This window comes from Mesobacillus foraminis (genome assembly GCF_004340465.1).
Lineage (GTDB): Bacteria > Bacillota > Bacilli > Bacillales > Cytobacillaceae > Mesobacillus_B > Mesobacillus_B foraminis.
The window spans coordinates 115344-173014 of record NZ_SLVV01000007.1 but is presented as its reverse complement, the minus strand read 5'-3'; the positions used below and the strand labels follow the sequence as shown (position 1 = coordinate 173014).

Below are 57671 nucleotides of genomic sequence, written 5' to 3'. Positions count from 1 at the left end.
CTCTACCAATAATGCCAGTATTTTGCGGCCAAATAAATCTTCACTAGCCAGGCCGTGCTTTTCCTCAATATGGCGATCAAGATTTTTTTGCATGGTAAACAGCTTTTCTGTGTTCATCATCTTCCTCCTGTTCTATATAAAATTATAATTCAATTTACAATAAGTTGAAACTATTCAGGGAAGTAACACGTAGATTAGGAAAATGAGTAATGGAGGAACCTTTATGCTATGGATTTTGCGCCTCATTCTATTTGCCTCTATTATTTTCCTGCTATACCGCACTGTGAGGTATTTGCTTCATCCAAAAAGAAAGCTGGAACTTGCCCACGAACAAAAGCGCTTTTTTTTATTGGACGACCAGGAAAATGTCCGGAAGAATTTCCTGGTGACTTATAAAGGGGTCATGTTTGAGGGGGAAAAGTATTTAGGGACCACAGAATATGCGTTTGAAGTCGTCTCCATTTTTATGTGGCCTAAAAATTCTGCTGCTTTAAAAGGGTTGTCTTACGAAGACTTTTTGGTCATTGAAAATGAAATTCATGAACTTTATCCTGGCGCTGCCATCAGCTGGAAAAGTCCAGTAAAGGAATTCATGGAGAAACAGCCTGAATTATAGGGCAGTAAAAAACACCGCCTGAAAATGGAGATTATCAGGCGGTGTTTTTTAGTATAGAAGATTCATAATGTAGACAAAGACAGCAAAGTTGATGACTGCCAGGGCCGGAAATCCCAGTCTGAACTGCAGATGCCTGGTTTTGTGGCGAAAGAACTGCATTCCGATCGTCATCCCGGCAGCAGCACCAAACAGGGCAGTCAGCCACAGAGTTTTCTCGCTTATTCTATAGCGGCCTTTCACTGCCCGATTTTTATCGCTCCCCATTAGATAAAAACCGTAGCCATTCAGTAAGAGCATTCCGAGGATCCATACATATAACCCTTCCACTTGTCTCTTCCCTCCTATAAGAAAAAGCCATTCCCGCTAGAGAATGGCCTTTATCTATTATTACTTGTTGTATTGTGCTTTAGCAGCATTTGCTAGTTCAGTGAATGCTTGTGCATCGCTGATAGCAAGCTCAGCAAGCATTTTGCGGTTCACTTCGATGCCAGCAAGCTTTAAGCCATGCATTAAACGGCTGTAAGAAAGACCGTTCATGCGTGCTGCCGCGTTGATACGAGTGATCCAAAGCTTACGGAAGTCGCGCTTTTTCTGGCGACGGTCACGGAATGCATATTGCAGAGATTTCATGACCTGCTGGTTAGCTACTTTATATAATGTATGTTTTGAACCATAATAACCTTTTGCTAATTTAATTACCTTTTTACGACGCTTACGCGTAACTGTACCGCCTTTAACACGTGGCATGTAATTTCCCTCCTATATAAATCGAGATACCTCGAGATTACTTAATGTTGTCTAATAGATGACGGATACGCTTGAAATCGCCTGAAGAAACGACTGCTCCTTTGCGAAGCTTACGCTTTTGTTTCTGGGATTTGTTAGCGAACATATGGCTTGTATAAGCATGGGAACGCTTAAGCTTGCCTGATCCAGTTTTCTTGAAACGCTTTGCAGCGCCGCGGTGAGTTTTCATTTTTGGCATTAGGGACTTCCTCCTCGTTACTTGTCGTTTTTAGGGGCTAAAACCAGGAACATGCTACGTCCGTCCATTTTAGGATGGGATTCAACAGTAGCAACTTCCTTGCACGCTGCTGAAAAACGGTCCAATACACGCTGGCCGATTTCCTTATGCGTGATCGCACGACCTTTGAAACGGATCGATGCTTTTACTTTATCGCCTTTTTCGAGAAACTTGATGGCATTGCGAAGCTTCGTATTGAAGTCATGCTCATCAATTGTCGGGCTGAGGCGCACCTCTTTAATGTTGATGATTTTTTGATTTTTACGTGCTTCTTTGTCTTTCTTTTGCTGCTCGAATTTAAATTTTCCATAGTCCATGATCCGGGCTACAGGTGGTTTCGCATTCGGTGCCACAAGGACAACATCAAGATTCACACGAGAAGCGATCTCAAGCGCTTCAATTTTTGATTTAATTCCTAGCTGATCGCCATTTTGGTCAATGAGACGAACTTCACGGGCACGGATGCCCTCGTTCAACAGCATGTCTTTGCTAATAGTCAGCCACCTCCAGGTTATATAAGAATACTATGTTTGGGTAAAGAATATCGCATGCTATAGTACCAGCCCCTCACGCTGATCCACTACAGCTGAACACATTTTTCGCAATAAAAAAGTGTGGGCTTATACACCCACACTTTACGAAACCATACCAAATTAATAGTCGTTTACGTAATACCTGCCAACTGCTTTTTGCGTCGACCAGGTGAGAAGCGGGTGCTTCTTCTTTCCACAAACCGTATTCAATTCTACCTTTGTAACTATATCACAACGTGAATACTATGTCAAACGATTCACTAGGTTTTCCTGCAACGTTTAGTATTGTAACCTATCCTGAACAAAGACGCAATACCTTTTAGTTATTTTTTAGCATCTTTCCGGAAAGCATCGAGAAATTCTACAAAGCTGACTGTTTCCGACTTTTGTTCTCCATACTTACGGACATTGACAGCATTGTCTTCAATCTCCTTGTCACCGACAACCAGCATATAAGGGATTTTCTTCATCTGTGCCTCACGGATTTTATAACCGATCTTTTCATCCCGGCTGTCCATTTCAACGCGGAATCCGGCTGCCTTTAATTTATCCTGGACCTCCTTGGCATAATCAAAATGCACATCAGGTGACACAGGGATAACCTGAGCCTGGACCGGAGCAAGCCATGTTGGGAATGCACCTTTATATTCTTCGATAAGGAAGGCAACAAACCGTTCCATTGTCGAAACGACACCTCGGTGAATGACGACTGGCCGATGCTGTTTCCCATCTTCCCCTACATAAGTCAGGTCGAAACGCTCCGGCAGCAAGAAGTCGAGCTGTACAGTCGATAAAGTCTCGTCTTTTCCAAGTGCAGTCTTAACCTGGACATCAAGCTTTGGACCATAGAAAGCTGCTTCCCCTTCAGCTTCAAAGTAATCATGGCCCATCTCATCCATGGCTTCCTTGAGCATGCTTTGAGCTTTCTCCCACATTTCATCATCATCATAATACTTTTCCTTGTCCTCGGGGTCCCGATAGGACAAACGGAAAGAGTAATCGTTTAAATCGAAGTCTTTATAAACTTCAAGCACCAGTTCAACCACCCGTTTGAATTCTTCCTTGATTTGATCAGGACGGACGAAGATATGGGCGTCATTTAATGTCATCCCGCGAACCCGCTGCAACCCGGAAAGAGCTCCGGACATTTCATAGCGGTGCATGGTACCAAGCTCTGCAATCCGGATTGGCAATTCCCTGTAGCTATGGATTCCGTTCTTATAAATCATCATATGGTGCGGGCAGTTCATCGGACGCAGCACCAATTGTTCGTTGTCCATATCCATTACCGGGAACATATCTTCCTGATAGTGGTCCCAGTGGCCGGAGGTTTTATAGAGATCCACACTTCCCATGATTGGGGTATAAACGTGATCATAGCCAAGGCTGACTTCCTTATCCACAATATAGCGTTCGATGATCCTGCGGATGGTAGCACCTTTTGGAAGCCACATCGGCAATCCCTGTCCTACCTTCTGGGCATTGGTAAATAAATTCAGCTCTTTCCCAATCTTTCGATGGTCACGCTCTTTTGCTTCTTCAAGCAGGCGAAGGTGTTCTTTCAATTCATCCTTTTTAAAGAATGCTGTCCCGTAAATACGCTGAAGCATTTTATTGTCGCTGTTTCCGCGCCAATAAGCACCTGCGATATTCAATAGCTTGAATTCTTTAATCTTCCCGGTTGACGGTACATGAACGCCCCGGCAAAGATCAAAGAAATCGCCTTGCTCGTAAATAGTGACGGCTTCATCTGACGGAATGGCCTCAATTAATTCAAGCTTGTATTCGTCCCCAACTTCTTTATAAAGCTGGATGGCCTCTTCACGGCTGACTTCCTTCCGGATGATGTCAAGATTTTCATTTACAATCTTTGCCATCTCTTTTTCGATTAAGGGCAAATCTTCGGGTGTGAGGGACTGTTCCAAATCAATATCATAATAAAAGCCGCCTTCAATGACAGGGCCCACTCCAAGCTTGACGTTTTTATATAAACGTTTGATTGCTTGAGCCATGAGATGGGCCGTGCTGTGGCGAAGGACTTCGAGAGCCTCCTCCCGATCCGAAGTAATGATTTCAATGGCTCCATCTGTTTCAATCGGCCGCCTTAAATCATACATTTCTCCATTGACCTTGCCGGCAATCGACTTCTTCTTTAACCCTGGGCTGATGGATGCTGCGATGTCTTCAATGGTTGTACCGGCAGGGAACTCTTTTACTGCTCCGTCGGGGAATGATATTTTGATGATATCTGCCATAATGTCTGCCTCCTGATAGTTCGAGAATCTCCGGACAGTGATTTAGCCTGTCCTGGCGAACTTCTTTCCAATTTTTTGTTAAAAAAATGCAAAAAAACCCGTCCTTAAGAAAGGGACGAGTTTGATTCCACGTGGTTCCACCCAATTTCCCGTTTAAAATAAAACATGTTAAAAACGGCTTGGTTGAGATAACGGCGGCTGCCGTCAGCAGTTATAAACCCTAAGGTGTTCACAGCTGAAGTTCAGAGGTGGTAAGCTCAATCTCTGGTGCTGGGAAGGTTTCAGCCTTGCCTTCCCTCTCTGGAAACCCATCAAGATAGCCCATGTCCTCATCATTACATTTGCTTGATTCACTTATTATGTAGGTTATTATAGTTTGTAATCTTTTGAAAATCAAGTGGGCTATTGGACTTTTTCATTTGAATGTCCATTATTCCTTTGAAATGCCTTAAGAGGGCACAATTTCACACGTTCCTCGAATATATTTCCAATCGTCCTGACAAGCGGCTGCTCTGGCTCGTCGGTATATAAATAGATGGTTGAAGGTGCCATCGAGAGGAGGGGAGCAATTGTCACCGAATCCACGTAGACAGGGTGGTTCCCCAAAAGTTTGCGGTCAATCCCCTTAACAAGTTCGCTTCGTTTGATCTCCATAAAATCAGAATCAAAAAAGACCGTCTCATTGTCCAGTTTTAAATGTACATGCTCGTGCAGCGGGGTTCTGCCGCATAGAAACTCTCTTAAGGTTTGAATGAACATTTGATAGTCCTGCTCCAGTTTGTATTCATCAATGGCTATTTCCACAAAACTCCGGAGCACATCCAGAAACGGCTTTAGCCGGAACATCACAAACGAGTCAAATGAAAAGCTGATGCTTCCCTTAAAGATCTCATTGATTGCTTCCAGTACATATCCTTTTTCATCCGGACCGGTCACAAATGAGGCTAGATCTTCCCGATGCCCTTCAATAACCGAATATATAATGTCGAGGATCTGGTCCTGCTCGCCTGTATCCTGATAGAAAAAACGCTCCGATAAAATTCCCCTGAACCAGTCATCACGTTTTTTTATGACTATGAACTCATAAACGCCTTCCTTGATTGTATAAAAAGCCTCTTTCGGCAAATCATCTGTATGGATTCTGAGTTTCTTTCGCTCTTCGTCAAAAAGGATTTTTCCGGTTTGAGCCGGGAAAGCCGACAACCGTTCCATTATATGCCTGTACATACAACGGCCATCCCAGTCTTTTTGGAAGATGATTTCAATCAACCATATCCCCCCTCATGTTAAAATCTCCTGATTTAATATATGGGGGACCCGCTCAATTTAGAAGCACCTGGACGTACACAGTCTCATTTTCCTTAAAATAATTATTTTCCAGAGAAAAAGCCGCATCCCTAAGGCCTGCGGCTTTTGCTTATACTCTTCGATTCTTCCCTTCTACTTTGACCGGTGTTGCCAGATATTTAATTCTTTCAAGAATCCGGGCGGCTTTCAGCTGCTCTTCCTCGCCTCGCTGGCTATGGGTTAAATGGTGGGCGAGGCCCTCCATGTCAAAATTTGAAGTAAAGAAGGTCGGAAGGTTTTCCATCATCCTGAATTGAAGCACAGGGCCCAGTATCTCATCCCTTGCCCAGCTGCTCATTGTTTCAGCCCCTATATCATCAAGCATTAGCACAGGCGCCTTTTTGATAACCTCCAGCTTTTCGTTCACTGAATTATTTCCAATTGCGTTTTTCATTTCCCTGAACAGCTCAGGCACATATACAAGGAGAGAACTAACCTGTCTTTTGGCCAATTCGTTAGCAACAGCGCCCAGCAAATAGGATTTGCCCGTCCCGAAAGGCCCGTGGAGGAACAGCCCTTTCTGTCTTTCGCCTGGCTGGTAGTTCTTTACAAAGTCCCTTGCCATTTTGATTGCAGTGAACCTTCCCTTGTCATCGAGCTCGATATCTCCCAGGGAAGCCTTCAGAATTTCTTTGGGCACAAATAAACTTCCAATCAATCGTTCGTTTTTCTGTTTTTCATCATGCATTATTTTCTTGGCACAGCGGTCATATTTCACATCTATGAAGCTGCCGTTAAAAACCAGAATGGGTTCATATCCCTGAATCATATTTTTACAGGTGTCCAGACTGCTGCACTGGCCGCAGCCCCTGCTTTGATTGGTGAACTCATATAGCTTCATGAGGCTTTTATCAAGAATCTCGCTGGTAATCTGCCCTTCGTGCTCCCGCAAAAAATCGTTCACATAAGGGTCTTCAAGCACTTTTTCTTTAATGGCCTCGTAACGTTTCTTGAAGCTCTGATTATTGGCAAGTTTTCTTAGCGTATCATTTATGTTTTGCACAGCTGTCACCTCCCTTGTTTAAATTCCTTCAGTTCTTCTTCAAGCTTCTTCTTTTCCTGTTCAAAATCAAAATCATCTTCATTATTATTGTCAATGGGTGCAGGACCTGCTTTCTGTTCAAACCAATCCGGCAGGACTTCCTTTCGAATCGTTTTTCCCTTTGATGCAGCAGGACGTGTTTTTTTCTCCTCAGCCCATTGCAAGTATTGGCGATGTTCTTTTTTTGCCAGTTCCATTGCATCCTTGGCGGTCTTTATTTGCTTCCTGGCCCAATGGCCGGCAATTTTATCGATATAGCCTTTATTTAGCTTCATATCCGTTTTGAGCATAACATACTCAATCAAAACATTCACGACTCCAGGCTGAAGCTTCTGTTTAAACATCACATCCTCAATGATCTGGAGATCGGTTTTGGAAGGAGAGGCTCCTTCTGACAAATCGAGCAGGTACTGCCGCGGAGAAGTTGTTTCCAGGTAATAAATGAGCTCGTCTTCCTTTGTTTTAGGTGGATCGGCCGCGCCCCTCAGCTGGACAGGCTGCATGCGGTCAATCAGCTGCGGAAGCTGGTCCTGATGCTCAAACTGGTACCAGTCACGAGCGGCTTTCCTAAGCTCTTCAATATCAATATCATTTTCCGCAGTCAGTGCACTCAAAACAATATTCTTCATTTGTATTGCATCAATCCCATAAAGGAAGGAAAGATTGCTGATAGCCTCTCTTACCTTAACCGTCATCGCTTTATTCGGAACCAGTGATTCCTTTAAACCAGCGGAAAGAAGTTCAAAATTAAAGTTGGCCGGCTCAATTTGAATTTCAGAGGGTTCCTTGCGGCCGATGAAAACCTGGCCGTTATCTGGTTCAAGATCTGGACCTGTATCACTATGGTATTGGTATGCATCCGGTGACATGGAAGAAAAAACATCGGGAAACGCCCGGGTCACTTCCTCGTATCCTTTTTGATGCCCGGCAGCCTTGTCGCTGAAAAAACGCTTTAGACGCGCAAACTGATTTTTCCCGACTTTACGGTATAAATATATATTTAAAATTCCATCAAGGAAAAATTGTTCCGGAGTCAACGGCGGCTGGAGTGAATAGATAAAGGACCTCTGCTCATCCCCATTTTTCACATATGTTTTAAGGAGCCCCATTGCTTCAAGCTTCAGCCTCGCATGGTAAATATCCTTTAAATTCATATCCAGAATGCTCATTAATCCGTGATGGGACATTGGAGCGGACCAAAGACGGTTTTCCTCCAGTTCTGTCCAGAGAGTCATGTACAGACTTAAGCAGACTGGACCAATCAGCGGCTGATATAAAAATGTCAGCACCTTCCGGTCATATTCATGCAAAATGCCGCTCGAGGATACCACATATTGATCAACAGGCAGCAACTCCTGCCAATGATTTGCCATTTCCTTCATACCTTTCTTCAAGCAAAATTAGGAGGGACCTGCCATATAAAGCCTGATGCAAACTGCATCCCAAAGCTTTTCGGCAAGTTAAAAAAGAGCCAAGGTTTACCCTTCAGCTCCATCAGGATTGCTCTTTCTTGATCAGTTCCTTTAATTCATCTATAAAGACATTAATATCTTTGAATTGGCGGTAAACAGACGCAAATCTTACATATGCTACTTCATCCACCTTTGCCAGCCTGTCCATCACCATCTCGCCAATGTCTTCACTTCTGACTTCCGAAATCCCATGGTGACGAAGTTCTTTTTCCACTTCCGAAACGATATCCTCAAGCTCCTTCAGGGCTACAGGACGCTTTTCACACGCTTTAATCAGGCCCCTCAACAGCTTTTCCCTGTTAAACTCCTCTCTCGTTCCCTCTTTTTTCACAACGATCAAAGGGATATCTTCAACTTTCTCAAAAGTAGTGAATCGATACGAACATGCTTCGCATTCCCTTCTACGGCGTATCGATCTGCCTTCATCAACCGGACGTGAATCAAGGACGCGGGTCGAATTGTTATTGCAAGTTGGACATTTCATATCACTTTCTCAGCTCCGGACTTCTCGAATATGTGAACTTTTCACCTTTAATTCTTCAATTTTAATTCTTGCCTCTGTTTATATCTTATTAAAAAGCAAAGCCCTGTACAAGCAGCAGGACTATGCCTTTCCTGTCTTTCCTGCACCAATGTAGGTATGAGCCTGCCCAAGTTTTTCATACAAGCGCAAAACTTCCTTTTTTAATACCGGTCCTGCTCCGGTAATGGAAAATCTTTCAGTTGACAGGTGAAAATCGACTGCAGTTTGGTAAGGCTTCACAGTAATAATGGTTGCAATCAGGAAGATTGGGAATCCAGAATTGATTTCAGCTGAAATTTCACCGTGATCCTTGGAAACACTCGTGATTTTATAAGATTGCCCCTCTTGAAGAATTTGCTCAACCGACTGAAACATTTGATTAAAATTGGCTTTATAATACCTGGTTCTCAGCTCTTCATCCCAATGGGTTTCGTTAGTCTCGCATTGTTTCCTGTATCTTGTTGCGATTGATCGAAAAAAAGACATGCTTTTGTTCCCCCGTTAAATATATTTACTTTAAATATATACGAAAAAGAGGTGTATTTCTACACCTCTCGTTAAATGGTTATATTTTTTATAACGCTTTCGCTTGTCCCTGTTTTATTTGGACCGGTCCCATACCCCGGGGCAATTCAATGTTTTCCCTAGTCTGGGCACACAAAGCTTCAGCAATGTAATCAGCTGCAACATTGGGATCTAGATGGCCGCATGTATAAACATCAATGCTGGCATATCCATGTTCCGGGAAGCTGTGTATAGTTAGATGGGATTCTGAAATAATGACAACTCCACTTACTCCTTGTGGCGCAAATTTATGAAATGCGACTTCCCGCACTTCAGCACCTGACTTTAATGCCGCCCCAACAAAAGTTTTCTCAATAAAATCCATATCATTTAACTTATCAAAATCGCATCCCCATAACTCGGAAATAACGTGACGTCCCATAGTTTCCATATTCATTTCCCCCTTGTACTTATTTAGCTACAAAAATGAAATTCTCATTTCCAATGGTATATAACTACCACGGGGGAAAGTTAGTCCTGAGAGGTCCTAACCCTTTAAGCAGCTAATGTTTACCTTAATGAAGAAGTTCACGATGACTAGTATACTTGCTTTATATTTGTTTTGCAACATAGCGTTTTATCATTTTGGAAACCCGATTTCCCCCTTAATCTGTAAAAAAAACTAGTTCTCGAGGTCATAAACGGGCGATTAAAGGTAACCTGTGTCAAGCTCACTGTAAACGTAAAAAATCCTGCCAAAACAGGCAGGACGGGAATTCATTGTTGTCTGCTAGGTTAACCGACTTTCACCTTTTCTACAAGAAACATATCGTGGGCAACGCGTTTCGCCAGATCAGCCACTCTGCAGGAATAACCCCATTCATTGTCATACCAAGCCAGGATCTTTACCTTATTGGTACCAATTACCATGGTTGAAAGCCCATCAATAATCGCGGAATGCTGGTTTGTATTAAAGTCGGTTGAAACGAGCGGCTCTGCACAAATATCAAGTATACCCTTTAGCGTACCGCGGGATGCCGCCAGGAAAGCTTCGTTAATCTCCTCCGCGGTCACCTCACGCTTCAGGTCTGCCACCAAGTCAACAAGCGATACATTAGGGGTTGGTACCCTTAAAGCCATGCCATGCAGCTTGCCCTTCAAATGAGGAAGCACCTTTGAGAGCGCCTTCGCAGCACCTGTCGAAGTCGGAATAATAGATTGACCGCATGAACGTGCCCTTCTCAAATCCTTATGCGGATTGTCGATATTGTTCTGGTCATTGGTAAATGAATGGATTGTTGTCATTAACCCATTTAGGATTCCAAACTGTTCGTCAAGCACTTTGACAACCGGAGCCAGACAATTGGTGGTACATGAGGCGTTTGAGATAATATCGTGTTCCTGCAAATTTAAAGCTTCCTCATTTACTCCCATCACAATCGTTACATCCTCATCTTTCCCAGGGGCTGTCAGAATCACTTTTTTTGCACCAGCATTCAAATGGAGTCCGGCCTTTTCACGTGAGTTAAATTTCCCTGTAGCCTCAATGACCAGATCAATCCTTAAACTCTTCCATGGTAGCTCCTGGGGATTTCGATTACTTAACAGTAATACCTTCTTTCCATTTATGATCAAGGCGTTGTCGTCAACAGTTATATCTCCTTCAAACTTCCCATGGGTAGAATCATATTTTAAGAGATGTGCTAACGTTTCTGCCGGGTAGCTTGCGTTGATCGCGACAATCTCAAGGTCATTTTCAAGAATAGCCTTCCTGAATACCATTCTCCCAATTCTTCCGAACCCGTTAATCGCAACTCTTGCCTTCATAATTATGGCCCCTTTCATATTAACGTTATTCAAAACCACCTTTTAATACGATTAGTATAACACTTTTGTTTATTTTGGCGATAATAAAACATACTTATTTTAAAATATATTGCTATACAGTCCATTATTCCTAAAAAAAGAGAACCTTATTCGGCTCTCTCTACGTCCCACTTATCTAAAATTTGTTTTAATTGCCTCCCAGTTTCTTCAACGCTCCCGTTATTATCGATCACATAGTCCGCAAGCTTTATCTTGTCCTTAAGAGGCATTTGGGAGCTTATCCGTGCACGTGCTTCTTCCTCACTAAGACCATTACGTTTCATTAATCTCTGCAGCTGGGTTGATTCATCGACATATACCAGGATTACTTTGTCAGCCATGTATTGGAGGTTGCTTTCAAACAGCAGAGGAATATCAAGGACAATGACGGCTTCCCCCTCCTTCTCAGCCTGTTCTTTTTTTGCAAGCATCCTGTTCCTGACGGAAGGGTGCACAAAGGAATTTAGTGCCTGCCTCTTCTCATCGTTATTGAAAACAATGGCTCCGAGCTTTGCCCGGTTAATCGAACCATCCTGGTGAAGAATCTCGTCTCCAAAATATTGGACTATGTCATTGTATGCTTTTTCTCCTTTTTCAACTGCAAGCCTGGCCTCAATGTCGGCATCAATCACTGTAATTCCCATCTGTGCAAACATCTTAGATACAGTGCTCTTTCCGCTTGCAATACCGCCGGTCAATCCTATTGTTAACGACATATTTCAATCCTTTCCGCTTAGAGTTTAAAAATCCCAACAATTATTAACAGCAATCCTGGCAGGAAGCTTAGCTTTTGTACCCAGCTGTAGCCCGAGAACAGGATTCCGATCTTCATCCCGCCATATACAAAAATCGAGCTCATGAGCGATGCAGCAATGGCAAGCGAGATCGCTGAAAAGCCGAGCATAGCAGCTCCAATTCCAGCCCCAAACGCATCAAGGGACAAAGCCATCCCAAGCATAATCGCTTCGATTCCTGTAATCGTTCCTGAGCGGTCAAAATCGGCTGACATGGGCTTCTTCAGGATGTTAATGACAATACCCAGCGATTGTATTTCAAAATTGATCAAGATCCGCTCATCATCCTCGGTTTGTCCGGTTCTTTCGGGACGGAAAAACTGATATAAGACCCAGGCTCCAATAAGGATTAATAAGAGACCGCCGATTTTCTCGGTCCAATGCCCCGGCAGCACTCTCTCCAGAAAATGCCCGATCGTCATTGCAATCATCAGAACCCCTGCTGAACAAATGGCCACCGTGAGTATGGATTTTAACGGTATTTTTACATTCCTGAGCCCATACGTGAACCCTACGCTAAAACTGTCAAGACTGACAGCGAAAGCAAGTAAAAGCAGTGATGCAAACTGAACCATGAATAAGCTCCCTCCTGTCAATCGCTACATTAGTATATGGAAGAAGCCTATCCAAGGTTAAGCGGGAATCGAAACTGCCTGAACAGAAATATCTACCCATAGTTTACCATAATGGGAGGAAAATCAATAAGCAACAAAACAAACCGCCTTTAGGAATAAAGGCGGCCGATGTCAAAACAAAATCCATTTACTTACTTGTCTTCCAGAAGTTCAATCACTAACTCCGCATTTGCTGAAAGGCTTTCCTTAGCATTAGCAGAGATTTTACTCTGCTGCGATTTCTGATTGAGCTGATCAACATATTTGTTCATGAATTTAACAGCACTTTTAACAGATCCTTTATTCAAGTGGTGCTCGGCCTGTTTATGAGAGTTTGTTAACTGGGATAACAAAGCACCCTTCAGTTCACCTCTTGCTGCAAATACATCCATTTGGTCTTCAAGATCACCCATTACATCCTCAACTGTTTTTGGCGGTTCAGGCTGCTGTTCTTTCCCAGCAACAATACGGCCTTCTACCGCGGTTGAAACAGGGCTGTGCTTTTCAATATATTCTGCTGTAATCTCATAATCTACAATCAGCAGTTCATTGATGCGTCCTTCATCCTTGGCAGTTTTAAACATGGTATAGCCGTCGCCGCCATCCGCTGTAAACGCATTTGTTGCCACAGTATAAGTTTTCACAAGGTCAATCGGCTCGAAACCGTTATCTGTCTGAACTTCCACAGACCATACTCGGTCATAGGCAGGTTTTGCCGGATCATATTTAAACTTTACCCCAGAAACTTGCAGGAAGGCACCTGCCGCATTTTCCACATTGCTTACGCTGTGTTCCAAAGCTTCATAGATTTCTTTGCCGGTGAGGTCGAGAGTTACCAGGAGGTTCCCAAATGGCTGTACAGTTAATATTTCTCCAAGAGTTACATCGCCCTGGTCAATCGATGCCCGGATTCCGCCGCCATTTTGGAGGGCGATCACCGTTTCAGGAACCATTGTTTTGGCCTTTTCCAGCATGGCATCAGTGATCAGGTTTCCGAGATTGGTTTCTTTTGTCCTTACATTGGCACGCTCACCATCAAGAGGAACATCCGACCTGCCTACAACGGTTTGTTTCAATTCTTCCAATGGCTGAGACAGTTCCGTCACTCTAGCTTTCACACTTGCATTTTCTTCAAAGTTTGCCAGATCGAGAAGTTCGCCTTCATTTGCTGTTACAACACCATTTTCATCAAATGTGACATCCACAACCCCTAAATATTTTAGGTATTCATTTGCCTGAACGAGGACGGTTGGCTCCTCTTTTTCAATAACTTCGGGCGCAGCAAGGGTCGTGTGGCTATGGCCGCCGACAATCACGTCAATTCCTTCCACTTCAGTGGCTAGCTCTTTGTCCGGTCCATAGCCAAGATGAGAAAGAGCGACAATTTTATTCACACCTTTGGCTTCAAGAGCAGCGACCGTCTGTGCAGCTTTATCCGCTGCATCCTCGAACACTACATGCTCAGAAGGACTGGCAAGGAAGGCTGTATCCGGAGTGGTTAACCCAAAAATCCCTACTTGCTCTCCATCCACTTCTTTAATAATCGCAGGATAGATGGCGCCTCCTTCAGCTTCAGCACTGATTTCGTTCCTGTACAGCGGACCGAGTTCTGGATCATTGGCGACATTGACATTTGCACTTAGCATCGGAAATTCCATTTCATTAATAAAATCAGCTAAAATAGCTGAACCTTTATCGAATTCATGGTTTCCAAATGTCATAGCATCGTAGCCCAGTAGATTCATAAATTCTAAATCAGCTTTTCCAAGATATTGATTAAAATACAGCGTTCCTGAAAATACGTCTCCAGCATCCAAAAGGAGTGCATCCGGATGTTGGGCACGCACTTCATCTACAGCTGTGAACAATCTAGGGTACTGGTCAACATGAGCATGTGAATCATTAACATGCATGATGGATAGCTCGTACGGCTCCTTCTCAGCATTAAAATCAAATTGTGAAACGACAGCATCATGGTCACTGACTCGTCCATGGTGATCCATGAATTGTGAATTCAAATGAACGATGTCAGTTTCGGCTCCAGCAGCCATGTTGTTTGTTGCGAGGATATGGTCGAGCACTTGTGCATTTCCCTGATAATTATAAGTGTAGCGTTCTGCCAAAGGGACTGTTTCTACTAAGTTTTGCAGAACATCACCTTTTAAGGCGGTGATTGGCTTGGAGAATTCAAAGTCATTTAAATCCCCTAAAACAACTACATTTGCATCGTCATTGTCGGCCAAAATGTCGGTCACGAATCCGTTCACGATTTTGGCAATTTCAATCCTCTGTACTTCACTGCCCAGGACTGGCGGCTGATGTTTGCCAAAGATCGCCTGGTCTCCACCCTTGGAATTGAAGTGGTTGGCAATGACAATCACTTCTTCACCATTGAAAGTAAATTCTGCAGCCAATGGCTTCCGGCTGGATTCAAATACTGAATTTGTTGGATCAATTCGACCAGGATTAAGTGTTAATGAACCATTTTGATACGCAACAGCTTCAGTTGCCGAGCCTTTTGGAGCTTCATTCAAGCTAACCCGTTCAGGATTAAAGAGGAATCCTACGCGGATGTTACCGCCTGGCTGGCCTCCGTCCTGCTTATTTTCAGGTGCAATATCTGTCCATGAATAGGCTGGCCCGCCGTTCGCTTTAATCGCTTTGATTAGCCCTTCGTAGTTTGCGGAGGCATCCACTGTTCCACTGTCTTTTGAACCGTCGTTATCCTGTACCTCCACCAGTCCAATGATATCCGGGGTTTTAAGATTAGCCACAATCGATGCCGCAATCTTGTTCATTTTCGCTTCATCTAATGCAGTAAAGTTTTCAACATTGTAGCTCGCAACCGTCAGCTTGTCCTCTGCTTTTTCAAGCTCAAGCACCTCGCGTTCATTGCTTCCTTCAAGCAGCTTGGGAAGCTCGGAGGATTGCGTCAAAATTTTAAAGTTGCTGAAGCTGTAGGAAACAACCCCTGTAACCGTGCCATTAAATTGATCACCTGTTTTGGCAACGAAATTACGGTCTTCCGTCAGAATGTGCATTCTTTCGGGATTTGAGGTCTCGGCAGTAAGAATGGTCCCCCCCGCATCCGTATAAGGCTTCCCTTCAACCTGTCCCAGGATCACAGGGATCTCCCCATACTTTTGTGGTCCAACAACGGTTGGCTTTTCCAGCGCAACTCGCATTCCTTCAAGGCTTTCATAAAAATCAATTCCATCTTCGCCTGGATCAAAGCTTCCAAATTGGTCATTGTCCACCACTTGTGCTGGGATGGAATCTTTATCTAAAATCACTGGTTCAGGCAGTTCCTGTTCGCAGGCTTGCCTTGAAACGGCCCCGGTCTGCGCATTGATTTCTGTCATGGCAAGATCCGTTTCTAGCTTTTCGTCATACCCATCAAGAACCCATTCTTTTACAAGTCCATTTACCAGCACCTGGTCTCCGACTCTTACATTGTGTACAGGTTTATAGACAAGAATCCCTTCGGACGTATTCGGATTATCATCTGGGCTAAGGCTCTGCATATAAAAATTACTTGCATTCACGACATGTGTGACAATGCCCTCAACACCTTTTACTTTCTGATCTTTGTATGGAGAGTTATGACCTTCCCCCTGGATATCATGGATGCCAAGTCCTGCCGTTCCATCATATTCTGGCAGTTCCACTGGTTCACAATTATCGTTTGCATCTCCAGCAAAGTTTATGGCAGTAGGACTCTTTAAACCAGGAACGGTAAAATAAGCAGCTAAAGTTCCAGTTACAAGGATTTCTTTTCCTAAGTTCCCTGGATTAGATTGAAGATTAAAGGCATCGCGGAGTCCCCCAGATGGCAGCTGAACCGGCAGGATCTTTGCCGGATCTCTTTCATCCGGACTGTCAGCAATCGCTATATTAGTAGCTCCATCAAAAGGTCCGGCAAACTGATAGCTCCTAGTGCCTTTGGTATATCCAACAATATATCCCTTTACGGTAGCACTCCCCGAGTTATTCTCAATAGCTTCAGCAACTGTGAGTGGCTCAGCGGCGCTGGCCTTCGGTATAAAAGGAATGATATAGCTCGCGGCGAGTATTAATACTGCGGTTACAATACACCATTGTCTTTTTAAAATTTTCAATGCCCATTTCCTCCTGCATATTCATTTTAGTTTGGTGTCATCCTTGCTAGAGCTTGTACAAAGTCTGAAATGGCAAACCTGGTCTGGACATTAATATAACCCGTATTCTGCCCAGGTTAAGCTATCCTTTACTGTACAGCCTCCCTTCACCCTGTTTTTTGTCGCCCCCGACGTTATTTCTTCACAAAACGATCACTTGCTTTCTACATTTTAGGATAAAAATAAACACAGTTCTATCCATTTTCCGATTGTTTACATAATTATTACTATTTTCACAACTTTTTTCCTAATCGTAAATTCCTGCTAAGGAAAAAGAATCATGTAAATAGTCACAAAAAAAAAGACCCTTGCATGCAAGAGTCTTCTTTTTCAGTTTAGCTTTGGCAATTGGGGCAAAAGTGGGTTCCACGGCCGCCAACAACAATTTTTTCGAGTTCCGTCCCACATACTTTACATGGCTCGTTTTTTCTTCCATATACATTTAACTCCAATTGGAACATGCCAATCTGCCCTTGGGAATTAATATAAGAACGAATTGTGCTGCCGCCTTTTTCAACTGCCTCGGCCAAGGTCTTGACTATTTCTGAATGCAGCAAGGCAATCTCCTCATCAGATAATGAAGATGCCACCCGCTCAGGATGGATTCTGGCCCTAAACAAAGCTTCGTCCACATAAATGTTGCCTAGCCCGACTAGTACCTTTTGATCAAGCAGAGCCGGCTTGACCTTTCTGTTCGTTTTTCGTAATTTTTCTGTCAGTCCCCGCAGCGTAAAAGTGTCCGAGAATGGTTCAGGGCCGAGCCCGGCCAAAGGAGGCTCGTCAAATTCAGTCCCCTTTTCATAAAGATGAAAGGTCCCAAATTTGCGGACATCTTTATAGCGCAGTTCCGTGCCATCTGTAAAATGGAAAATGGCATGAGTATGTTTTTCTAAAGGAAGTTCTCCAGAATAGACACCATACTTGCCTTCCATCCTTAGATGGGAAACAAGAGCATACTTTTCTGTGTAAAAAATAAGAAATTTTCCCCTCCTGCCCATTTCCAAGATCGTCTGGCCGCGGAGAGCATCGGAAAATTGTTCCGTTATTTCGGGCTTCTTGACCATTTTGGGCCAAAAAATGGAGACATCCTTGATTTCTTTACCAATAACAAGGGTTTCAAGCGTTTTTCTGACTGTTTCTACTTCAGGAAGTTCTGGCAAGCTGTTCCCCTCCGTGTTTTACTTTGCATCAAACCAGGTTGGACCATAAGCATAATCCACTTTTAATGGAACCTTTAATTCCACGGCATGCTCCATTACATCTGGCACGATTTCCTTCAACTTTTCAATTTCATCCTCCGGTGCTTCAAAGATCAGTTCATCATGGACCTGCAAGAGCAGCCTGGTTTGAAGACCTTCTGCTTTAAGCCGGTCTGCCATTTCAATCATTGCTTTCTTTATGATATCTGCTGCACTTCCCTGGATAGGGGTATTCATTGCAGTCCGTTCAGCAAAGCTTCTGACATTGAAGTTTCGAGCGGTAATTTCAGGTATATAGCGCCTTCGTTGGAGCAGCGTAGAGACATACCCTTTTAGTTTGGCATCCTGAACGATTTCATCCATATAATCTTTTACACCAGGGTAGCTCTTTAAATAGCGGTCAATAAATTCACCCGCTTCTTTCCTTGTAATTCCGAGACTTTGAGAGAGCCCATAATCACTGATTCCGTATACAATTCCAAAATTGACCGCCTTGGCATGTCTGCGCATATTCGATGTTACTTCATCAGCCTTAACATGAAATACCTCCATCGCTGTCTTGGTATGAATGTCCAGGTCTTCTTGAAATGCCTCAATCAATTTCTCATCTCCGGCGATATGGGCAAGCACTCTTAATTCAATTTGAGAATAATCGGCTGCAAATATGACCCAGCCTTCTTCTGATGGAACAAAAGCCTGGCGGATTCGCCTTCCTTCTTCAAGCCTGATAGGAATGTTTTGCAGATTTGGATCTGTTGAGCTTAAACGGCCTGTCTGGGTAAGCGCCTGGTTAAAGCGTGTGTGCACCTTGTCCGTCTTGGGATTGACAACCTTCTGCAGGCCCTCGATATAGGTTGATTGCAGCTTCCCAAGCTGGCGATAATGCAGGATTTCCTGAATGATTTCATGTTTTGGTGCCAGTTGCTCCAAAACATCCGCACTGGTGGAATAACCCGTTTTTGTTTTTTTCAGCGGCGGCAGTCCGAGCTTCTCAAAGAGAATGACACCCAGTTGTTTAGGAGAATTAATATTAAAGCTTTCGCCTGCGTGGCGGTAAATTTCTTTTTCGATTTGCTCCAGCTGCCCGCTTATCTCACTGCCCATTTTGCGGAGCCTGTCCATATCAAGCTTTACCCCAAGGAATTCCATGTCGGCAAGTACGAGAGATAGAGGCATTTCCAGTTCACCGAACAGCGCATACTGCTCATTTTTGTGCAATTCCTCTGACAATTTGTCTTTAAGTTCGAAAATGGCGAGGGCTTTTCGCGCGAGATGCTCCGCAAGTTTTTCGTCTTCAGGAATATGGCGTTTGGCCCCTTTCCCATAAAAGGCTTCATCTGACTGAAGCTGCGGGTATCCATGCAGCCTGGCTACCGCTGCCAGATCATCTGCAGACTCGGAGGGATTAATAATATAGGAAGCGAGGAACACATCAAAATCCGCTCCTTTTAAATGGATGCCTTTGTGGCGAAGAGATACCTCCGACCGCTTGGCATCAAAAACGGTCTTTTTCCTGGTCTCATCCTCTGCCCACTGTTTAAAAGCCTCCGATTTTATAGCTCTGTCTGCTGGCAAATAAAAACTTCCTTTTGAATTGGCAACCGAGAAGCCGATAATCTCGGCATAATGATAGTTATCTTCGAGAATCTCAACATAAAAAGCACTATCCTCTGTAAACAGGTCCTCAGTAATTTCCTCAGGAATCATAAAATCAATCTCGTCAAGCTCTGTATCTTCAGACAATTCCTCGGATCCAATTTTATCCAAAAGCGAATTAAAGCCGAGTTCTTTAAAGATTTTCACGAGCTCTTCCGTTTGATATCCCTCATATTCAAGCTCCGAGAGCTCCAGCTTGACTGGGGCTTCGCGGGTTATCGTGGCCAGCTTCTTGCTCATCACTGCCTGGTCTTTATACTCCCGCAGCTTTTCCTGAAGTTTTTTCCCGCTTACCTGTTCCAGCGATTCAAGCAGGTTTTCAAGTGTGCCAAATTCCTTCAACAGCTTAATTGCCGTTTTTTCTCCAACACCGGGAACCCCCGGAATGTTATCGGAGGCATCACCCATAAGCCCCTTCATATCAACAATCTGATCGGCCACCAATCCATATTTTTCTTTTATATGTTCTGGTGTATAATTTTCAATTTCCGTTATTCCTTTTTTCGTTATGCTTACTGTCGTGCTTTCTGAACTTAGCTGAGTTAAATCCTTGTCTCCCGAAATGACCTTTACCTCAAAACCGTCATTCTCCGCCAAGGTTGATAAGGTTCCTATAATGTCATCCGCTTCAAAGTTTTCCAGTTCATATCGCGGGACACCATACGCTTTCAGCAGCTCACGGATAAACGGAAATTGTTCAGAAAGCTCCGGTGGTGTCTTTTGTCTTCCGCCCTTATATTCAGTGAAGGTGGCATGCCTGAAGGTTGTTTTTCCGGCATCGAAGGCAACAAGCATATGGGTGGGCTTTTCATCCTCAAGTATCCGCATCAGCATCATTGTAAAACCATAAACGGCATTCGTATGTACACCCTTCTCATTATTCAATAATGGAAGCGCAAAAAAAGCACGGTAAGCAATACTGTTTCCATCTATAAGAACAAGTTTTTTAGCCATAGTCTCCTCCTTATTGTTCTGCCAAAATAAGACCGTTATTTTCTCCCTATATTCTAACATGAGAAATAATAGAAAGAAAAATAACGGTCTTTTTTTAAGCTCAGGAGAATCTCCCTATTAGCTTTTTATTCTGTGTATCCCATCAGTAGCCTCGCATAAGGGGAATCCGAAGGCAGAACGATTACAGTATCACCATTGATCGTTTGTTTATAGGACTCCAGGGTGCGGAACAGTGAATAAAATTCCTCATCTTTTGAAAAGGCCTCATTATAAATTTTGGCCGCCTGCCCTTCTCCTTCCCCCCGGATTTTCTCGGCATCCGCTTTTGCCTTTGCGAGGATTTCACTCACCTCTCTATCCGTTTTAGCCTCAATACGATTTTTATCAGCATCTCCTTTTGATAAGTATTCCTGAGCGGTAGAATGACGTTCGGAAATCATCCTCGTAAAAACGGATTTTTCATTTTCCTCAGGAAGATCTGTACGTTTCATCCGGACATCTGTAACCGAAATCCCGTAGTTGTCATTTTGAAGCAAATCATTTACCTGGTCGGTTACCCTGTCATTCAATGAACCTCTGGACGATTTTTCGTCATTTATGATTTCATCATAGTTTAATTGGCCGAGTTCTGTCCGGATGACGGAATAGATAAACTCTTCCATCCGTGATTCCGCCGCTTCAACCGTACGGGCATTGGAAATCATCTTTTTAGGGTCCTCGATTTTCCATATTGCATAGTTATCAATCAAAATACGTTTTTTATCTCTTGTGTTGATTTCGGCCTGGGAGACATTATAGGTCATTTGGTACTTTGGCAATGTCGTTACACTTTGGATAAAAGGAATTTTATAGGATAACCCGGGTTCACTTTCAATTCTTACTACTTCCCCAAACTGACGGACTACTTTAAATTCCCCTTCTCTGACAATGAATAGATTAGTAGCTATGAAGACGAACAGAGCAATCAGGACAATAAAGAAAATGCCCATTTTTGTGTACTTGCGCCAGCTGAAATGATTTTTTCCTCTTTCATTCATATTGATAATATTTTCATCAGCCATTCTTTTCTTTGCCCCCTTCTGTGTTCTCGCTGCTCCCTTCTGTATTTTCGCTGTTCCCTTCTCCCCCTGTTTGCGGCTGAGCCTTTTCAAGCGGGCGGATCGGGAAGTATTTGAGAGTGTTGCCTTCATCATTCATAATGTATATTTCAGACCCCGGAAGTACTTGTTCCAGAGTTTCAATAATAAGCCGCTGTCTCGTGATTTCAGGGCTATTTTTGTATTGACTGTACAATTCATTAAATACTGCGACGTCTCCGCGAGCCCTTTCAACCCTGGCAGCCTTATCACCTTGTGCCCTGGAGATAAGCGCATCTTTCTCCCCTTGGGCTTCATTGATTTTTTGGTTTCTGTATTTATTGGCTTCGTTGATTTTCGTATTCATTGTCTCCCTGGCATCTGTTACGTCTGTAAATGCCTTTCTCACATCACTGTTAGGAAGTTCAACATCCTGTAGCTTGACTGCCAGAATCGATATGCCAATATCATACTTTTCAATTAAATGTGCTAGAAGCTCCCTCACTTCAGCCTCAATCTCTGCCTTACCTGATGTTAGAGCATCATCAATTTTTGAATTTCCGATAATGCTTCTGACTGAAGCGGAGGTTGCATCATATAAAATTTCTTTCGGATCACTTGAATTAAATAAATATTTCTCCGGGTCAGTTATTTTCCATTGAACAACCATGTCGGCAAGGACAATGTTTTCATCCCCTGTAATCATTTTCGTTTCATCAGGAAACTCTTTTATCTCCCCATCCTCCTGCTGATAACCAAACTGGAGGCTGAAAGTTTCCTTTGATAGCTTTTCTACACTTTGGATTGGCCAAGGCAGCTTAAAATGAAGCCCAGGTTCATTAATCCCATCCTCAACTTTTCCGAATGTCAGAATGACTGCCTGTTCGGATTCATCCACTGTATACCAGGTAGTGAAGGCGACCAGTCCCAGGAAAACAGTCAGGATCACTGCTCCCGTGATGATATACACTTTCCTTAAACTCATCATTTACACCCCTTCTTTCTGTTTTCTCTATAGCGTTAATACGGTAAATGCGGCTGAAAGGTTTCAATAAAATGGAAACAAAGAAAAAAAGACACGAGCGGGGTCTGCTCGCGTCCTTTTTTCGTAATCTTGGATGAAGGGGTTTTCACTTACAGCATAACAAGGGAGTGTTAAGAATTCATAAATTCCTTGTAAAAAAAGTGTAAATTTATGGATAAATCCCTTTCCCAGTCCGTCAGCCTGGGAATTGTTTGAGAAGCTTAATGGTGAAAACCGTCCCTTTTCCAACTTCACTGTTTACTTCAATGCTGCCTTTATGAGCCTCAATAATATGTTTAACAATAGCCAGACCAAGGCCGGTCCCTCCGGAATTCCTTGTCCTAGCCTTGTCAACACGGTAGAAGCGCTCAAATATCCTGGGAATTTCATCCCTCTCAATCCCGATCCCGGTATCTTTAACAAGTACTGCAACATGCTTTTGCTGATTCAGAATGGTGATGGAGATATTCCCTCCGCTTGGAGTATAATTAATCGCGTTATTGATAATATTGATGAACACCTGTTTCAACCGGTCTGGATCACCCTCAATCGAAAGGCTGCTGTTGCCGTCATTAAAATCAAGCCGGATATCTTTTTCATCCATCTTTCCTTTTAGCATGGTAAGAACGTCTGATATTTGTTCATGTACATTCAATTCCGCTACCACCAGCTTGAAGCCATGCTGTTCTATCTTGGATAGGTCCAGCAGATCCTGAATCAATGACTGAAGCCTGTTGCTTTCCTTCAGAATGATGGAGAGAAAGGCTTCGAGTGCCTTTTGATCATGCATCGCTCCGTCGAGGAGTGTTTCTGAAAAACCTTTTATAGATGTAATCGGTGTTTTCAGTTCATGGGAGACGTTAGCGACAAAATCCTTTCGCATCTGTTCAAGCTTTTTTAGCTCCGTAATGTCATGGAAAACCAGCAGGACCCCTTTCCAGACATTATTTGTGCCAATTATGGGTGCGCCGTAAACTTCAAAATATCTTCTTTCAATAGAAAGTGACAGGACCGTCTGTTTCCTGGTCTTTTGCTCAGTCATAAAGATCTCTTCAATTAACGAGCTTATTTCCTGATGCTGAATGACTTCATGATACAGTCTGTATAAGTACTCGGCAGGATTTACATTGAATAGTTCCTTATAAGGCCTGTTAATTAAATTGATATATCCTCGGCTATCAATCAGGATTAAGCCGCTTCCCATGTTTTCGATCAGCGTGCTGAGCCTGTCCTGCTGCATTTCATGGGATTTAACCAATTCCTGCAGGTTACGGGCCAGAATATTTATTGAAGCGCTCAGCATGCCCGTTTCATCTATATGATCCTCATAAGTTCTTGCCCGGTAATTGCCCTTTGCAAGTTCAATAGCCACATTTGTGGCAGCCTCAATTGGTTTGGTATATCTCGAAGCGATCTTGGTGCCCAATAATATAATAATGGCAAGGGCAAGTCCAAGGCTGATGCTGAGAATCCACCAAATTTGGCTGTAGGCATTTCTCAGTTCACTGATTTTTGTTGTAAGAAAAATATACCCTTCTTTATCTCCGTTCAGACTTAGCGGCTCCCAATAATATTGTTGTTCCGCCCTCGAGAAAAATTTCTCCGTATCGTTATCTTTTTTCCCTTCTAATACGATGTCCCGGATGACTTCCCGGTGAAGTTCGATCGTAGCAGAGTCCGCCGCAGCACCTGTATCTACTAATACATTCGCATTATCGTCTGAGATGGTGATTCGTGCATTAAGAATTTCGGCCATGGAACTGATTTCCTGCCTGTTCAATGTACTTAAGCCGCCATCTTCCTCAATATAAACGGATAGCATCTCTGTTTCCTTTTTTAATCGTTCATGAAAGGTGTTCAGATAATACGTCTTAAAAAGCTGGCCAAGTACCAGACCCAGACCCAGAAGAACAATTATGATTAAAGAAATAAGGCCAACAAGCAGCCGCGTCCGGTATTTCGTCATTCGCCTTTCGGTTCCTCAAGCTTATATCCCAATCCCCGGATTGTTTTAATATATTCTGGTTTCTTTGTATTCTTTTCAATTTTCTCCCTTAAGTGGCTAATATGTACATCAACGATCCTCGAATCGCCCGCAAAATCATAATTCCAGACGGCACTCAATAATTGATCCCTGGTCAATACTCTCCCTTTATGCTGCGCCAGGTAGAGAAGCAGTTCAAATTCTTTTGGTGTGCACTCCAAAAGTTCCCCTTTGAAATAAGCCTCGTAGTATTCAGGTAATATTTTCAGCTCTCCCAATACAATCTTTTCAGCTTTTTCCTCCTCTTCCGATACCGGTTCAGGATTCGCCTGTGTTCGGCGAAGAATGGCCTTCACCCTTGCTGTTACCTCACGGGGGCTAAATGGCTTGGTCATATAGTCGTCGGCACCAAGCTCAAGGCCCAGAATCTTGTCAAACTCATCATCCTTAGCTGTGAGCATCAAAATTGGAGTCATAATCCGATCTTGACGAAGTATCTTGCACACTTCAATTCCATCAAGCTTTGGCAGCATTAAATCCAGGATTATTAAATCTGGTTTTTCAGCGATAGCGAGATTTTTCCCTTCTTCCCCATCTGATGCAGTCATAACTTCATAACCTGATTGTTCGAGGTTATATTGAAGCAATGTTACGATGGATTGCTCATCATCCACTACTAATACTTTTTTCATAGGATCCTCCAAGTGTCTTGTATTACCCCTATTCATCCAATCATCTCTTCAATTATAAACTGAAAACTAAATAACGTAAAAGAGATGCACTAAAATAGTGCATCTCTCCTATTTTTTTAAAAGTTTTCCAGTGCCAGGCCATCATCGGTCCGAGGAGGGGAAGGCGGGCAAACCAGCATTTTCCCTCTTATAGCTTCTTCGCTGTTTCCGTTGGTGGCACAAAAGGAAATCTCCACCGTGCGGCTGCTGCGATTGACCTCTGTTACTTCCATAAGAAACTGGATGGTCTCATAGTGATAAACAGGTTTTAAAAATTCAACCTCTTGCCTGAGAATATAACTTCCTGGACCAGGCAAATACTTTGATACAGCTGAATTGACAATGCCTGTAAGCATGATAGAAGGTACGATTGGTTTCTTGTGAGGAGTCTGGGAGGCATAGTCATGTTGAATGAACAAAGGGTTTGAATCATTGGTTAATCCAAGGTACAGCAAGAGTTCCTTATCTTCGATCTTTTCGGTTAAAGTGAGTTTCTCCCCCACCGACATATCCTCAATCATTCTCCCAATCTTCCGCTTTCTTCCAAGTAACATGCCGTAATCCCCCATTTTATCTCCATTTTGCTAATACATCATTCTTGCAAAAAAATCGGGGAAAGCCCCGATTTTTGTACTGCTATAAAGAGATATCTAAGCCAGAACGCCCATTACATTTCGAACAGCCTCTGCAGACTTATCCAGTGCTGCTTTTTCATCGGCTGTAAGGTCAAGTTCAATTACTTTTTCGATTCCATCGGCGCCTAAAATTGTAGGGACGCCCAGGTAGATTCCTTCGTAACCATATTCTCCTTCAAGGTAGGCAATGGACGGGAGCACACGGCGCTGGTCCTTTACGATAGCCTCGACCATTTCAACCAGGGAAGCTGCAGGGGCATAATAGGCGCTGCCGTTTCCGAGAAGATTGACAATTTCTCCGCCGCCCTTTCGTGTGCGTTCTACAATCGCATCGAGGCGATCCTTTGGAATTAAGGTTTCCAATGGAATTCCGCCTGCATAAGAGTAGCGTACGAGTGGAACCATATCGTCTCCATGGCCGCCCAATACAAATCCTGTAATGTCTTTTACGGACACATTTAATTCCTGGGAAACGAACGTGCGGAAACGGGCTGTATCCAATACGCCGGATTGGCCAATTACACGGTTCTTCGGAAATCCGGACTCCTTAAACACAGTGTAGGTCATGGCATCAACCGGATTTGTCAAAACAATGATATGGCAGTTTGGAGAATACTTCACTATCTCCCTAGTTACACTTTTCATAACCTTTTGATTCGTCTGGACCAGGTCGTCACGGCTCATTCCAGGCTTGCGGGCAATCCCTGCAGTAATGACAACAACATCGGAATCCCTGGTATCTTCGTAATTTGAAGTTCCAGTGATGGTTGCGTCAAACCCTTGAACAGGGCTTGCTTCCAGCATATCAAGAGCCTTTCCTTTTGTTGGATTCTCCATTTGAGGGATATCGACCAATACAATGTTGCCAAGTTCCTTTTGAGCAAGTAAAAATGCAGTTGTAGCTCCTGTGAAGCCACCACCAATTACAGATACCTTTTTTCGATTCAAAGACATAATGCATCCTCCTAATAAGGGTATTAAAAATCTTAAAATCTCAAAGCCTGTATGCAATCTTGCTGAATCTATATATAGAGAGGGCTATTCATAAGAATAGCCCTTGCTATAAACTTATTGCATGTTCTTGATCAGTTCATCCCCAAATTCAGAACATTTAACTTCTGTCGCACCTTCCATTAAGCGGGCAAAGTCATAAGTAACCACTTTGGAAGCAATCGTATTTTCCATTGATTTTACAATCATGTTAGCTGCTTCTGTCCAGCCAAGGTGCTCCAATAATAGAACTCCTGAAAGAATGACAGAAGATGGGTTTACCTTATCCAATCCAGCATATTTTGGAGCTGTGCCATGCGTTGCTTCAAAAATCGCATGTCCAGTTTCATAGTTGATGTTCGCTCCAGGAGCGATGCCGATTCCGCCAACCTGTGCAGCAAGAGCATCGGAAATATAGTCGCCGTTCAAGTTCATTGTAGCAACAACATCGAACTCTTTTGGACGAGTAAGAATCTGTTGCAGGAAGATATCAGCAATCGCATCTTTTACGATGATTTTGCCAGCCGCTTCCGCTTCGGATTGTGCAGCATTTGCAGCTTCCGTTCCTTGTTCATCTTTGATGCGGTCATATTGAGCCCAAGTAAATACTTTATCCCCATATTCTTTTTCGGCAAGCTCATATCCCCAGTTCTTGAATGCACCTTCAGTAAACTTCATGATATTGCCTTTATGTACCAATGTTACAGATTTGCGGCCTTCTTTGATTGCATACTCGATAGCGGCACGCACTAGACGGCTTGTACCTTCCTCTGAAACCGGCTTGATTCCAATCCCGGAAGTCTCTGGGAACCGGATTTTGTTAGCACCCATTTCATTTTGAAGGAAAGAAATTAATTTTTTGACTTCATCAGAGCCTTTTGCATATTCAATCCCTGCATAGATGTCTTCAGTATTTTCACGGAAAATAACCATGTCTGTATCTTGCGGGCGTTTAACCGGGGAAGGAACTCCTTCAAACCAGCGGACAGGGCGCAGGCATACAAACAGATCCAATTCCTGGCGAAGTGCAACGTTCAATGAACGGATTCCGCCGCCGATAGGGGTTGTAAGCGGTCCTTTGATGGCGATAAGATATTCATTAATTACGTCAAGCGTTTCAGACGGAAGCCATTCACCAGTCTGATTGAATGCTTTTTCACCGGCAAGGACTTCTTTCCAGACCAGCTTGCGTTCACCCTTATAAGCCTTTTCAACTGCTGCATCCAGAACTCTTGAAGCCGAAGCCCAAATGTCGGGACCTGTTCCGTCTCCTTCAATAAATGGAACGATTGGGTTGTTTGGTACGTTTAGAACTCCGTTTTTTACAGTGATTTTTTCGCCTTGTGTCATATCTATGTCTCCCTCCAATTAATCAAGGGTCGGAAGGCGGTATCTGGCATTCCTGCCTTCCATCCCCATTTAGCTTCAGCACTTTTCCCAAAAGACCTTCCTTTTTAGAAGTGCCTCTCAGTCATGCTCTACTCTATTAGAACAATTTTTTACGAAAAAGTAAAATGCAGTAAACTATTAACCTCTTAATTCAACTGCAACATACTGCTGCATCCCAGGACCGTTGTATTCTGCACGCGGACGAATCAGGCGATTGTTGTCATATTGTTCAAGTATATGGGCCAACCAGCCTGAAACACGGCTTACGGCAAAAATCGGGGTGAACAGGTCATGATCTATTCCAAGACTGTGATAGACAGATGCGGAATAGAAATCAACGTTCGGAGGCAAGTTCTTTTCGCCGGTAACGATCGCTTCAATTTCAGTGCTCATCTGATACCAGTGCGGCTCTCCAGTCAATTCTGTAAGTTTTTGGGACATTAAGCGCAAGTGCTTGGCACGAGGATCGCCCTTGCGATATACCCTGTGGCCAAAGCCCATGATCTTTTCTTTGTTGGCAAGTTTCCCGCGGATATACGGCTCTACATTTTCAAGCGTGCCAATTTCCTTCAGCATTTTCATAACTGCTTCATTTGCTCCGCCATGCAGTGGGCCCTTCAGTGCGCCAATGGCGGACGTAACTCCGGAATAAACGTCAGAAAGTGTAGCCACACAGACCCGCGCAGTGAAAGTGGAAGCATTCAATTCGTGATCTGCATGGAGAACCAATGCCTTATTGAAGGCCTCTACTGCAATAGGCTCAGGGTCTTTCCCGGAAAGCATGTAGAGGAAATTTGCCGCAAAATTCAAGTCTTCTCTTGGAGCGATCGGTTCCAGCCCTTTGCGTATACGGGCAAAAGCCGTTACAATCGCAGGCATCTTTGCCTGCAGGCGGATTGCTTTACGGTAATTGGCTTCCTCATCCATTATATCTGCTTCATTATCATAAAGCCCAAGAAGTGATACGGCAGTCCTTAATGCAGCCATCGGGTGAACCTTGTCAATTGGGTACATTTTAAAATGGTCAAGCACCTCTTGTGGCAAAGCCATGTTTTGGGCAAGCTGCTTTTTCAGTTCTTCAAGCTCTGAAGCAACAGGGAGCCTGCGATGCCATAATAGGTAGATTACTTCTTCAAAGCTTGCATTTTCAGCCAGATCATCGATGTCGAATCCAACATATGTTAAAGTGTCGTCAATGATGGAGCTGATGGAAGAGGTTGTTGCCACTATCCCCTCAAGACCGCGTGTAACTGTCATACAAAATCTCTCCTTTTCCTGGTAAATTTCCCCATTTCCCGTTTGTCTATTTTCACAGCTGAAACAAATATTACAGCTTTCAGAAAACATGAAATTTCTGACACTTATCTATCCATCAAGCCCTTCAGGCGGCCCTTCCATGTTTCCTCCGCAGTGTTTCAGTAGGCCGAGCGGTTGCTCAGAAACAAAACAAAAAAAGAAAATGCTTTCATTATAACCTAAGTAAAAAACCCACAGCGGGTTTAGAACCTTTATAAAGGAAGGGTAAGGATAATTCCAAGTACTATTATAAACAATTCTCTGACTTTTGTGAACGAAAAGTACACAAAACGTTTAAAAATATTATCTTAAGAAAAAAAACTATCTAATAAACTCATATAATTTCATTGCCGCATACGCAATTCCAGCACCAATCAGCGGGCCTACTGCCACACCCTTGAACAAAGAAACAGCAAGAATGGTCCCAAGCACCAATGCGGTAGTAATATGGGGATCCTCAGAGAGCAACGTCACACCGCCTTTGGCAAGGAGGGCGACAAGAATTCCCGATATTAAGGCAATCCATGCATATGGAGATTTAAAAGCTCCCGAAAGATCTTTAAAACCTATTTCCCCGCTCGCTATCGGCGCGAGAACGGCAATGGTTATGACGGTCACACCCCAGTTGATTCCCTTGCTTTGGATAAAAGAGAATCCCTTGGAATCAAGCCCCGATATCTTCAAGATAAGCAAAAGGATAACGGCAATGATGAGTGACTGATTCTTTGCAATCAGAGCAATGACTAGTAATAATCCTAAAAATAGAAATGGTTCATATCCCAAATGTTTCACCCTTCTCTGTTGATGCTATTGTAACATAATTAAAATTTTCAAATCAAAAGTTAAGCACTTACATGAATCCTTTTATTGAACGGCCGGGGAAGGAGTTCCAGTGCCATTGGCGAATTTACTAAAAACAGGATAATTTCTAAAATCATCTATCACGTCAGCAATATAAATTTAAAGATCCGTTTTAGGGGGAGGTTAGTTTGAATCCAGTTTATATTAATCGTTTCATCCGTTTTTTGATTGTCATCGCGGTCATCTGCGCCTCGGTTCTTCTCGTTTATTATATGTCAAAAATTACTTATCCATTTATTATCGGGCTGATTATTGCCTTTTTCATGAATCCGTTAGTTGATCTATTTGAGAAGAAAGCAAGGATGCCCCGTGGTCTTGCTGTCTTGATCTCATTGATTTTAATCTTCGCCCTGTTTACAGGCCTGATCACACTCCTTATTGCCGAAATCGTATCTGGAGCAGAATATTTGGCCAAAGTAGTGCCTCGGCATTTAGAAACCCTGATTAACTTTTTGGAACTGTTTTTTGCCGGCCAAATTATTCCTCTATACAATCAGGTTGCTGGTTTATTTAAAAATCTAGATGCCGGCCAGCAGGATACAATTATGGAAAATATTCAGAATGTAGGTTCCCAGGTTGGAACGACCGCAGGGAATTTCATTCAGAATTTCTTTGAGAAAATCCCTACTATTTTAGGGTGGTTTCCTAATGCTGCAACAGTCGTGATATTTTCATTATTAGGCACTTTTTTTATCAGCAAAGACTGGTATCGGCTCACATCAATTGGCACCCGTTTATTGCCCAATAAGGCAAAAAAAAGCGGGCGGACGGTATTTACCGACCTAAAAAAGGCATTGTTTGGCTTTGTAAAGGCACAGGCAACCTTGGTCTCTATTACGACAGTCATCATCTTGATCGGACTGTTGATACTGAAAGTGGACTATGCAATCACGATTGCCCTGGTAACAGGGATCGTGGATGTGATCCCCTATCTTGGTACCGGTGCTGTATTTGTTCCCTGGATTATCTTTGAAGCTGTTGCGGGGGACATGAGCCGCGCCGTTGGCCTGGGCGTCCTGTATATTGTTGTCCTTGTTCAGCGGCAGGTGATGGAACCAAAAATACTCTCTTCTAACATAGGACTTGATCCGCTCGCCACGCTGATTTCTTTATTTGCAGGGTTTAAGCTATTGGGCTTCCTTGGCCTGATTGCGGGTCCGGTTGCCTTGGTGATCATAAACACGCTCTATCGAGCCAATGTTTTTCTTGACCTCTGGCTTTTTATAAAAGGAAAGGAAAGCAAAAATACATAAAAAAAAGTGCCAGCTATTGCAATAGCTGGCACTTTTATCGAATAACTGTAATCGTTCCCCTGTTCATCCAGTTTTTGAATAGCCTGTAGAGTATCCGCTTAAAAAACATTCTCGTTTGAGGAACAAGCATCAAAAATCCTAAAAGGTCGGTTACAAACCCAGGAGTCAGAAGAAGAGTCCCGCCTATTAAAATGCAAATTCCATCGAGGACTGCATCTGCCGGCATTGAACCGTGCCTCATTTCCTCCTGTGCCTTTTTCAGGGTTGCAATACCCTGCTTTTTTGCAAGGTAGGCTCCAAATACACCTGTTAAGAGGATGAGAAAAACGGTTGGCAGCACACCAATTGTCTTTCCTGATAAGAGCAGAAGGCTAATTTCAATCGCTGGAATAATGATAATAGGTAAAAGCAAATATCTCATGTTAAATCCCCTCATTTCAGGAAAGTACCCAGTATAGCTTATACAATCATTCTAAGCAAAATAATAGTAAATTACAAACTTCCTCATAAAAAAAGGATGGGCATATGCCTCATCCTCTTTTCCACATTGAATTACAATACACTTGCATGGCCGTTATAGACGACTCCTCGTTGTGCATCCACAGTTATTTCCTGTCCTTCTTCAAACAGCTCCATTACATTTTCCACTCCGACAATAACCGGAATTCCAATGTTCAGGCCAACAACTGCCGCATGGCTGGTCAGACCGCCTTCTTCGACAATCAAAGCACTGCATTTTTCAATGGCTGGAACCATATCTCTATCTGTAGCAACGGTTACAAGGATACTTCCTTCCTTGACCTTATCGAGGGCTTCCTTGGCTGTACGGGCAAGAACAGCCTTTCCGTAAGCAGACTTGCGGCCAATTCCCTGTGCTTTCGCAATAACATCCCCAACCACATGGATTTTCATTAGGTTTGTTGCTCCAGATTCCCCAACAGGCACTCCTGCTGTAATAAGAACCAGGTCACTATGTTTGACTAGACCGCTTTTCATGCTTTCCTCTACAGCGTTATCAAGCATTTCATCAGTGGTTTTAGCCACTTGGCCAAGCTGAGGATATACTCCCCATACAAGGGCAAGACGGCGCAGGATGTGATCGTTTGAGGTCACAGCCACAATTGGTGCTTTTGGACGGTACTTAGATATCATTCTGGCGGTATGCCCGCTTTCGGTTGGTGTAATAATCGCATTCACTTCAAGGTTTAGAGCCGTATGGGCAACCGATTGTCCGATAGCATCCGTAATTGTATGCTCAGTGTCCTTGCTGCGGATGGACAAAAGTTCTTTATGGTCGAGAGCTTCCTCCGCGCGCGAAGCGATATTATGCATAGTTTGGACTGCCTCTATAGGATATTGTCCAGCAGCCGTTTCACCCGAGAGCATGATTGCATCTGTTCCGTCAAAGATGGCATTGGCAACATCACTTGCTTCCGCCCTGGTTGGTCTTGGGTTTCGCTGCATGGAATCAAGCATCTGAGTTGCGGTAATAACCGGCTTGCCCAGAGTATTGCACTTCTTGATCAAAGCCTTTTGAACAAGCGGAACCTCTTCCGCAGGAATTTCTACACCAAGGTCTCCTCGTGCAACCATAAGGCCATCGGAAACTTCCAGGATCTCGTCAATGTTATCGACGCCTTCCTGATTTTCAATCTTAGGGATAATCTGAATGTATGTAGCATTATTTTCTTCCAGCAGGCCGCGAATTTCAAGAACATCAGAACCTCTTCTCACAAAAGAAGCCGCAATGAAGTCCACTCCCTGCTCAATTCCGAAAAGTATATCCTGCGCATCTTTTTCAGTGATACCCGGAAGCTTCACAGAAACACCTGGTACGTTGACGCCTTTTTTATTTTTCAGTGTCCCGCTGTTAAGGATTTTTGTCCTGATTTCATTATTGGCCTTATCGATGCTTAAAACTTCCAGACCAATCAGGCCGTCATCCAATAGGATTTTTGCTCCAGAATGGACGTCTTCGATAAGCCTTTCGTACGTAACGGAAAATTTCTCGGTTGTTCCAAGAACTTCTGTCATTGAAACAGTGATTTCATTGCCTGCTTTTAGTTCAATTGCCCCATTTTCCATGTTGTTGGTGCGTATTTCCGGTCCCTTGGTATCTAGCAGAATTGCCACATTTTTGCCTGTCTGCCTGGCTGCTTCGCGGATATTTTTAATCCTTGCTCCGTGTTCCTCATGATCACCATGGGAAAAATTCAGCCTTGCTACATTCATACCTGCATTTAGCAGACTGATGAGATTTTCGATACTTTCACTTGCAGGGCCAATGGTACATACAATTTTGGTTTTGCGCATAATATTGCAACCTCCTGGTCTTCTATACAGAATTAAATGGATAGCTCTTTTGATAGCTTATAGAGATCTAGATCTAGGGTATGAGGTTTTGCCAATGCCTCGATGATGTCATAGTCCACCAAGCTGTTTTTCTCGATTCCAACAGCTCTTCCGCCTTTTCCTTCCAGTAAAAGCTCTACCGCTCTCGCCCCCAGCCTGCTGGCCAATACCCTGTCGTTTACTGTAGGGGAGCCGCCGCGCTGAACATGGCCGAGAACCGTTACCCTGGTATCGAAATCCGTTGCTTCTTTAATTTGCTTGCCTACTTCGTATCCGCTCATGACACCTTCCGCGACAATAATGATACTGTGTTTCTTTCCGCGTTCCTGACCCTTTTTCAGTCTTTCCGCGATCTCTTTGATGTCCTGTTTTTCCTCAGGAATCAAAATGGTCTCCGCACCTCCGGCAAGACCTGCCCATAATGCTATATCACCAGCATTCCTTCCCATCACTTCAATGACAAAGGTTCTTTCATGGGAAGATGCTGTGTCACGGATTTTATCAATTGCATCAATAACTGTATTCAAGGCAGTGTCAAATCCAATGGTAAACTCAGTTCCAGGGATATCGTTATCGATAGTGCCTGGAACCCCAACACATGGGAAGCCATGTTCGGTCAGTGCCTTGGCACCCATGTATGATCCATCTCCACCGATGACAACCAGGCCGTCGATTCCATGCTTTTTAAGCTGTTCAATCCCTTTTTGCTGCCCTTCTTTTGTCTTGAATTCCTCACTGCGTGCAGAATAAAGGAATGTACCTCCCCGGTGGATAATATCACCCACGGATCCGAGCTCCAATTTCTTAATATTACCATTCATTAACCCTGAATATCCACCAAAAACGCCATAGACCTCAACATTATGGTAAATCGCCTTCCTAACTACTGCTCTAACTGCTGCGTTCATTCCCGGGGCATCTCCGCCACTTGTCAGAACTCCAATCCTTTTCACAGCATTTCACCTCTTATTAAAAATTTTTATGTATCAGGCTGATCTCTTTTTCATTGTTGCCAGAACTAACCTTATCTTAACAGATTGCCCATTAATATCTCTAAAATACCACTAAGGACAGTCTATCTCAACTGAATCCTTTAGATAATAACAAAGACAGAATAATTAGTGAAATGGAAGCGTTTCAATTAGGAAAACAGAAACAAAACGCTCACAAATAACCTCTTTACAAATTAAAAACGTGCCATTAGGCACGTTTTTTAATTTACCCCGATGTACTCGTTTAAAAACGAGTATTCACCAATCTGTTTATATTTCTGATAACGCTGGTCGATCAGTTCTTCCTCCGTCAGGCTTGCAAGGGTCTTCAGCGAGGTTTTCAGTGCTTCACTGATCTCAATTGCCTGAAGGTCGACATCCCGATGCGCACCGCCCTTTGGTTCTGGGATAATTTCATCGATCACACCCAGCTGTTTTAAATCTGGAGCCGTTATTTTCATTGTCTCGGCAGCTTTTTTAGCCAATGATGCATCTTTCCAGAGTATGGCCGCAGCTCCTTCAGGAGAAATTACGGAGTAGGTAGAATTCTCAAGCATATGGATATGGTCGCCCACACCCAGCGCCAAAGCTCCGCCGCTACCACCCTCACCGATCACAATACAGACGATAGGGACTTTGATTCCTGCCATTTCAAAAAGGTTCCTGGCTATGGCTTCACTTTGTCCTCTTTCTTCCGCTGCTTTGCCTGGATAGGCGCCCTTTGTATCAATAAAACAAATGATTGGCCGTTTAAATTTTTCTGCCTGCTTCATTAGCCTTAAAGCCTTGCGATATCCTTCTGGATGAGGCATGCCGAAATTCCGGCGAATATTTTCCTTGGTATCCTTCCCCCGCTGATGCCCGATGACGGTCACCGGCAACCCCAAAAACTTGGCGATTCCTGCAACGATGGCTTCATCGTCTCCATAGTAACGATCGCCGTGGCACTCAAAGAAATCTGTAAACAAACGGGAAATGTAATCCATGGACGTGGGCCGCTCGGGATGGCGGGCAATCTGGACACGATCCCAAGGTTTTAAATTGTCATATATTTCTTTTTCCAGTCTTTCTAGCCGATTTTCGAGTTTCTCGATTTCCGAAGATAAATCCACTTCCGTATTATTAGTGAATTCCTTTAGCTCGGAAATTTTCCTCCTTAACTCGACAATCGGTTTCTCCAGCTCTAAATCTCCTGCCAATTGAAATTCCCCCCCGGCTGATGAATCTCCAAAATACTTGCTAATCTGGCCTTTAGGTCATGCCTGGATATGACTGCGTCCAGCTGGCCATGCTTCAGTAGGAACTCCGATGTCTGAAAATCCTCCGGAAGCTCCTCCCGGATGGTCTGTTCAATAATCCTTCTACCGGCAAAACCGATCAATGCTCCCGGTTCTGCAAGATTATAGTCGCCAAGCGAAGCGAAACTGGCTGATACACCGCCTGTGGTTGGGTGAGTCATAATGGAGATGATAAGCCCGCCATTCTCACTGAACCTTTTTAGGGCCACACTTGTTTTGGCCATTTGCATTAGACTCAGGACACCCTCTTGCATTCTGGCACCGCCTGATGCCGTGAAAATGATAAAAGGGACTCCAAGCTCGTCCGCTTTTTCAATTGCCTGGGTAATTTTCTCCCCTACAACGGACCCCATGCTTCCCATTCTGAATGTAGAATCCATTATAGCCAGGACGACGTCCAGTCCGTTAATTTGGGCAGACCCAGTCACAACAGCTTCATTGATTTTTGTTTTTTGCCTGTCAGCTTCCATTTTTTCCTTATATCCCGGGAAATCAAGCGGGTTTTCAGATATCATGGTTTTATTCAGTTCGCGGAAACTCCCAGGATCCACGAGACTCTCTATTCTTTCCTTTGAGTTCATCGGGTGGTGATATCCGCAATGAAAGCATACCTTAACGTTCTTCAGCAGCTCTTTTGTATACATGATTTTTTTGCAATTTGGACATTTAGTCATAATCCCTTCTGGAACATCTTGTCTCGCTGTTTCAGATGGGATCGTCGCATATTTCTTCTTTTTAGGTTTTGTGAAAATATCTTTCAGCAAGGTGTAACCTCCCTTAATGATTTGGAGAGACTGACATTCCCTAATAGGTGGCCAGACCACTGAATGCCGATGTAGGGCTGGCATTCCTCAGTTTTCAGGCCTGTCCTTTACTATAAAACAACTGGGAGGCGGATTCTGTTGGATGCTGTCGTTATTAGGCCGACAAATTCCGCAGTTTTCGATAAGAAGCTAAGACTAATTCGAAATCTCCCTTTTCCAGGGCCTCGGCAAGATCTATATACTGCTGCTTCGTCGGCTGGTAATCATGCAAATCAAGTGAATGATAATAGTCTTTTAAAATCTCCCAGATTCGAAATATCAAGTGGTTATCTGCAAATTCAGCTATTCTAGAAAAAAATTCCCCATCTTCATAGGTATGTTCAATCGCCCACTGTTTTAAACGTCCGATCTGGCCCTTGTCACTTTTGTCCAAAACCGTTTGAAGACAATCAATTTCAATCAGATATTTTGTTTCAATGACATCTTTCTTAGCCTTTTCATCCTGTAGAATGAACGTGCTGAGTAATTGGACCAATTGGTTTCCGCGGAAATCCCGGATAAATGTCCCTTCGCCGCGTCGCGTCTCAATCAGGCCCAGCAGTTCAAGGGCTCTCAGGGCTTCCCGAACAGAAGAGCGCCCTGCATTAAGGCGCTCCGAAAGCTCCCGCTCAGAAGGAATTTTATCCCCGGCCTTCAATCCATCCTTTTCAATCATGGTCCTAAGCTGTTTTACTATTTCTAAATAAAGTTTTCTTGGGCTCTCCTGCTGGGTCATGATGTGGAATCACTCACTTTTTTCAATGATAGAGAGCCTCCGGGTCCGGTCTTTTACTTCTTCGGGATCCACCTTGATCCTGGCTACTCCCGTTTCCATAGCGGCCTTAGCTACAGCAGCTGCTACTTCTGGTGCTACCCGCGGATCGAATGGTCCTGGAATAACATACTCGCTGGATAGTTCATCTTCGCTGATCAAACCCGCTATGGCTTCAACAGCCGCCACTTTCATTTTTTCATTTATATGAGTTGCCCTTGCATCCAGCGCTCCCCTGAATATTCCCGGGAACGCCAGGACATTGTTTACCTGGTTAGGAAAATCTGAACGGCCTGTCCCGATTACCTTAACGCCTGCAGCCCTGGCGTCTTCAGGCATAATTTCCGGATTGGGGTTGGCCATGGCAAAGACGATTGGATCAGGGTTCATGGTTTTGATCATTTCAGGTGTCAAGGCGCCCGCGGCAGATACCCCGATAAATACATCAGCCCCGACTACTGCTTCGGACAGATCACCCTTTACATTGGTCCTGTTTGTATACTTGGAGACTTCATCTTTTATATCATTCATTCCGTGAGGACGCCCCTCATATATGGCTCCCTTTGTATCGCACATGATAATATCTCGTACGCCGTAAGAGTAAAGGAGTTTAATGATGGCTATTCCGGCAGCCCCGGCACCATTGGCCACCACCTTGATCTCCGTCATTTTTTTGCCTGTGATTTTCAGCGCATTTACTAGTCCCGCAACAGTCACTATGGCCGTTCCATGCTGGTCATCGTGGAAAACAGGAATATTGGCTTCTTTTTTTAACCTTTCCTCAATGACGAAACAATTTGGAGCCGCAATATCTTCAAGATTGACTCCTCCAAAAGTCGGCTCGAGCAATTTCACTGTTTCAACAATCTTGTCAATATCGGTTGTGTTCAGACAGATTGGAAAGGCATCGACCCCGGCAAAACTCTTAAAGAGGACTGCTTTCCCTTCCATAACCGGCAAGGAAGCTTCTGGACCGATATTCCCTAGTCCCAGCACGGCGGTTCCATCGGAGACAACAGCTACCATATTGCCTTTCATGGTGTATTCATAAACGGTTTCCGGTTTATCATGGATTTCCTTGCAAGGCTCGGCTACCCCGGGCGAATAAGCAAGGCTTAAATCCCTTGCATTCCGTACAGGCACCTTCGATTTTGACTCCAATTTCCCTCTGTGCGTACTGTGCATGTGCAATGCTTCTTCACGTAAACTCAATTTAAGTCCACTCCCTTTTTGGATTAAAAGAAGGTGCTCTCTGCTCTTGCGGGTTTACCAGGTGGTCAGACCACGTTTTCTTTTTTACAATATAACACATCCCAGAAACTTGTAAAGGTCTAATTTTTTAACACCACGTTTTTTTCACCAAGGAACTTCTCCAGGACTGAAAGGCATTCCTGGCTGCCATTTACCCAGAATTCCTCGCTTAACAGCACGGTTTTTTCTGAGCTGGCGTAGTAAAGAATAACCTTGCAGCTGCCCTTATACCCTTTCAAAAGTGTTTTGAGCCTGTTTAAACGCTCTGCATTTTGATGCTCACTGCCAATTTTCAGGTAAAGGGTTGCCTTTTTTTCCTGATTATTGCTTATTTCGTTTATATCTTCGGCAGATTGAATGATGAACTGCCTCTTTCCATCCCGTTCTTCCAATTTCCCCTCGAGCACAAGGATCTTGCCCTGCTTAAGCTCGGAGCCAAAACGCTTAAACACTGCAGGAAAAGCGACGGCTTCCATTTCTCCGCTGGGATCGCTTAAAGTGAAGAACGCCATCGCTTCTCCTTTCTTAGTCCTGATCTTTTTAACTTCTGTAATATAGATTCCTATTTTGGCCCTTCCGCTTTCAGGAAGATCCAAAAGCGGACGCGCCCCTGCAGCTATCAATTGCTCCTTTACGACTGCAGCAGGATGAGTGGATAAATACAGTCCCAGGACTTCCTTTTCAAAAGAAAGCAAGTCCTCCACTCCCATCGGATCAACCATAACATACTTGGGTTTGAGCTTGAATTCACTCTCACTGAAGAGGTCAAACTGTCCAGATTCATCCGGCGTGACAAGCTGGGCATGCTCCATGGCTACATCCAGGGTGGCAAGCAGCACGGCACGGTCCTGACCGAATTCATCAAAGGCGCCTGAATGAACCAGGGCCTCGAGTGTCTTTCGATTTATTGCTTTTTGCGGAACCCGGATGCAAAAATCGAATAAATCGGTAAAAGGCCTGTGTTTCCTGGCCTGAAAGATCTCCTTCAATACAGAAACCCCAATCCCTTTTACAGCTGCAAGGCTATACCGGATAGCCTTCCCTTCCACCTGGAAGCTGAAAGTGCTTTTATTGACTGAAGGAGGCAAAAGTTCAATATCCTTCAAAGAAAGCTCTCTCGCATACTGGGCGATTTTTGATTCATTTCCAGACGAAGAGGTCATCAATGCTGCAAGGAAATGAAGAGGATAATGGGCTTTTAAATAGGCAAGCTGGTAGGCAATAAAACTGTAGGCTACTGCATGGCTGCGGTTAAACCCATAATTGGCAAACCTGACAATCAAATCATAGATTCTATTGGCTGTATCCTGGTCGTAGCCTTTCCCCGCAGCACCCTTTATAAAATGGGTCCTTTCCCTGTCCAATACGTCTTTCTTCTTCTTGCTGACGGCACGCCTGAGCAAATCGGCTTCACCAAGGGAAAATCCAGAAAGCGTGGAGGCAATCTGCATGATTTGCTCCTGATAGACAATGACGCCATATGTATTTTCCAGAATCCCTTTCAAATCAGCATGAGGGTATTCAATCGGTTTCCTCCCATGCTTGCGGTCAATAAATAACGGGATGTTCTCCATTGGCCCCGGCCGGTAGAGGGCATTTACGGCAACGATATCTTCAAACCTGGAAGGCTTAAGCCTCGTCAGGACTTTTCGCATCCCTTCCGACTCAAGCTGGAAAACTCCCGCCGCGTCCCCTTCGCTTAATAACGAATAGGTTTGTTGATCATCGAGTGGGATGCTGCGGATATCGACCTTTTTGCCTGCTTTCCTCTGGATGGAATGAAGGATGGATTCGATCAAGGTAAGATTCCTCAACCCCAGGAAATCCATTTTTAAGAGCCCTGCTTCTTCCAGGTGTTCCATTGAATACTGTGTGAGCACGATGTTTCCGTGTCCCGCCTGGATCGGGATGAGATTGGTTAAAGGCTGCTCGCTTATGACGACCCCTGCAGCATGTGTAGAAGTATGGCGAGGCAAGCCTTCGAGCTTAAGCGCTGTTTCAAACAGCTTCCGGTTCATTTCTGATTCTTGAACGAAGTTTCTGAGAGCGTCTGATTCTTTATAGGCACTTTCCAGGGTGACCCCCAGGCGGGAAGGAATCAGCCTGGAAAGCCGGTCTAGTTCCTGGGTATTCAGCCCAAATACACGCCCTACGTCCCTTGCTGCAGCCTTTGCAGCAAGCGTTCCAAAAGTAACGATTTGGGCAACATGCAGGTACCCGTATTTTTGTGCTACATATTCAATGACTTCATCCCTGCGGCGGTCAGGAAAATCAATATCGATATCCGGCATCGAAATTCGCTCGGGATTGAGGAATCGCTCAAACAGCAAATTATGCTTGATTGGATCCACGTCCGTTATGTAGAGAACATATGCGACCATCGAACCAGCTGCCGAGCCCCTGCCCGGACCGGTAAGAATTCCATTGTCCCTGGCAAATTTCATGAAGTCCCAGACAATCAGGAAGTAATCGCTGAAGTTCATCTTATTGATGACGGACAGCTCATAGTTTAACCTTGCAATATGATCCTCTGTCAGGTGCTCGTAGCGTTCATTCATTCCAGAAAAACAAAGTCTTTCCAGGAGATCTGCCGGCGATTCTCCCTGCTCGACAGGGAACTTTGGCAGATGTTTCGCTTCAAGGTCAATCATAACATTGCATTGCTCAGCTATTTTAATGGAGTTTTCGAGGGCATCCGGATAATCCAGAAATAAATCAGCCATTTCACTGTCTGCTTTGAGGTAGAATTGATCAGTCTCCAATTTTTCACGTTCCTCTTCCTGGAGCTTATGGCCATTTTTTATGGCAAGCAGGCATTCCTGGGCAAATGAATCTTCCTGCTTAAGATAGTGAACCGGGTTGGATGCGACTGTTTGAATCCCGGTCTCTTCAGCCAGCCTGGACATATCCTGGATAAGTAACCCCTGGCCAGCTGCACCCTGATTTTGGAGGCTCAGGTAAAACCTGTCTCTTCCAAATAATTCCGCAAAAACTTCAGCAGTTTCTTTAGCCTTGCCATACTCCCCGTTTAATAATGCCTGTTCAATTTCTCCTTCGAACCCCGGTGTTATCGCAATAATTCCCCTTGAATAATGTCTAAGCCATTTAAGGGGAATTCCCTGGGGAGATTTGGTTTGGACAGCACTGGAGATTTTCACGAGGTTTTGAAAGCCTTCGTTGTTGGAAGCCAGCAGGACAATTGGGCTGGCCTGTTCCCCTTCATATTTTCCGGCTATATCGACAGTCAGACCTATGATGGGCTTTATTGAATTTTTTAAGCATTCCTTATAAAAGGCTATGGTCCCATACATGACGTTTCGGTCAGTAAGGGCAAGTGCGGGAAAACTCTTTTCCCGGGCGTCCCTTACCAGCTGTTCAATCTTAATGGTGCTGGTCAAAAGACTGTATGCGCTGTAGACATGCAGGTGAATAAATGACAATTTTGCTCACACCCTTGTAGGTTTGTCTTATTTTATTATAGGGGCAGTCCCTCAAAAAAGAAAATATGTTCTCTTTTTTAAAAGGAAGTTACTCATATTTGTCCGCGTTTGTCCATAAAATGGATTAACAAAGACTGTCCAAAGGGTGACATATCATGAACCAGCCGTTCTTTACACATTTATTCGAGAGTTATTTTATTGCGCTTGGAGTTTTGTTGGGAGGATCCCTAATCGGCGGTCTTGCTTCCTTTCTGACTGGACAGCCGCTTCTCACACAGATTTCCAGAATTTCAGACCTGATCAGGATATGGGCGATCATAGCCGCAATCGGAGGTACCTTTGATACTGTTTACAGCTTTGAAAGAGGCTTCCTTGAGGGAGAGACAAAAGATATTTTTAAACAATTCATGCTGATTCTGTCCGCGATGGGCGGAGCACAAACGGGTGCTGCAATCATAAAATGGTTTACACTGGAGCAAATCTAAAATGAGAATCCCGCCATATTACCGCTCCCCCTCCTGGCAGCGTTTTTTCTCAGGCATGGCTGTAGGCGCCGCTTTAAGCTGGTGCATCTTCCTGTATATTCATGGCGTCTGGATGGAAGAAAAATCTGCACTGATTGCCAAACAAAAACAAGACATCACAGACATGACGAATGACATTAAAATCTGGCAGGACGACTACAAGGCGTTGAATGAAAAGAATCTGGAACAGCTGACAATCCAGGAAATTAAGATCAAAATTACCAATGGAAAAAAATATGAGCTTGATTTATTGGGGGTCTATGAGGCCGAGGAAAAGATTAAGGATGATTTAAGCCTGTTCCTTGCGAAAGACCTGGAATATGTTTATAAAAGCCGGGAATTGATTAAAAAAATGATTGAAAACAAGGTCATTCCGCTAAATGGAAAGAGATACAGAGTCAGGATTACTTCAATGGTCGTATACACCACGGTCAACATCCAGCTCGAAGTTTATCTTGATGAGTAGGAGCCCTGCGGTAATCCGCAGGGCTCCTTTTTCTTTATTGACACAATTCGACAAGGTCACGGGTTATTTTTTCAGCATCCTCCCACGAGTAAATGGAAGCCCCCGATGCAAGAGGGTGTCCTCCGCCTCCGTATTTGCGGGCCAGGACATTTATGACAGGACCTTTCGAGCGGAAGCGGACCCTTATTTGATCAGTTTCCTCAATAAAGAATACCCAGGCCTTAATTCCTTTCACAGAACCAAGGACACTGACCAGAAGCGAAGCATCCGCCGGCCTGACCCCGTACTCTTCCAGAAGCTCTTTTGTCATTTTCACCGAAGCGGCCCCGTTCGAAAGCACTTCGAAATTTTGCAGGACGTACCCATTTAACTTCACAACATTAGGCGCCAGCTCATACATCTGATCAAAAAGCTGTGGCCGGGAGAAATTATAATGAATCAGCTCTCCTGCATAAGCAAAGGTCTTTTCAGAGGTGCTTGGGTACAGGAATCGTCCAGTATCCCCGACAATTCCTGCAAATAGGAGGCGCGCAGCTTCATCCGAAATTTTAAGGCCCCGGTCTTTAAAGGTTAAATAAAATTCATAAATCATTTCACTTGTTGAACTGGCATTGGTGTCCACCCAGAGCAGGTCACCGTATGCGTCCTGATTTGGATGATGGTCAATTTTAATCAGCTGTTCCCCGCTGCTGTAACGCTTGTCATCGATTCGTTCCTGGTTTGCTGTATCACAGACAATAACAAGAGCCCCATTGTAGGTCTCATCCGGAATTGAATCCAGCCGCCTCATATAGTTAAGTGACTCTTCTTCCCTGCCTACTGCGTAGACCTTCTTTTGAGGATAGGAGGTTTTCAGGATCTCAACAAGCCCCCCCTGTGAACCATATGCATCAGGATCAGGCCTGACATGACGGTGGACAATGATGGTTTCATACTTTTCAATCGCTTCAATTATTTTCGCTTTCATAGCATACTCCTTCAGTATTTTCAAAATGGTTAATTAATTATAATCACAGGAACGGCAAAATAAAAAGAAACAAAACCGATATCTATGGCAATTGCCTTCAAATACCGTTAAAATGGAAGAAGATTTTATTTGGAGGTTTTTGCAATGCCAGTACTCGTTGTATTGATTGTATTATCTTTTGCATTTTATGTATTCTATAAAATTAAATATGTCCGCAGCTCCCGGCCAGCGGAAAGACAATGGGTTTCCGCAAAATCAAGCATTGCTCTCGGCGTTTTTGTCGCCTTGTTTGGCATCAATCAGCTCTACCTTTTCCAGACTGCCGTTACTTATATCGTTGCGGGGATCTTTATCGTTCTGGGAGGACTCAGCGCATTTGCCGGCTTTAAAGCCTACAAGCACTACCTCCCATATGCGGTAAAAGAAGCAGAAGAAGCAAACAGCCATTAAAAGCAGAAAGAAGCCGTTGACCTTGAGCGGCTTCTTTTTTCATGCTTAATGCCTGTCTATCAGCTGGCACATCATCATGGCCTTACCAACAAGAACCCCTTCCTTGTAAACTTCTACATCCACCTTCCCGAATTTCCTCCCAACCTCGAGGATCTTTGGAGTGATTTCGAGGACGCTGTCAATTTGCACCGGCTTGATAAAATAGATTGTCATGTTTTCGACAACCAAATCACCTTTTTTATAGCCTCTCAGTACACGATTTGCCGCCTCGGTCACCAGTGTAGTAAAAACCCCGTAGGATATCGTCCCTAAATGATTGGTCATTTGCGGTGTTACGGTACACCGGAAGATATCCTCTTCCTTTGATTTTCCGCGGGAAATAATCATTTGGCTGGTGACGGTATCATCCAGAGTTTCCCCTACCTGCGGCTGGCGCTGAATCATCTGTAGTGCCTTAAGTACATCCTGGCGGCTGATCATTCCCTGGAGCTTGTTGGAGTCGTCAACTACCGGCAGCACTTCGATCCCTTCCCACACCATCATGTGCGCAGACGATGCAACACTTGTCTTTCCGCCGACTGTCATCGGCTGTCTTGTCATAATTTTCTCAATCGGTGTCTCTGGATCATCTCCCATGATATCCTTCGATGTAACCATTCCCTGTACCTTCATGTTCCGGTCGACAACAGGAAAACGGCTGTGCTCTGTTTCCTCCTTGCAGCGAAACCAGTCGGCAACCTTGTCATCGGTTTTGAGATAGACCGTGTCGGCAAGGGGCGTCAGAATGTCCTCGACCAGAATGATTTCCTTTTTTATCAGCTGATCGTAAATAGCTCGGTTAATCATGGTCGCGACAGTAAAAGTATCGTAGCTGGTTGATATGATTGGAAGCTGAAGCTCATCGGCAAGCTTTTTCACCTGCTCTTCGGTATCAAACCCGCCTGTGATTAAAACCGCTGCACCAGCTCTCAGTGCCTGCTCATGAGCCTTATCACGGTTGCCTACAATCAGCAGATTCCCAGCTCCGGTATACCTCATCATTGCTTCCAGCTTCATGGCGCCAATGACAAATTTATTTAGTGTCTTATGCAAGCCTGTCCTTCCGCCAAGGACTTGGCCATCAACAATATTGACGACCTCAGCATAAGTGAGCTTCTCAATATTCTCCTTCTTTTTTCTTTCAATCCTGATTGTGCCAACACGTTCAATCGTGCTTACATAACCTTTATTTTCCGCTTCTTTTATGGCACGGTAAGCAGTGCCTTCACTCACATTCATGGCCTTGGCGATTTGGCGTACCGATATTTTTTCCCCAATCGGAAGTTCATCAATATAGTGTAAAATTTGTTCATGCTTCGTTGCCAAGACTTTCACCCTTTATAATTTAAATTTCCGAACGAAAATAGCTATCCATTTTTATTATAAAGTGATTAATGTCTTGTTTCAATTCAAGCCGAAGCATTTTTATTCAGCATATTAAGAAGGATTTCTATTTTTTAGATCATTAGACACCAGTGCCCTGTGACTTTTTCGGAATTCGCTCTCCCCTGGATCCTGCCAGCTTTTGTTTTTTAGGTGTGTATAGGAAAGCAGACAGGTTGCCTGCGATAACGAATAAAGCGAAGAGCAGCCAGGCTGCGGCAAATAGGCCTTCGGGTCCATGAATCCCAATGGATATCCTCGGCAAGGCATAATAGAGCATCAGCCCGCATAAAAGCAAATAAAGAAGATAGCGATTCTTGTTCATCTCATTCCTCCTGGATTATGGCTTGTTCTATTCATATGCCGGACCCGGGAAAATAAGCCTGTTAAAACGAAAAAACTGCTGTGCATTGCACAGCAGTTACTTTTATATTTCAATAGATTCCCCGGGTTCGAAAACCTGGCCTTTGTTTCCTTTAAGCATTTCAATGAATCTTGTTGGATCCTGCTTTATCGGAGGGAAGGTGTTGAAGTGGATCGGCACCACCAGCTTTGCCTTTAAAAATTCGGCCGCCGCAGCAGCATCTTCAGGCCCCATCGTAAAGTTGTCGCCAATCGGCAGGAAAGCAAGGTCAATATCATGGCGTTCCCCAATGAGCTTCATGTCCGAGAACAATCCTGTATCACCCGCATGGTAGATCGTCTTGCCCTCTGCTGAAAAGAGTATCCCCGCCGGCATTCCTCCATAAATGATTTGCTGGCCATCAGTAACATAGCCTGATCCATGGAATGCCTGTGTCATTTTGACTTTGCCAAAGTCAAACTCATAGGAACCTCCAATATTCATGCCGTGTGTTCGAACTCCTTGCCAGCTTAAATATGTAGCCAAATCGGCATTTGTTACTACCAGGGCACCGGTCCGTTTCGCAATTTCAACAGTATCCCCTACATGATCATTATGTGCATGTGTCAAAAGAATCGCATCAGCCGTTACTTCATTCGCCTTGAGGTCTGTGAGTCCATTGCCGGTAAGGAAGGGATCAATTAAAATAGTTTTCCCTCCAGTTTCAATCTTAACAACTGAATGACCGTGGTATGAAATTTTCAATAAAACTCTCTCCCTTCTGCAGTCTGCTTTGTTATTTCAACATCCCTATTATAAGTCCTCCTCATTTATACCCAAAGTTTTTGGCTTATAAAAGTTTACTTTTCTTATTTTAGTTGCTACGCTCTTAATACAAAAAATGCAAGGAGGAATCTATTACTATGGAACACCGCATCAAACAACTATCAAGATGGATGAAGGATCATCAGGTGGATGTCTGCTTTCTTACTTCTCCAGATAATGTCTTTTATCTAAGCGGTTTTTTAAGCGAACCGCATGAAAGGCTCCTTGGAATCGCTGTATTCCAGGATGCGGAGCCATTTCTGGTTTGCCCAGGAATGGAAGTGAATGATGCCAGGAATGCAGGATGGAAATTTGAAATAATCGGTCACAGCGATACGGACCGTCCATGGGAACTGGTCAACCGGGCTATTCAATCAAGGGTCGAGTCTGTACATAAAGCGGGAATTGAAAAAGAACATATGAATGTCATCCGCTATGAAGAGATGGTTCGCCTGTTTCCACATGCCGAGTTCGTTTCAGCTGAAGAAAAACTCAGGCTGCTGCGATTGAAAAAGGATGACCAGGAACTGGCTAAAATTCGGGAGGCCTGCGAGCTTGCTGATTTTGCAATTGAAACAGGGGTTCAGGAGATACGTGAAGGCAAAACCGAACTAGAAATACTAGCAGCAATTGAATATGCGCTAAAGAAAAAAGGCGTACTGGAAATGTCCTTTTCGACAATGGTCCTTACAGGGAAAAACGCCGCATCTCCACATGGAACACCCGGGCTGACAAAAGTCAGCAAAGGGGATCTGGTCCTGTTCGACCTGGGAGTAGTCGTTGATGGCTACTGCTCCGATATCACCAGGACTGTTGCCTTCGGGGATATCGGAGAGGAGCAGAAAAAAATCTACCAGACAGTCCTCGATGCCCAGCTTGAAGCCTTGAAATCCATTCGCCCCGGGACGGCCTGTTCGGAAGTAGACCTTGCTGCACGCAATAAAATCGCTTCTGCAGGATACGGAGAATTCTTCCCTCACAGGCTGGGTCATGGGCTGGGTATCAGCGTGCACGAGTTTCCTTCAATCACTTCAGAAAACTCCTTGACCATTGAAGAAGGCATGGTCTTCACAGTCGAACCGGGAATTTATGTTCCCGGGGTGGCTGGTGTCAGAATCGAGGATGACGTGCTGGTCACGAAGTCAGGAATTGAAATTTTGACTAAGTACCCGAAAGAACTGGTGATCGTCTAAAATAGTTATGTTACTTTCAGCTCCTGTGCATATCCGCGCAGGAGCTTTTTCAATTCATGAGCTAGAGCGAAAAAGGTTTTTATGGGGGCTTCATAACGCCCGGTCGTTATGAAAGAGTTCATGATGCCCTTAAAAACAGGTAGAAAAGGAAGAAGGTAATCATGAAGCGTTCATCATGCCCGAAGCTAAGTTTGGGTCGTAAAATACTAAACAATTGTTCAAGATCATATTTACTTTTGTTCACCCAATTGATATATTGATCAGGTAATCAATCATTGTTATATATAGCAATGCTTTATAAATGGGGGAATGAAAAATGGCAACAGATTTAGCTCGCATGATCGATCATACATTACTGAAAGCTGATGCTACGGAAACTGAAATCATAAAATTAGCGCAAGAAGCAAAAGAGTATAACTTTGCTTCCGTTTGTGTCAATCCTGCCTGGGTCAAAAAAGCGGCCGAAGTGCTTACAGATGCAGCGGAAGTAAAGGTTTGCACCGTCATCGGTTTCCCGCTGGGAGCTTCAGCATCAGAGGTAAAAGCCTTTGAAACGAAAATTGCCATCGAGAATGGAGCCGAAGAGGTTGATATGGTCATCAATATTGGGGCATTGAAGTCGAAGCAGTACCATCTTGTTGAAAGCGATATTAAATCAGTAGTAGAGGCTGCAAAAGACCGTGCGCTGACAAAAGTCATTATTGAAACATCCCTGTTGACGGATGAAGAGAAAGAAATAGCCTGCAAGCTTGCTGCCAACGCGGGAGCCGATTTTGTAAAAACGTCAACTGGATTTTCGACCGGCGGAGCAACTCCGCAGGATATTGCCCTAATGAGAAAGGTTGTAGGCCCAGCCATCGGGGTTAAAGCTTCGGGAGGCGTAAGGAGCCTTGAAGATGCTGAAACGATGATCAAAGCTGGTGCCACAAGGATTGGTGCAAGTTCTGGGGTTGCTATTATCAACGGACAAAGCTCAAATACTTCTTATTAAACGAAAAGAAGCTCCGGCATAAAGCGCCGGAGCTTTTTTATTTTATCCTCTAGCAATCAGGGTTGTTGTAAGTACTGGAACAACCTGCTTCTTACGGGAGACAACTCCTCTTAATACTGCGGTGTTGTTTTCCAGGCTGACATTGAAGGCTTCTTCCACTGACCCTGCCTGATTTCCAAGCGCAAGGCCTACAGAATCATTTGTCAGGATATCTGTAATGACTAAAAGGAACAAATCCAGTTCCTTTTCGGCAATCACCTGTGTCAATGCATCTTCAAGCTCCGCCTGACGGGCCAGGACATCATTTACGTCCACTGTGTTGACTTGGGCGATTTCAACCTTATAGCTTCCCATTGAAAATTCTTTTGCATCCAATGAGATCAATTCATTGATCGTCTTGCTGCTAAGATCAGCACCTGCTTTTAGCATTTCGAGACCGTAAACATTTGCATCAACACCAGCAATCTCTGCCAATTCACGGGCAGCTGCGACATCCTGTTCTGTGCATGTAGGAGATTTAAACAATAGTGAATCGGAGATAATCGCAGACAGCATTAAGCCTGCAATGTTCTTCTCAATAGCAATATTGTTTTCTTTGTACATTTTATTTAAGATAGTCGCTGTGCAGCCAACTGGTTCAGCCCGGAAATATAAAGGATCGCTTGTTTCAAAATTTGCTACACGATGGTGGTCGATTACTTCAAGGATCCTTACCTTCTCAATATCATCGGCACTTTGCTGGCGTTCATTGTGGTCAACCAGGATGACGCCTTGTGGTGCTTCACCCGCTACTTGTTCTACCAGACGGGGTTCGTCTGCTTTGAAATATTCAAGCGCATGGGCAGTTTCTCCATTAATTTGTCCTAGACGGACGGCTTCCACATTTTCTCCAAGCTTAGTTTTTAAATCCGCATAGGCGATAGCTGAGCAGATTGAATCCGTATCAGGATTCTTGTGCCCGAAAATCAATACTTTTTCCATCATGACACTCCTTAATTCAAAAAAATTAGCTGCTTAACTCTTTGACATGGCAAAAAATCGCAGTTTATCCATAAACAATATACTATAAAATATCATTTATTTATATAATTCACAATCCATCCTCGAAAAAAAGATCCAGTATTCACTGAATCTTTCCAACAATTCTATAATTGCCGCAGCACCGCTTCCGCTTCTATATAATCCAGGCCTTGAGCTTCAGCCACCGCCTTGTAGGTAACATGACCATTGAGTGTATTAACCCCTTTTAAAATGGCCGGGTTTTCTAGACAGGCAAGTTTATAACCTTTATTGGCAATTTGAACAGCATAAGGAACTGTTACGTTCGTGAGAGCCAATGTAGAAGTCCTAGGAACTGCCCCCGGCATATTAGCAACCGCATAATGAACAACACCATGCTTTTCATAGGTAGGCCGATCATGAGTAGTGATTCTGTCTGTTGTTTCAAAAATCCCGCCCTGATCTATTGCAATGTCAACGACAACAGAACCAGGCTTCATTGTTTTGATCATTTCTTCTGTTACCAGCCTCGGGGCCCGTGCCCCCGGAATCAGAACGGCACCAATGACAAGGTCGGATGCCCGGACAGCTTCCGCAATATTATACGGGTTTGACATTAATGTTGTAATATCCTGCCCGAAAATATCATCAAGCTGCCTCAGCCTTTCAGGATTCAGATCGATCACAGTAACCTCTGCCCCCAGTCCAACCGCCATCTTGGCAGCATTGGTGCCGGCAACACCCCCGCCTATGATGGTTACCCTTCCTCTTTGAACCCCCGGGACACCTGATAATAGAATTCCTTTTCCCCCATACACCTTTTCTAAAAATTGGGCGCCAATCTGGGGGGCCATTCTTCCGGCAACTTCACTCATTGGAGTAAGAAGCGGCAGGCTCCCATTCGGAAGCTGAATCGTTTCATAGGCAATTCCAACCACTTTAGCTTCTTGTAAAGCCGCTGTAAGTTCAGGTTCTGGAGCTAAGTGGAGATATGTAAATAAAATAAGGCCTTCACGAAAATAGCCGAATTCCTCTTTGAGAGGTTCTTTAACCTTCATGACCATGTCCGCGCTCCATGCTTCGTCAGGTGCAGCTACAATCTGGGCGCCCGCATTTTGAAAATCATCATCCGTAAAGCCGGAACCCAGTCCTGCTCCCGTTTCAATTGATACTGTGTGTCCGGATTGAACAAGGTTGACCACCCCAGCAGGTGTCATGGCGATGCGGTTCTCGTTATTTTTTATCTCCTTCGGTACACCGATGCGCATAATAAAATCCCCCTATGGAATAGAAATGAGTTTTAACGTTCAAATTACCAATCACAATCCCGCAAAGGAAGTATAGAATGAAGGCACTTACATTTTATCGCAGAAAAATACTTTTTTGCAAAAAAGATCTTATTCAACCCTTAAAAGAATATTAAAAACATAAAAAGCTTGCTGGAAAATCGGCTTAGTTCACATTGTCTCTTAAAACCCTGTTGATTGGATTGGAAGCCGCTGGACTCCTGCGGAAGCATGCACGGGTCAGGATAAGGGCCAGGGGACACCCAACAGGTGCGTCAATGTCTAGAGGCTCCCCGGGTCGCCCGCAAAAAGCGAAGCCGCTGCATGGAAATCAACTGCCCAGTTTTACAACCAGACAAAATAAAAAAGACTGTAACAACCCGATTTTCATCGAGTTAGTCTACAGTCTCAAACAAGCTTTAAATCAGCTTGTTTTCGATGCTACTCTTCTTCCCTCTGCTCTGCGATTCTTCTCATTTCAGATGGGTCGATTACCCCGCTGTTATATGAGTTCATGATTTGTCTGCTTACCTCCATTGTCCCCTGGTCATCATAAGCATACGACTGGTATCCCTTTTCCGGATTTTTATCCAATTTGCTTCCTCCTTCCCAAACTTATCTATATTGTTCGTCAGTTTGTAACATCCATACTAAAAACGTTTCTGTATAATTAAGGTAAAGGAGGAGGAAAAACAATGGGTTTAACTTATCAGAATATCTTAGTAGCTGTAGACGGATCCAAAGAAGCAGCCTGGGCATTCAAAAAAGCCATTGAGATTGCAAAGAGGAACTCTGCAAAAATGATCTTGACACATGTCATTGATCTAAGGACATTTGCGACAGTGGAAGCATATGACCGCACGGTTACGGAGCGGGCGGGTGAATTTGCAACCGAACTCCTTGAAAATTACAGACAGCAGGCACTTGAGGCTGGAGTGGCAGAAGTAGCCCATGTGCTTGATTATGGGTCCCCAAAAGTTAAAATCGCTAAAGAAATTGCAAAAAAACATAATGCGGACCTGATTATCTGCGGTGCCACAGGCATGAATGCGGTGGAACGCTTTTTTATCGGAAGTGTCTCTGAGCATATTGTCCGATATGCCTCCTGCGATGTCATGATTATAAGGACCCCGAAGGAAACCACTGGGAACAATGATCAATAAATGGATAAAACTTTAAATAAGCAAAGGAAGCACACAGGCAAGTCTGTGTGCTTCCTTTTATAATCCGGAACTTATTTCTCCAACCCAGTGAGCAGCCTTGCTTTTTGAATCTGGGCTTCAACTTCCGCAAATCCGGTGCCACCCGCCGAATTCCTGCGGGCAACTGCATTATAGGGATCAAGTGCCTCATAAATGTCTTCTTCAAACAATGAACTGGAAGCTTTGAATTCTTCAAACGGGAGATCTGCCAGAAAACAGCCTTTTCCGATACAATCCAGCACAAGCTTCCCAACAACTTCATGCGCTTCCCGGAAAGGCATTCCTTTGGCAGCCAGGTAATCTGCAAGCTCAGTCGCATTGGAAAAATCCTTTGTGACGGAAGCCTTCATATTGTCGGTATTAACTGTCATCGTCTTGACCATGCCTGAAAAGATCTTTAAAGATCCTTTAACAGTTTTGACTGTATCAAACATGCCCTCTTTATCCTCCTGCATATCCTTGTTATATGCAAGCGGAAGACCTTTAAGGATGGTGAGGAGACTCATAAGCCCTCCATAGACACGCCCTGTTTTCCCCCTGATTAATTCAGCCATATCAGGGTTTTTCTTTTGAGGCATGATGCTGCTTCCCGTTGCGAAAGTATCATCCAGTTCGACGAACCGGAATTCCTGGCTCGACCATAGAATGATTTCCTCCGCAAACCTGGATAAATGCATCATAAGTATAGAGCTTGCCGACATGAACTCGAGAATGAAGTCCCGGTCGCTTACTGCATCCAGGCTATTTTGGTAGATTCCTTCAAAACCAAGGAGTTCCGCCGAATATTCCCTGTCAATTGGGAAAGTTGTTCCTGCAAGCGCCCCCGCCCCGAGAGGGCTGATATTGATTCTTTTAAGGACTTCAGTGAACCGCTGTTTATCTCTTTCAAGCATCCAAAAATAAGCCATTAAGTGATGCGCAAAAGAAATTGGCTGTGCTCTTTGCAGGTGTGTATATCCCGGCATGACAGTTTCGATATGATCTCCTGCTTTTTCAATAAGGGTTTCCTGAAATTCTCCGAGGAGGGCCGCAATTTCAGCCACTTGATCGCTTAAGTACAGATGCATGTCTGTGGCAACCTGGTCATTTCGGCTTCGGCCTGTATGAAGTTTCCCCCCAACAGGCCCTATAAGTTCCGTCAGCATATGTTCGATATTAAGATGGATATCCTCGTACTTTGTAGAATACTCCAGTTGCTTTTTTAACGCTTTTTCTTTTAATTCTTTTAAACCGCCAATGATGGTTTCAGCTTCTTTTTCCGTCAGAATCCCGCATTTAGATAGCATGGTTGCGTGGGCTATGCTTCCCTTTATATCTTCAAGAACGAGTTCCTGATCGAAAGGAATGGATGCCCCAAATTCATCTACCCATTCCTCAGCAGAAGCTGTAAACCTTCCGCCCCAGAGTTTCTTCACACAGTCACCTTCTTGCCCTGCACAATGCTTTGGACTTTTGTTGGAAGCCCCCAAAGATTAATGAAACCGACTGCTGCACTATGATCAAATTCATCCTCGGAAGTATAGGTTGCAAGCTTCTCGTCATACAGGGAATATGGAGATTTACGGCCTTCAATAATAGCATGGCCCTTGAACAGCTTCACCCTTACAGTCCCTGTGACGTGCTTCTGGGTTTCTTCAAGGAATGCAGAAAGAGCATTGCGAAGCGGCGAGAACCATAGTCCTTCATAGATGAGTTCAGTCATTTTCTTTTCCATGATTGGTTTAAAATGAGCCACTTCTTTTACAAGAGTGATGTCTTCAAGCTCTTTATGAGCCTTGATGAGGGTCATTGCTGCAGGACACTCGTAAACTTCACGTGATTTAATCCCGACTAGGCGGTTTTCAACATGGTCGATTCTGCCGACACCGTGCTTGCCTGCAAGAATATTCAGCTCAAGAATCAATTGGGAAAGTGAGTAATTTTTTCCATTTAAAGCAACCGGAACACCTTTATCAAACTCAATTTCGATAACGTCTGCAACATCCGGAGTATTTTCAAGGCTCGCTGTAAGCTCGTATGCGCCTTCAGGCGGTGCCTGCCATGGATCCTCAAGAACTCCGCATTCATTGCTTCTTCCCCATAGATTCTGGTCGATTGAGTAAGGGCTGTCTAGGTTGATTGGAATCGGGATATTATTTTCTACTGCATAGGCAATTTCTTCTTCCCTTGACCATTTCCACTCACGGACTGGCGCAAGTACTTCCAGGTCAGGATTCAACGCTTTAATGGAAACTTCAAACCTCACCTGGTCATTGCCTTTCCCTGTACAGCCATGGGCAACAGCAACAGCTCCTTCTTTCTCCGCCACTTCAACCAGCTTTTTCGCAATCAGCGGACGGGACAAGGCAGATACGAGCGGATATTTCCCTTCGTACAGCGCATGTGACTGAAGGGCTACCAAAGCGTATTCCTTCGCATATTCTTCTTTCACATCCAGTACATAAGAGCTGACAGCCCCTACCTTGAGAGCTTTTTCTTTAATGAAATCCAGGTCTTTTCCTTCGCCGACGTCAAGACAGCATGCTACCACGTCATACCCTTTTTCTTGAAGCCATTTAATTGCTACCGATGTATCCAGCCCGCCAGAATAGGCAAGTACGATTTTTTTTGATAAAGTCATTTTTTTCTCCCCTTTGAATATTTATGCATCCAGTTATATGTTTATTCATTTATATTAGTAAAGTTAACAGGTTTTGCTGCAATTTTCAATCCTAAAGTGCAAATTTTATTTATTTTTTTTCTTTCCGTGAAAATTCCGTGCATAAAATAGCATGGAAGCCTTGACATAAATAATGTAGAATGGAGACAAGAATTGGTACGGGGAGGCTCTTTCAACATGAAGGAATATTTTCATTTTAACGCCAGGCTCGGGATTCCGCTGCCGGCATTTAAACAGGATTGGGATCACTTTCCCCGGCGATTGCAGCATGACATTCTACTTTATTGGGAAAAAATTCGCGGAAGCATACCCGACCGGATTGCCGAACTTGAACATAAAATCAATTCAAAACAAGCTGAACTCAATGATGAATCAAACTTTGACCGCTCCTGCCGATTAAACAGTGAAATTGCCGAACTGGCGTCAATCATAAATGACCTGTGGCTGTGGTACAGAACCCACGAGGAGGTTACTGGAAAGGTTCACCAATAATGAACCCCCCGCCTGATCTCAGGAGGGGGGTTAGAAGTGTTTATAGATCTTTTTTCAGTTCTCTCACAACATGTCCAATCTCCGGAAGAATCAGCTTTTCCATAGCAAGCTTGACCGCACCTGTAGACCCCGGAGTCGCAAACACTGCTTTATTCTTGCATACACCTGCCGCGGCCCTCGACATCATTGCTGCTGAACCGATATCTTCCTGATAGCTCAGCATCCTGAAGAGTTCCCCGAACCCGGGAATCGCTTTGTCAAATAACTCTTCCAGCGTTTCTATTGTTACATCCCGCCCGGCGATCCCAGTACCGCCGTTCGTTAGAATAATGTCGACTTCAGGATTGCTGCAGCCAATTTTAACTGCACTTCGTATGGCTTCTGCATCGTCCTTTACAATCGCATATTCTGTGATTGCATGCCCAGCTACAATCAGCATATCCTTCATTAGTTTCCCGCTCTTGTCATTATCAGCATTCCTGGTGTCACTGATCGTAATGATCTTGCAGCGTACCTGAGCCGGCGCTGCCGATTTATGCTCAATAACGCTCATCCAGTGCCACCCCCTTATGCATAAAGTATCTTGCCTGGTAATATTTTTGGGCAAACTCTGTCACTCGCCTTGTCACCTGATAATTGGAGCCTGCCCCAATGGCCATGCTGATTAAAGGCAGACCTTGCAGCTGTTTCTTCCTGAATACCAGAATGACAAGAGCCTTCATCATATGTTTTATCGGCTGTTCAAGCCAAGTAACATCGGTTAATTCTTCATTCCCTATATAAAAATAATGATCTTCAGCCTGGGTGAGATCTTCCATTAATGTATTCCAGCCTGTGCTTTGCATTCTCTTCGGCATCATGGCTGCATGAAAAACCTTAAGGGCCGCCATCATTTCGAATGGAGTATTTACTTCAAACCCATATGTCATTGCAATCAGTTGGACTGCTCTTAAATTGACCACGGCCATAGCAGGGATATCTGTCCCCAAAACGAGGTTGCCACCGCTTCCCGACAGCCCGCCTTGTAAAAATGAATATAAGCGGTGCCTGGCAATCTGCTGGTCTGCAATATATTGAATTTGCTCGATGGCCAGGTCCTTCATGTCACTGATGGAATCCAGTTCGCTGTTGAACAGCCGGCCTGCTGAC

56 protein-coding genes and 1 other annotated feature (2 of these 57 cut by a window edge) are annotated in these 57671 nt (G+C 44.0%); of the genes, 9 read left to right on the top strand and 47 right to left on the bottom strand.

The window, feature by feature from the left end; genetic code table 11:
• Positions 1 to 117, bottom strand: the beginning of a protein-coding gene (locus EV146_RS14070) for a dUTP diphosphatase (protein WP_132007684.1). 375 nt of this gene lie to the left of the window's left edge; only the first 117 of its 492 coding nucleotides appear in the window; it begins with the start codon at positions 115 to 117; its stop codon lies off the left edge, out of view.
• 106 nt (positions 118 to 223) lie between these two features.
• Here EV146_RS14070 and EV146_RS14065 point away from each other — a divergent pair, with 106 nt between their 5' ends.
• On the top strand, positions 224 to 616 hold the full coding sequence (locus EV146_RS14065; protein WP_132007293.1) for a sigma-w pathway protein ysdB: 393 nt from the start codon (positions 224 to 226) through the stop codon (positions 614 to 616).
• A gap of 48 nt (positions 617 to 664) precedes the next feature.
• Here EV146_RS14065 and EV146_RS14060 read toward each other — a convergent pair whose 3' ends face one another.
• The 27 genes from EV146_RS14060 to EV146_RS13935 all read right to left on the bottom strand — a co-directional run bounded on the left by EV146_RS14060 (position 665) and on the right by EV146_RS13935 (position 30464).
• On the bottom strand, positions 665 to 943 hold the full coding sequence (locus EV146_RS14060; RefSeq protein WP_309136098.1) for a DUF1294 domain-containing protein: 279 nt from the start codon (positions 941 to 943) through the stop codon (positions 665 to 667).
• A 60-nt stretch (positions 944 to 1003) separates the two neighbouring features.
• The gene (rplT, locus tag EV146_RS14055; RefSeq protein WP_132007290.1) at positions 1004 to 1363 is read right to left on the bottom strand and encodes a 50S ribosomal protein L20; all 360 of its coding nucleotides are present in this window, start codon (positions 1361 to 1363) and stop codon (positions 1004 to 1006) included.
• 37 nt (positions 1364 to 1400) lie between these two features.
• Entirely contained in the window at positions 1401 to 1601 is a 201-nt protein-coding gene (rpmI, locus tag EV146_RS14050) for a 50S ribosomal protein L35 (RefSeq protein WP_121611476.1), read from the bottom strand.
• 17 nt (positions 1602 to 1618) lie between these two features.
• Positions 1619 to 2122, bottom strand: a complete 504-nt coding sequence (infC, locus tag EV146_RS14045; RefSeq protein WP_121611475.1) for a translation initiation factor IF-3 — start codon at positions 2120 to 2122, stop codon at positions 1619 to 1621.
• A gap of 118 nt (positions 2123 to 2240) precedes the next feature.
• Positions 2241 to 2371 (bottom strand) — a sequence feature (ribosomal protein L20 leader region).
• Positions 2372 to 2496: 125 nt separating this feature from the next.
• The gene (gene thrS / locus EV146_RS14040; protein WP_132007287.1) at positions 2497 to 4428 is read right to left on the bottom strand and encodes a threonine--tRNA ligase; all 1932 of its coding nucleotides are present in this window, start codon (positions 4426 to 4428) and stop codon (positions 2497 to 2499) included.
• A gap of 229 nt (positions 4429 to 4657) precedes the next feature.
• Positions 4658 to 4825: a hypothetical protein gene (locus EV146_RS27590; RefSeq protein ID WP_199232685.1), complete on the bottom strand. Its 168-nt coding sequence runs from the start codon at positions 4823 to 4825 to the stop codon at positions 4658 to 4660.
• A gap of 5 nt (positions 4826 to 4830) precedes the next feature.
• A complete protein-coding gene (ytxC, locus tag EV146_RS14035; RefSeq protein WP_241993918.1) occupies positions 4831 to 5697 on the bottom strand; it encodes a sporulation protein YtxC in 867 nt (288 codons plus the stop codon).
• Between the two features lie 148 nt (positions 5698 to 5845).
• Positions 5846 to 6778, bottom strand: coding sequence for a primosomal protein DnaI (dnaI, locus tag EV146_RS14030; protein WP_121611473.1), 933 nt, complete (start codon positions 6776 to 6778; stop codon positions 5846 to 5848).
• Between the two features lie 5 nt (positions 6779 to 6783).
• Complete coding sequence (locus tag EV146_RS14025; RefSeq protein WP_132007284.1) at positions 6784 to 8190, bottom strand: replication initiation and membrane attachment family protein; 1407 nt, start codon at positions 8188 to 8190, stop codon at positions 6784 to 6786.
• Positions 8191 to 8311: 121 nt separating this feature from the next.
• A complete protein-coding gene (nrdR, locus tag EV146_RS14020) occupies positions 8312 to 8773 on the bottom strand; it encodes a transcriptional regulator NrdR (protein WP_121611472.1) in 462 nt (153 codons plus the stop codon).
• 120 nt (positions 8774 to 8893) lie between these two features.
• Complete coding sequence (locus tag EV146_RS14015; protein WP_121611471.1) at positions 8894 to 9298, bottom strand: hypothetical protein; 405 nt, start codon at positions 9296 to 9298, stop codon at positions 8894 to 8896.
• Positions 9299 to 9386: 88 nt separating this feature from the next.
• Entirely contained in the window at positions 9387 to 9767 is a 381-nt protein-coding gene (speD, locus tag EV146_RS14010) for an adenosylmethionine decarboxylase (protein ID WP_132007281.1), read from the bottom strand.
• A 344-nt stretch (positions 9768 to 10111) separates the two neighbouring features.
• Positions 10112 to 11143: a glyceraldehyde-3-phosphate dehydrogenase gene (locus tag EV146_RS14005; RefSeq protein WP_132007278.1), complete on the bottom strand. Its 1032-nt coding sequence runs from the start codon at positions 11141 to 11143 to the stop codon at positions 10112 to 10114.
• Between the two features lie 146 nt (positions 11144 to 11289).
• Complete coding sequence (coaE, locus tag EV146_RS14000; RefSeq protein ID WP_132007275.1) at positions 11290 to 11898, bottom strand: dephospho-CoA kinase; 609 nt, start codon at positions 11896 to 11898, stop codon at positions 11290 to 11292.
• Between the two features lie 17 nt (positions 11899 to 11915).
• Positions 11916 to 12551 (bottom strand): sporulation membrane protein YtaF, encoded by a 636-nt coding sequence (gene ytaF, locus EV146_RS13995; RefSeq protein WP_132007272.1) that lies wholly within the window; start codon positions 12549 to 12551, stop codon positions 11916 to 11918.
• Between the two features lie 191 nt (positions 12552 to 12742).
• Complete coding sequence (locus EV146_RS13990) at positions 12743 to 16708, bottom strand: 5'-nucleotidase C-terminal domain-containing protein (protein ID WP_132007269.1); 3966 nt, start codon at positions 16706 to 16708, stop codon at positions 12743 to 12745.
• A 374-nt stretch (positions 16709 to 17082) separates the two neighbouring features.
• Positions 17083 to 17907 (bottom strand): DNA-formamidopyrimidine glycosylase, encoded by an 825-nt coding sequence (gene mutM, locus EV146_RS13985; protein WP_132007266.1) that lies wholly within the window; start codon positions 17905 to 17907, stop codon positions 17083 to 17085.
• Positions 17908 to 17925: 18 nt separating this feature from the next.
• A complete protein-coding gene (gene polA, locus EV146_RS13980; protein WP_132007263.1) occupies positions 17926 to 20556 on the bottom strand; it encodes a DNA polymerase I in 2631 nt (876 codons plus the stop codon).
• Positions 20557 to 20681: 125 nt separating this feature from the next.
• A complete protein-coding gene (gene hflC / locus EV146_RS13975; RefSeq protein ID WP_132007258.1) occupies positions 20682 to 21617 on the bottom strand; it encodes a protease modulator HflC in 936 nt (311 codons plus the stop codon).
• Positions 21610 to 22620 (bottom strand): FtsH protease activity modulator HflK, encoded by a 1011-nt coding sequence (gene hflK / locus EV146_RS13970; protein WP_132007255.1) that lies wholly within the window; start codon positions 22618 to 22620, stop codon positions 21610 to 21612. Before hflK ends, hflC begins: the two co-directional genes overlap by 8 nt.
• A 232-nt stretch (positions 22621 to 22852) precedes the next feature.
• Positions 22853 to 24622 carry a two-component system histidine kinase PnpS gene (gene pnpS / locus EV146_RS13965; RefSeq protein ID WP_121611462.1) on the bottom strand — a complete coding sequence of 590 codons (1770 nt, stop codon included), beginning with the start codon at positions 24620 to 24622 and terminating at the stop codon, positions 22853 to 22855.
• Positions 24619 to 25332, bottom strand: a complete 714-nt coding sequence (locus EV146_RS13960) for a response regulator transcription factor (RefSeq protein WP_132007252.1) — start codon at positions 25330 to 25332, stop codon at positions 24619 to 24621. Before EV146_RS13960 ends, pnpS begins: the two co-directional genes overlap by 4 nt.
• Before the next feature lie 116 nt (positions 25333 to 25448).
• The gene (locus tag EV146_RS13955) at positions 25449 to 25925 is read right to left on the bottom strand and encodes a MaoC family dehydratase (protein WP_121611460.1); all 477 of its coding nucleotides are present in this window, start codon (positions 25923 to 25925) and stop codon (positions 25449 to 25451) included.
• 96 nt (positions 25926 to 26021) lie between these two features.
• The gene (mdh, locus tag EV146_RS13950) at positions 26022 to 26960 is read right to left on the bottom strand and encodes a malate dehydrogenase (protein ID WP_132007249.1); all 939 of its coding nucleotides are present in this window, start codon (positions 26958 to 26960) and stop codon (positions 26022 to 26024) included.
• A 114-nt stretch (positions 26961 to 27074) separates the two neighbouring features.
• Positions 27075 to 28346, bottom strand: coding sequence for an NADP-dependent isocitrate dehydrogenase (gene icd, locus EV146_RS13945; RefSeq protein WP_132007246.1), 1272 nt, complete (start codon positions 28344 to 28346; stop codon positions 27075 to 27077).
• A gap of 177 nt (positions 28347 to 28523) precedes the next feature.
• Complete coding sequence (gene citZ / locus EV146_RS13940; protein ID WP_132007243.1) at positions 28524 to 29642, bottom strand: citrate synthase; 1119 nt, start codon at positions 29640 to 29642, stop codon at positions 28524 to 28526.
• 360 nt (positions 29643 to 30002) lie between these two features.
• The gene (locus EV146_RS13935; protein ID WP_132007240.1) at positions 30003 to 30464 is read right to left on the bottom strand and encodes a DUF441 domain-containing protein; all 462 of its coding nucleotides are present in this window, start codon (positions 30462 to 30464) and stop codon (positions 30003 to 30005) included.
• 206 nt (positions 30465 to 30670) lie between these two features.
• On the opposite strand from EV146_RS13935, the gene ytvI reads away from it, so the two are divergent.
• Positions 30671 to 31795: a sporulation integral membrane protein YtvI gene (gene ytvI, locus EV146_RS13930; protein WP_121611455.1), complete on the top strand. Its 1125-nt coding sequence runs from the start codon at positions 30671 to 30673 to the stop codon at positions 31793 to 31795.
• Positions 31796 to 31829: 34 nt separating this feature from the next.
• Here the strand turns inward: ytvI and EV146_RS13925 are convergent, their stop codons facing one another.
• The 8 genes from EV146_RS13925 to dnaE all read right to left on the bottom strand — a co-directional run bounded on the left by EV146_RS13925 (position 31830) and on the right by dnaE (position 42703).
• Positions 31830 to 32216, bottom strand: coding sequence for an FxsA family protein (locus EV146_RS13925; protein ID WP_132007237.1), 387 nt, complete (start codon positions 32214 to 32216; stop codon positions 31830 to 31832).
• A 131-nt stretch (positions 32217 to 32347) separates the two neighbouring features.
• Complete coding sequence (pyk, locus tag EV146_RS13920) at positions 32348 to 34108, bottom strand: pyruvate kinase (RefSeq protein ID WP_132007234.1); 1761 nt, start codon at positions 34106 to 34108, stop codon at positions 32348 to 32350.
• A gap of 32 nt (positions 34109 to 34140) precedes the next feature.
• Positions 34141 to 35100: a 6-phosphofructokinase gene (gene pfkA, locus EV146_RS13915; protein ID WP_132007231.1), complete on the bottom strand. Its 960-nt coding sequence runs from the start codon at positions 35098 to 35100 to the stop codon at positions 34141 to 34143.
• 260 nt (positions 35101 to 35360) lie between these two features.
• Entirely contained in the window at positions 35361 to 36338 is a 978-nt protein-coding gene (accA, locus tag EV146_RS13910; protein WP_132007227.1) for an acetyl-CoA carboxylase carboxyl transferase subunit alpha, read from the bottom strand.
• Positions 36323 to 37201 carry an acetyl-CoA carboxylase, carboxyltransferase subunit beta gene (gene accD, locus EV146_RS13905; RefSeq protein WP_132007224.1) on the bottom strand — a complete coding sequence of 293 codons (879 nt, stop codon included), beginning with the start codon at positions 37199 to 37201 and terminating at the stop codon, positions 36323 to 36325. The genes accA and accD overlap by 16 nt, the downstream gene beginning before the upstream one ends.
• 154 nt (positions 37202 to 37355) lie before the next feature.
• The gene (locus tag EV146_RS13900; protein WP_121611449.1) at positions 37356 to 37976 is read right to left on the bottom strand and encodes a FadR/GntR family transcriptional regulator; all 621 of its coding nucleotides are present in this window, start codon (positions 37974 to 37976) and stop codon (positions 37356 to 37358) included.
• A gap of 9 nt (positions 37977 to 37985) precedes the next feature.
• Complete coding sequence (gene ystJ / locus EV146_RS13895; protein WP_132007221.1) at positions 37986 to 39224, bottom strand: NADP-dependent malic enzyme; 1239 nt, start codon at positions 39222 to 39224, stop codon at positions 37986 to 37988.
• 119 nt (positions 39225 to 39343) lie between these two features.
• Entirely contained in the window at positions 39344 to 42703 is a 3360-nt protein-coding gene (gene dnaE, locus EV146_RS13890) for a DNA polymerase III subunit alpha (RefSeq protein WP_132007218.1), read from the bottom strand.
• Positions 42704 to 42858: 155 nt separating this feature from the next.
• Here dnaE and ytrH point away from each other — a divergent pair, with 155 nt between their 5' ends.
• Complete coding sequence (gene ytrH / locus EV146_RS13885; protein ID WP_162990218.1) at positions 42859 to 43188, top strand: sporulation membrane protein YtrH; 330 nt, start codon at positions 42859 to 42861, stop codon at positions 43186 to 43188.
• A gap of 1 nt (position 43189) precedes the next feature.
• Entirely contained in the window at positions 43190 to 43693 is a 504-nt protein-coding gene (gene ytrI, locus EV146_RS13880) for a sporulation membrane protein YtrI (protein ID WP_132007215.1), read from the top strand.
• 34 nt (positions 43694 to 43727) lie between these two features.
• Here ytrI and EV146_RS13875 read toward each other — a convergent pair whose 3' ends face one another.
• Positions 43728 to 44660, bottom strand: a complete 933-nt coding sequence (locus tag EV146_RS13875) for a DHH family phosphoesterase (RefSeq protein WP_121611444.1) — start codon at positions 44658 to 44660, stop codon at positions 43728 to 43730.
• A 144-nt stretch (positions 44661 to 44804) separates the two neighbouring features.
• Here EV146_RS13875 and EV146_RS13870 point away from each other — a divergent pair, with 144 nt between their 5' ends.
• On the top strand, positions 44805 to 45110 hold the full coding sequence (locus EV146_RS13870; RefSeq protein ID WP_132007212.1) for a YtpI family protein: 306 nt from the start codon (positions 44805 to 44807) through the stop codon (positions 45108 to 45110).
• A gap of 45 nt (positions 45111 to 45155) precedes the next feature.
• Here EV146_RS13870 and EV146_RS13865 read toward each other — a convergent pair whose 3' ends face one another.
• The 3 genes from EV146_RS13865 to EV146_RS13855 all read right to left on the bottom strand — a co-directional run bounded on the left by EV146_RS13865 (position 45156) and on the right by EV146_RS13855 (position 47640).
• Entirely contained in the window at positions 45156 to 46475 is a 1320-nt protein-coding gene (locus tag EV146_RS13865; protein WP_132007209.1) for a CBS domain-containing protein, read from the bottom strand.
• A gap of 139 nt (positions 46476 to 46614) precedes the next feature.
• Positions 46615 to 46857: a hypothetical protein gene (locus EV146_RS13860; protein WP_121611441.1), complete on the bottom strand. Its 243-nt coding sequence runs from the start codon at positions 46855 to 46857 to the stop codon at positions 46615 to 46617.
• Between the two features lie 102 nt (positions 46858 to 46959).
• On the bottom strand, positions 46960 to 47640 hold the full coding sequence (locus EV146_RS13855; protein WP_132007206.1) for a metal-dependent hydrolase: 681 nt from the start codon (positions 47638 to 47640) through the stop codon (positions 46960 to 46962).
• 158 nt (positions 47641 to 47798) lie between these two features.
• Here EV146_RS13855 and EV146_RS13850 point away from each other — a divergent pair, with 158 nt between their 5' ends.
• Complete coding sequence (locus EV146_RS13850) at positions 47799 to 48893, top strand: M24 family metallopeptidase (RefSeq protein WP_132007203.1); 1095 nt, start codon at positions 47799 to 47801, stop codon at positions 48891 to 48893.
• A 316-nt stretch (positions 48894 to 49209) separates the two neighbouring features.
• Positions 49210 to 49884, top strand: a complete 675-nt coding sequence (gene deoC / locus EV146_RS13845) for a deoxyribose-phosphate aldolase (protein WP_132007200.1) — start codon at positions 49210 to 49212, stop codon at positions 49882 to 49884.
• A 42-nt stretch (positions 49885 to 49926) separates the two neighbouring features.
• Here the strand turns inward: deoC and EV146_RS13840 are convergent, their stop codons facing one another.
• From EV146_RS13840 to EV146_RS27585, 3 genes are all read right to left on the bottom strand, one after another.
• Positions 49927 to 50865 (bottom strand): manganese-dependent inorganic pyrophosphatase, encoded by a 939-nt coding sequence (locus EV146_RS13840; protein ID WP_132007678.1) that lies wholly within the window; start codon positions 50863 to 50865, stop codon positions 49927 to 49929.
• Positions 50866 to 51029: 164 nt separating this feature from the next.
• Complete coding sequence (gene ald, locus EV146_RS13835) at positions 51030 to 52151, bottom strand: alanine dehydrogenase (RefSeq protein WP_132007197.1); 1122 nt, start codon at positions 52149 to 52151, stop codon at positions 51030 to 51032.
• Positions 52152 to 52610: 459 nt separating this feature from the next.
• On the bottom strand, positions 52611 to 52763 hold the full coding sequence (locus tag EV146_RS27585) for a hypothetical protein (protein ID WP_181215879.1): 153 nt from the start codon (positions 52761 to 52763) through the stop codon (positions 52611 to 52613).
• A gap of 101 nt (positions 52764 to 52864) precedes the next feature.
• On the opposite strand from EV146_RS27585, the gene EV146_RS13830 reads away from it, so the two are divergent.
• Positions 52865 to 53332: a universal stress protein gene (locus EV146_RS13830; RefSeq protein WP_121611435.1), complete on the top strand. Its 468-nt coding sequence runs from the start codon at positions 52865 to 52867 to the stop codon at positions 53330 to 53332.
• 71 nt (positions 53333 to 53403) lie between these two features.
• Here the strand turns inward: EV146_RS13830 and argH are convergent, their stop codons facing one another.
• Both argH and EV146_RS13820 read right to left on the bottom strand, forming a co-directional pair.
• Positions 53404 to 54786, bottom strand: coding sequence for an argininosuccinate lyase (argH, locus tag EV146_RS13825; RefSeq protein WP_132007194.1), 1383 nt, complete (start codon positions 54784 to 54786; stop codon positions 53404 to 53406).
• Entirely contained in the window at positions 54783 to 55991 is a 1209-nt protein-coding gene (locus tag EV146_RS13820; RefSeq protein ID WP_132007191.1) for an argininosuccinate synthase, read from the bottom strand. The genes argH and EV146_RS13820 overlap by 4 nt, the downstream gene beginning before the upstream one ends.
• A gap of 216 nt (positions 55992 to 56207) precedes the next feature.
• Between EV146_RS13820 and EV146_RS13815 the strand changes: the two genes are divergently transcribed.
• A complete protein-coding gene (locus tag EV146_RS13815; RefSeq protein ID WP_132007188.1) occupies positions 56208 to 56522 on the top strand; it encodes an ABC transporter C-terminal domain-containing protein in 315 nt (104 codons plus the stop codon).
• A gap of 40 nt (positions 56523 to 56562) precedes the next feature.
• On the opposite strand, the gene EV146_RS13810 is transcribed toward EV146_RS13815, so the two are convergent.
• Together EV146_RS13810 and EV146_RS13805 are read right to left on the bottom strand one after the other, a co-directional pair.
• Positions 56563 to 57075, bottom strand: coding sequence for a MogA/MoaB family molybdenum cofactor biosynthesis protein (locus tag EV146_RS13810; protein ID WP_132007185.1), 513 nt, complete (start codon positions 57073 to 57075; stop codon positions 56563 to 56565).
• Positions 57062 to 57671 carry the 3' portion of an EcsC family protein gene (locus EV146_RS13805; RefSeq protein WP_132007182.1) on the bottom strand. 242 nt of this gene lie beyond the right edge of the window, so 610 of the gene's 852 nt are visible here — the last part of the coding sequence; its start codon lies off the right edge, out of view — the gene reads right to left on this strand; it ends in the stop codon at positions 57062 to 57064. The genes EV146_RS13810 and EV146_RS13805 overlap by 14 nt, the downstream gene beginning before the upstream one ends.

Excerpts from the sequence above, each read along its gene's own strand:
- EV146_RS14065 (WP_132007293.1), top strand. The coding sequence starts at position 224 with ATGCTATGGATTTTGCGCCTCATTCTATTTGCCTCTATTATTTTCCTG.
- EV146_RS13830 (WP_121611435.1), top strand. The coding sequence starts at position 52,865 with ATGGGTTTAACTTATCAGAATATCTTAGTAGCTGTAGACGGATCCAAA.
- pyk (WP_132007234.1), bottom strand. The coding sequence starts at position 34,108 with ATGCGCAAAACCAAAATTGTATGTACCATTGGCCCTGCAAGTGAAAGT.
- EV146_RS13860 (WP_121611441.1), bottom strand. The coding sequence starts at position 46,857 with ATGAACAAGAATCGCTATCTTCTTTATTTGCTTTTATGCGGGCTGATG.
- pnpS (WP_121611462.1), bottom strand. The coding sequence starts at position 24,622 with ATGACGAAATACCGGACGCGGCTGCTTGTTGGCCTTATTTCTTTAATC.
- EV146_RS13850 (WP_132007203.1), top strand. The coding sequence starts at position 47,799 with ATGGAACACCGCATCAAACAACTATCAAGATGGATGAAGGATCATCAG.
- citZ (WP_132007243.1), bottom strand. The coding sequence starts at position 29,642 with ATGACAGTTACACGCGGTCTTGAGGGGATAGTGGCAACAACCTCTTCC.
- deoC (WP_132007200.1), top strand. The coding sequence starts at position 49,210 with ATGGCAACAGATTTAGCTCGCATGATCGATCATACATTACTGAAAGCT.
- infC (WP_121611475.1), bottom strand. The coding sequence starts at position 2,122 with ATGCTGTTGAACGAGGGCATCCGTGCCCGTGAAGTTCGTCTCATTGAC.
- EV146_RS14025 (WP_132007284.1), bottom strand. The coding sequence starts at position 8,190 with ATGGCAAATCATTGGCAGGAGTTGCTGCCTGTTGATCAATATGTGGTA.
- EV146_RS13955 (WP_121611460.1), bottom strand. The coding sequence starts at position 25,925 with ATGTTACTTGGAAGAAAGCGGAAGATTGGGAGAATGATTGAGGATATG.
- ytrI (WP_132007215.1), top strand. The coding sequence starts at position 43,190 with ATGAGAATCCCGCCATATTACCGCTCCCCCTCCTGGCAGCGTTTTTTC.
- coaE (WP_132007275.1), bottom strand. The coding sequence starts at position 11,898 with ATGTCGTTAACAATAGGATTGACCGGCGGTATTGCAAGCGGAAAGAGC.
- EV146_RS13960 (WP_132007252.1), bottom strand. The coding sequence starts at position 25,332 with ATGAAAAAAGTATTAGTAGTGGATGATGAGCAATCCATCGTAACATTG.
- EV146_RS13900 (WP_121611449.1), bottom strand. The coding sequence starts at position 37,976 with ATGACCCAGCAGGAGAGCCCAAGAAAACTTTATTTAGAAATAGTAAAA.
- hflC (WP_132007258.1), bottom strand. The coding sequence starts at position 21,617 with ATGGCTGATGAAAATATTATCAATATGAATGAAAGAGGAAAAAATCAT.
- polA (WP_132007263.1), bottom strand. The coding sequence starts at position 20,556 with ATGGCTAAAAAACTTGTTCTTATAGATGGAAACAGTATTGCTTACCGT.
- mdh (WP_132007249.1), bottom strand. The coding sequence starts at position 26,960 with ATGTCTTTGAATCGAAAAAAGGTATCTGTAATTGGTGGTGGCTTCACA.
- nrdR (WP_121611472.1), bottom strand. The coding sequence starts at position 8,773 with ATGAAATGTCCAACTTGCAATAACAATTCGACCCGCGTCCTTGATTCA.
- EV146_RS13810 (WP_132007185.1), bottom strand. The coding sequence starts at position 57,075 with ATGAGCGTTATTGAGCATAAATCGGCAGCGCCGGCTCAGGTACGCTGC.
- EV146_RS13840 (WP_132007678.1), bottom strand. The coding sequence starts at position 50,865 with ATGGAAAAAGTATTGATTTTCGGGCACAAGAATCCTGATACGGATTCA.
- EV146_RS13815 (WP_132007188.1), top strand. The coding sequence starts at position 56,208 with ATGAAGGAATATTTTCATTTTAACGCCAGGCTCGGGATTCCGCTGCCG.
- EV146_RS14005 (WP_132007278.1), bottom strand. The coding sequence starts at position 11,143 with ATGAAGGCAAGAGTTGCGATTAACGGGTTCGGAAGAATTGGGAGAATG.
- ytaF (WP_132007272.1), bottom strand. The coding sequence starts at position 12,551 with ATGGTTCAGTTTGCATCACTGCTTTTACTTGCTTTCGCTGTCAGTCTT.
- EV146_RS13820 (WP_132007191.1), bottom strand. The coding sequence starts at position 55,991 with ATGACTTTATCAAAAAAAATCGTACTTGCCTATTCTGGCGGGCTGGAT.
- icd (WP_132007246.1), bottom strand. The coding sequence starts at position 28,346 with ATGACACAAGGCGAAAAAATCACTGTAAAAAACGGAGTTCTAAACGTA.
- EV146_RS13875 (WP_121611444.1), bottom strand. The coding sequence starts at position 44,660 with ATGAAAGCGAAAATAATTGAAGCGATTGAAAAGTATGAAACCATCATT.
- hflK (WP_132007255.1), bottom strand. The coding sequence starts at position 22,620 with ATGATGAGTTTAAGGAAAGTGTATATCATCACGGGAGCAGTGATCCTG.
- speD (WP_132007281.1), bottom strand. The coding sequence starts at position 9,767 with ATGGAAACTATGGGACGTCACGTTATTTCCGAGTTATGGGGATGCGAT.
- ald (WP_132007197.1), bottom strand. The coding sequence starts at position 52,151 with ATGCGCATCGGTGTACCGAAGGAGATAAAAAATAACGAGAACCGCATC.
- thrS (WP_132007287.1), bottom strand. The coding sequence starts at position 4,428 with ATGGCAGATATCATCAAAATATCATTCCCCGACGGAGCAGTAAAAGAG.
- EV146_RS13870 (WP_132007212.1), top strand. The coding sequence starts at position 44,805 with ATGCCAGTACTCGTTGTATTGATTGTATTATCTTTTGCATTTTATGTA.
- rplT (WP_132007290.1), bottom strand. The coding sequence starts at position 1,363 with ATGCCACGTGTTAAAGGCGGTACAGTTACGCGTAAGCGTCGTAAAAAG.
- ytrH (WP_162990218.1), top strand. The coding sequence starts at position 42,859 with ATGAACCAGCCGTTCTTTACACATTTATTCGAGAGTTATTTTATTGCG.
- rpmI (WP_121611476.1), bottom strand. The coding sequence starts at position 1,601 with ATGCCAAAAATGAAAACTCACCGCGGCGCTGCAAAGCGTTTCAAGAAA.
- EV146_RS14015 (WP_121611471.1), bottom strand. The coding sequence starts at position 9,298 with ATGTCTTTTTTTCGATCAATCGCAACAAGATACAGGAAACAATGCGAG.
- EV146_RS13925 (WP_132007237.1), bottom strand. The coding sequence starts at position 32,216 with ATGAGATATTTGCTTTTACCTATTATCATTATTCCAGCGATTGAAATT.